This window comes from Catenulispora sp. GAS73 (assembly GCF_041262085.1).
Lineage (GTDB): Bacteria > Actinomycetota > Actinomycetes > Streptomycetales > Catenulisporaceae > Catenulispora.
The window spans coordinates 113,789-168,811 of record NZ_JBGCCM010000009.1 but is presented as its reverse complement, the minus strand read 5'-3'; the positions used below and the strand labels follow the sequence as shown (position 1 = coordinate 168,811).

Below are 55,023 nucleotides of genomic sequence, written 5' to 3'. Positions count from 1 at the left end.
GTGATGCTCCCGGCGATTCCGCCGGCGGCGGCCGAGGCGGCGATGGTCCCGGCGACGATCAGCGCCAGGCCCATCCGGCGCTTGCGGCGCGGCGGCTGCGGCGGCTCCGGCGAGAACGCCGGTATCGCGGAGTAGCCAGGGCCTCCGGGGCCGCCCGGGTGGTCCGGGCCGCCGGGAACGGCGTAGCCCGGGGTCACCGAGGTGATCGGGGTGTACGGGGGCAGCGCGCCCGAAGAGGTCGACGTCGCGGACAGGTCCGAGGAGGCGGGGTGGGTGGAGGAGCCGGACGGGTCGGAAGAGGCCGACGAGGAAGCGTGGGCCGGACCGAGCACCGGCCCGGAAGACGGGTGGCCCCACGGCTGCGGGTTGCCGGTGGCGGGCTGCTCCGGCTGGTACGGGTCGTGCTCGAATCCGGTCATGGTGAACACGATGCGCCGGGACGATGAGAGTGCCTTGCCGAGAGCATGAGAATCGGTGAAGAAAGCCGTGAAGTAGACGGCCCGATTCCTAAGGAACAGCCGGGCCCTGTCTTCAGGAAACGAGTTGTCCGAGGTCACGGCCGCGCGCGATCATCATGCGATGGACCGCGATCCGCTCGGCGCCGCCCGGACTCTGGTGCGCGACCGTTATCCACAGGCTGTGTACGCCGTTCTGGCCGGCAGCGTCCTGACCGAGCACCGCACCGCGGGCTCGGATCTGGACATCGTCGTCGTGCTCCCTGTCGACGATCCACTCGCGCCGCGCCGCGAGTCGCTGGTCTTCGCCGGCTGGCCGGTCGAGCTGTTCGTGCACGACGAGCGGACCCTCGACTGGTGGCTCGCCAAGGAACGCCCCGAACGCAAGCCGACCCTGTACCGGATGGTCGGTTGCGGGACGCCGATCGTGGGTGATCCGGCCGAACGCCAAGCGGCCTGCCGCGCAGTCCTGGACGCCGGACCCGATCCGCTGGCACCGGCGCGGCTCGAAGCGGCCCGCTACGGCCTCACCGATCTGCTCGACGATCTCGTGCACGCTACCGATCCCGGCGAGCGTCAGGTCGTCGCCGCCGTGCTGTGGACCGACGCGGCGCACCTCGCCCTGGTCGCCGGAAACCGTTGGAACGGCACCGGGAAATGGCTGCTGCGCGAACTGCGCGCCCACGACCCGGAGCTCGCCGACCGCTGGCTGGCGGCGCAGCACGACCCGGCCGCGGTCGAGGCCTTCGCCCGCGACGTCCTGGACCGGCTCGGCGGACCGCTCTTCGACGGCTACCGGGCCGTGGCGCCGCGTCCGGAGGTCACGGCGCCTGGGAGATCGTGAGCGGGAACTCGGTCAGCGTGACCGAGGGCCCGGATGGGTTCGCGACGTCCGGCAGCTCCACCGGATCGACCATCAGGTAGACCGCGTCGCGGGGCGGGAAGGCGGTCAGATCCGTGTTCAGCAAAGGGAAAGCGGCCTTGGTGGCGAACGTCGCCACACGGGCTGTGCTGCATGGAGACGGTCAGATCCTGAGCCAGTGACTCGGCGGCGGGGTACTCTCGGCCGACGGCAGGGGCGACGAAGCTGCCGCTGGCGGGGCCCTTCTCGGAGACGGTCACGGTGCCGAGTTCGGCGTCGTACCCTGTCAGCTGCTCGGCTTCCGTGCGGACGACGACGGTCGGCCGATCGCCGGCCACCCGGTCGCCGACGCGGACCTGCCCGGTGCCGAGCACCTCGAAGCGGCGCAGGATTCCGTTGCACTCCAACACCATGTCGCCGTCCTCGGTGAGGGCGACGGAGGTGCCGGAGGCGGGTAGCGCGCCGGTGCCCGCGGATCGTGCGGCGGCGTGCGCGGCGAAACCGTTGGCGGAGAACAAGAAGACTGAGCCGGTGACGGCCAGCGCGGGACGAAGTCTCATGGCCGGTCCTTTCGGGAGATTTGTCTCTTTGGTGGCTATTATCGTCTCTCACGCCACTGACAATCCCGGTCCCACGCCGTGCGACCTCGTCCTATCGCCCTCCGCCTCCCGGCGAAGACCCTTGGAGCGCAAGCGGATTCGGGAACGGCGGCCAGAACGGCAGCGGCCGTGGCCCGAGCGTTTCGGCGTACGCGTTCTCGGCCAGTGCGCGCATGAAGGCGGCGTGACTGGCCTGCTTCCGGAACCGTTCGGCCCGTGCGGGATCGAAGGGCACCCTGCCGGGCCAGCGGGCGGCGGGGACTTGAGGAGGCGAGGGAACCCCCTGGCATGACGGGTCGTCCTCGGCGTCCAGAGCCCGCGCCACCGACTCCAGGGCGTCGAGCATCCCGCCGGACATCACGGCGTCGATTCCGGTCGTCTGCACCGGATACGGGATCTCGGCCCACACCGCCCGCGCGCAGCCGTCGCCCAGCACGCCCCACTTCCGTGAGATCGCCGAGACCATCGCCAGCCCGCGCCCGGATTCACAGTCCCAGTCGGCGTCCTCGTCTATGCCTTCGACGTCTATGCCGTCGACCACCACGTGCGGTTCGGTCGGCGAGCCCTCGTCGTCGACCCGCACCTGCCAGCGGTCCGCGAAGGCCGCGAGGTGCACCACGAACTGCCCGCCGGGAGCGCCGCTGGCGGTGTGCACGATGGCGTTGCCGGCCAGTTCGGAGACGGCCAGGACCACCAGGTCCGCGCCCGGCGCGTCGCCGAGCACCATCTGCGTGAACTGGCGGACCTCGGCGAGGTTCTCGGCCAGCCCGGGGAAGGAACGAGACCAGTACGACAATGGGGGCCTCCCGGACGGTGGGGAGGGGGCGGTTCCACCCTCCCGTCAGCCAGGCTAGCCCCCAACGTGCCCTTTTTCAGGGCATTTCAAGGAAGTTCCCTTATTTGGATGATGATTCCTCATCCAGGTTTAGTGGGGGCAGCCGCGCGAGGTCCATCTCCACCCGATTGATGAGTCCGATCGCCTCTTCACCGTATACGGCCGACTCCTCGAAACGCCGGAACTGCGCCACGTGTGTCGACACCTTGTCAGGCTGCGCCATCAGCAGCTCGCCGGTGAACATCTCCACGGCGACCTCGCGGTCGTCGTACAGCGTGAAGGTGACCATCGGCAGCCCGCGCATCGCCGAGGTCCACGGCAGGATCCCGACCCGCACCCCGGGATGCACGGCCATCTGCCGCAGCCGGTCGAACTGCGCGGCCATCACCGTGAGCTCGCCGGGCCAGGTGCGCAGCACGCCCTCGGTGATCAGGAAGGTGAACTCGCGGCCGTCCTCGAACAGCACCGACTGCCGCTCGGTGTGGGTCATCGCGGCCTTGCCCACCTCGCGCTCGGACAGCCAGGGGGTGAGCCGGTTGGCGTCCCGGGCGTACTCGGCGGTCTGCAGCAGGCGCGGGATGATCGAGTTCGAGAACGTCGACACCGCCGAGCAGACCCGCTCGCGGTCGGCGATCTGGTTCAGCAGTGTCAGGCCCTTGCCGTAGCCGCGGTTGCTCGCGGCGTCGGCGGCGGCCTGGCCGAGCAGGTCGAACAGGCTCTCCTGCTCCTCGGCCGGCAGGTTCAGGGCGGTGACGATCCGGGCCAGCACGTCCCGGCTGGGGACCATCTTGCCGTGCTCGACCTTGGACACCGCCGAGGAGGTCACAGCCGCGGCGGCCGCCAGCTCGCCGCTGGACAGCGCGCGCTCCATCCGGAACTGCCGGATCCGGCCGCCCAGCTTGGCCGCGTATGGACTTCGCACCGCACTCATACCCATTGGTTCTACACCACTTGTGAGGAATCGGTGACCGATCCGGCAGGATCAGTAGCCGGCGGTCACCTGTATGGATTGTGTTGGACTGGGCCGACGACCCGACGTGCGCCTCGTCCCGGCGGTGACCGGCGGCCCGAGGCCCTCCGGCGCGGCTCGCGCCCCGCCGGCTCAGCCGGTTCCTGCCCCGGCCGGCGCCGGGATAGACGCCATCGGACGTCTGTCACTCGTAAGAAGCCCGGTGACGGTCTCCAAGTCGAAATCGGCGCCGGCCGCGTAGCCGTCCAGCACGGCGGCGTGCGCGGTGATCTCGTCGGCGCGGGAGAGCAGCAGTTCGCCGGTGAAGGTCTCGACGGCCACCGCGGCGTCGTCGTGCAGGGTGAATCCGTACAGCGGGAACACCTCGGACACCGCCGCCGAATCCGGCACGATCCCGATCCGCACGCCGGGCAGCGCTGAGAGCACGCGCAGCCGGTCGGCCTGCGTCGCCGCCAGCGTCGGCGGGCCCGGGCACAGCCGCAGGGCACTCTCGGTCAGCAGGAACTCGAAGCTGCGACCCTGTTCGAACAAGACGCCCTGGCGCTCCAGGTGCAGCGCCGAGGCCCGGCCGAGTTCGCGCTCGGACATCCAGGGCGTCAGGCGCGCGGCGTAGCGGGCGTAGTCGGCGGTCTGCAGCAACGGCGGGATCATCGACGTGGAGAAGGATCGCAGGACCGTGGTGTTGCGCTCGCGCTCGGCGATGGCGTCCAGCAGCGCCAGGCCGCGGCCGTGCCGGCGCCGGTCGGCGGCGTCGTCGACCGCGCGGGTGAGCAGGTCGCGCAGATCGGTGCGGTGCTCGTCCCCGAGGCCCAGGACGCCGAGCACCCGCTCCAGAACCTCTGTGGAGGGAAGCATCATGCCGCGCTCGATCTTCGACACCGAGGGTTGGGTGACACCGGCGCGGGCGGCGACTTCGAGTCCGGACAAGCCGAGGTCCAGTCGGTGCCGACGCAGGCGCCGACCGAGTTCTTCAGCTAATACGCTGCGTGCTGGGCTCATTCCCACAGTGTGGCCGCCACCGCGGAGGATCTGGGAGGGTTTCCGGGACTAATGCCGTGTCTATCACCCGGTCGAGCTACCATCATTCAATGTGATCTTGGATATCCGGCGTGGTTACCGCCGGACGGAGTGCTGACCCATAGACCTGTTCGGCCTTCACGCCGGTCCGATTCGCTGTAATTTGACGCTGGTGAGCGCCGCATGAGTCTGGCCGCCCTCGTCACCGCCTTCGCAGTGGTGTTCCTGGCCGAACTGCCGGACAAGACCGCCATCGCCTCCCTGATCCTGGGGACCAGATACCGCCCCTCGTGGGTCTTCGCCGGGGTGGCGGCGGCCTTCGTGGTGCACGTCAGCCTGGCCGTCGCGGCCGGCTCGCTGCTCTCGCTGATTCCGCGGCGCCCGCTGGAGGGCATCGTGGCCGCGTTGTTCCTGGCCGGCGCGGTGCTGATGCTGCGCAGCCACGGGCGCGAGTCCGGCGAGGAAGAGGCCGAGGAAGTCCCGGAGCTGGCGGCCGGCGCCGGGTTCGGCAAGGTGGCCGGGACCGCGTTCGGCGTGATCATGGTCGCCGAATTCGGGGACCTGACCCAGATCGTGACGGCGAACCTGGCCGCGAAGTACGCCGACCCGCTGGCCGTCGGCCTCGGGGCCACGCTCGGTCTGTGGGCGGTCGGGGGGCTGGCCATCGTCGGCGGCCGCGGGCTGCTCAAGGTGCTGCCACTGCACCTGATCGTCCGGCTGGCAGCGCTGGTGATGATCGTGCTGGCCGGCGTCAGCCTGTGGCAGGCGGTCGCCGGCTGAGCCGGTGAGGGTCGGGCGGCTGCGTTCTCAGGAGGCTGCGGCGGCCTTGTCGCGTGCCTCCAGGGCGTCGGCGAGCTGACGCAGGCCGCGCGCCAGATCCGCGCCGGTCGGCGTGCGCTCGGTGTCGGCGAAGCGCTGGATCAGCAGACCGGCCATCAGCGAGTACAGGACCGCGCCGGCTCCCATCTCCAGGTCCGGGGGAATCTCGTCCTCCGGGATCCCGAGGATGAGGTTGGTCAGGCCTTTGCGGGCTTCCGGGATCGCGTTCCGGAACATCTCGCGCGCCCCGGGGATGTGGTCGAGCTCGATGATCAGCTCGAAGCTGGCCATCCACAGCGACTGGTTCTGGTCGAACGTCGCGGAGACGTCGTCGAAGACCCGGGAGAAGCGCTCCTGGACCGACAGTTCCGGTCCGGCCTTGGCGAAGGCCTGCTCCAGGTGGTCGCCCCACTCCCCGATGGCCTGGAACATCGCCTCGTTCATCAGCGCGTCCTTGGACCCGAAGTGGTAGCCGATGGCGGCCAGGCTCACGCCCGAGGCCTGGGCGATGTCCCGGGCGGTGGTGCGGGAGTAGCCCTTCTCCAGCAGGCACTTCTTGGCCCCGGCGAGGAGATCGTCACGGTTGCTCATGGCACGAGTCTATCCGAGTCTTAGACGGATGTCTTGTACGGCAGTCTTGCACAAGCGTCCAAGACGGTTGTACGGTCCTCTCATGACGACGACGCAGAACGCTGAAACCGCTCCGGCTCCGCGGGCCGGCCGCAAGGAATGGATAGGACTGGCCGTGCTGGTCCTGCCGTGTCTGCTCATCTCGATGGACATGTCGGTGCTGCTGTTCGGCCTGCCGTTCATCAGCGCGGACCTCAAGCCGAGCGCGACCCAGCAGCTGTGGATCATGGATGCCTACGGCTTCGCCCTGGCCGGCCTGCTGATCACGATGGGCGCCGTCGGCGACCGGATCGGCCGGCGCCGGCTGCTGCTGACCGGCGCGGCGGCGTTCGGCGCGGCCTCGGTCCTCGCCGCCTACTCCGGCAGCGCGGAGCTGCTGATCGGCGCCCGGGCCCTGCTCGGAGTGGCCGGGGCGACGCTGATGCCCTCGACGATGGCCTTGATCCGCAACATGTTCCACGACCCCAAGCAGCGGCAGACCGCCGTCTCGGTGTGGACCGGCGGCCTGATCGGCGGCGTGACGCTGGGCCCGATCGTCGGCGGCGTGCTGCTGAACCACTTCTGGTGGGGTTCGGTGTTCCTGATCAACCTGCCGGCGATGGCGTTGTTGCTGGTCCTGGGCCCGCTGCTGCTGCCGGAGTACAAGGCCTCGGAGTCCGGCCACCGCTTCGACATCCTGGGTTCGGTGCTGTCGATGGCGGCGGTCTTCCCGGCGGTCTACGGCATCAAGCAGCTGGCCGTGGACGGCTTCAGTGTCACCGCCGCCGGGGCGCTGGCCTTCGGTGTCGCGCTGGCCATCGCTTTCGTGATCCGTCAGCACACTGCGAAGAGCCCGCTGATCGATATGGAGCTGTTCCGTAAGCCGAGCTTCCGCGCGCCGATATTGGTGAACCTGTGCGGCAACTTCGTCCTGATGGGCTTCAGCCTCTTCAACACCCAGTATCTGCAGTCGGTGGCCGGGATGCGGCCGTTCACCGCGGCGCTGTGGTCGATGGCCGCGATGCCTTTCATCAGCGTGGGCATGGGCGTCACCGGCGCCCTCACCGCCAAGGTCCGCCCGGGGCGGATCATCGGGGTCGCGTTCCTGGTCTCAGCGGCCGGCGCGCTGGTGCTGACGCTGGCGCAGCCGGGCAACCCGATCATCGTGCTGCTGATCGGCGCCGGTGTCGCAGCCGGCGGCGTGGTGGCGGCGCAGAGCATCGTCGGGAACATGGTGATGGCCGCGGCCCCGGCCGAGCGGGCCGGTTCGGCCTCGGCGCTGAACGAGACCGGTGCCGAACTCGGCAGCTCGCTGGGGATGGCGCTGCTGGGCAGCGTCGGCGCGGCGATCTACCACCACAAGATGCGGTCGGTCGGGGCCGCCGGGGTCCCGGACGCGGCGGTGCGGGCCGGCCACGAGACCATCGGCGGCGCCGACGCTGTCGCCGGGCAGTTCCCCGGCCCGGCCACCCACGCGCTGCTGACCACGGCGCGGGACGCCTACTCCTCGGGCCTGCACACCGCGGCCGCGGTCGGCTCGGTGGTCCTGGTGCTCACCGCGGTGTTCGCCCTGCGGGTCCTGCGCAACGAGCCGGTTCTGCCGGCGGCTCCTAAGAAGGAGAAGAAGGGGAAGCACGAGAAGCACGAGAAGAAGGCCCAGGCGGCGGGATCCGTTGAGCTCTCCCCTGACTACGCCGCAACCGTGTGAGTGCACCGTGTGAGTGCACAAAGACGTCCGCCGGTCTCCCGAGGGGGGAGACCGGCGGATTCTGTGTTTCTGTGTTTCTGCGTTTCCGAGGCGGGATCAGGCCTTGAGCGCGTCCGTGACGGCCTCGGCGACCGTGGTGGTCGGGCGGCCGATCAGGGTGCGGAGGGTGTCGGTGACGTCGGCCAGCGCGCCCTCGGCGATCTTCGAGTCGGCGTCGGCGAGGCCCTTGGACAGGAAGTCCGGCAGCCCGAAGCCGGCCAGCGTCTTGCGGTACTCCTCGGGGTCCAGGTTCACGGCCGCGACGTCCTTGCCGGCCTGGCGCGAGACCTCGGCGGCGATCTCGGCGTAGCTGTAGGCCTTGTCGCCGGTCAGCTCGTAGACCTCGCCCTCGTGGCCCTCGGTGGTGGCGACGACCGCGGCCGCGGCGGCGTAGTCGGCGCGCGAGGCGAACGCGGTCAGGCCGGAGCCGACCGAGCCGATGATCGCGCCGTGCTCGACGGCGTTCGGCAGGCTCGCGGTCAGGTTCTCCCAGTACCAGTTGTTCCGCAGGAACGTGTAGGGCAGGCCGGACTCCTTGATCGCGGCCTCGGTGTCCTTGTGGACCGAGGCGAAGGGGATCGGGTTGGTCTCGGCCTTGGGGATCGAGGTGTAGATCACGTGCCCGACGCCGGCCGCCCGGCCCGCCTGGATCGCGGTCAGGTGCTGGCTGAGGCGGTCCTCGTCGGAGCCGCTGGAGGAGATGAAGACCCACTTGTCGGCGCCGCGCAGGGCCTCGGTCAGACCCGGGACGTCGGCGTAGTCGCCGCGCACGACCTGCACGCCGCGGGCGGCGAGGTCCTGCGCCTTGTCCGGGGTGCGCACGACGGCGCGGATCTGCTCGGCGGGCACCCCGCGCTCCAGCAGGTCCTCGACGACGAGCCGGCCGAGATGGCCGCCGGCGGCGGTGATGGCGATGGTCATGAGGACTCCTCAGGGTGTGGCGGCGGCCCGGGGTGGGCGCTTTCTCGTGGTTAGTGCGATCCCCACAGTTGCACTAACTTTTGGAAAGTGCAACCCGAGGCACAGTGCTTCCGCTCGGAAAGCGCGTGAGGTACCGTGGATGGCATGAGTACGCGCGCCGCGACAGCCGATCCGGAAGAGCGCGCCCTCGACCTGGCCTACGACGTCCTGCAGGCGCGCTGTCCGTCGCGCCACGCGCTGGAGCACGTGACCGGCCGCTGGGGCACGCTGATCATGATGGCCCTGCGGGACGGCCCGGTCCGGTTCAACGAGCTGCGCCGCCGGGTCGACGGGGTCAGCGAGAAGATGCTGTCGCAGGGGCTGCAGGCCCTGGAGCGGGACGGTTTCGTGGCCCGCGAGGTGCAGTCGACGATGCCGCCGAAGGTCGAGTACCGGCTGACGCCGCTCGGCTCGGACACCGCGAACCTGCTGAAGGACCTGGTGACGTTCCTGGAGGCCCGGATGCCGGACGTCGAGGCCGCGCAGGTGCGCTACGACGAGGCCGCCTCCGCATAATCGCGCGTGATGATCCACACTGGGGCGCATGACCCGACACGTGGAATTCCAGCGCCTGCACAACTTCCGCGACCTCGGCGGCTATCCGACCGCCGACGGCCGTGCGACGAAGTGGGGCGTGCTGTACCGGTCGGACAACCTCCGGAAGCTGAGCGAGTCCGCCGATGTGGAGCGCTTCCTCGCGTTGGACGTCACCACGGTCGTGGACCTGCGGTACCCGTGGGAGATCGAGCAGTCCGGCCGGGTGCCGGATTTCCCGGGGCTGCGCTACGTCAACGTGAGCATCGAGCACCAGCCGTACGACCAGGGTGCGTTGGGCGACGACTTCGATCCCTGGCGCTTCCTCGCGGATCGCTATATGGAAGTCGCGCAGGACGGCGCCAAGGAGATCCGCGGAGTCCTGGAGGTCATCGCCGATCCCGAATCCGGGACCACTGTCTTCCACTGCGCTTCCGGCAAGGACCGGACCGGCATCATCGCCATGCTCGTCCTCAGTCTCATCGGAGTGTCTGAGGAGAACGTCCTGGACGACTTCGCCCTGACGGAGCTGGCGACGGAGCGGTTGATCGCGGACTGGAGGGCGTTCTATCCGGGCCGCGAACTCACATGGTCCGCCTATGCGCGCGCTCCTAAGGAACCGATGGAGCTGTTCATCGCTGATCTGAAGTCCCGCTACGGCTCTGTAGAGGGTTACGCAGAACAGGAACTCGGTGTCGACGACGGCCTGATCGCCGCGCTGAAGGCGAAGCTAGTCGACGTCGAGGGCTAGCTCGATCGACATCGGGACGAAGCCGTAGCGCTGATAGAAGCGGATCGCGGCGCTGTTCGCCGTATACGCGGAGACGTGGAGGCGCGCGGCTCCGCGGTCCCGTCCCCAGGCGATGAAGTCCTCGACCAAGCGACCGCCGATCCCTTGTCCTCTATAGGGAGTTGCGACATGTGTGCTGACCAGTTCGGCGCGCGCCGCAGTCCACATAGAGGACGCCGGGCTGAACGTGCCGATCAGGTGCCCGACTACTTTGCTCTCTTCTATAGCGACCAGAACCAGGGCGTCCGGAGCGGCGATGAGTCCGGCGCACCAGGTGCGGTTGTTGTCCCGCGGCCAATCCGGGTCGCGCAGCCGGTCCCGCGTGAGGCCGTCCTCGGCGAACAGGTCGGCGCTGTCGTGGGTGAGGCCGTCCAGATCGTCCAGAGTCGCCGGGCGGATCTCGATGTCGGTCATGTCCGGGTGATACCCGTCAGCTGCTCTCCACGACCATCCGGACGGCCAGGCCGAGCATGACGGTTCCGGAGATCTGTTCCATGCGCCGGCGTACCTTGCGGCGGCTGAAGAACGTGCGGAGCCGCTGGACGCACCACACATAGAGCGAGTAGTAGAAGACCTCGTACACGGCCCAGGCGGCGGCCAACAGGACCATGGTCATGAGCTTCGGGGCGTGCGCCGGGACGAACTGCGGCAGGAACGACATCGCGAAGATCGCGGCCTTCGGGTTGGCCAGGTTCGTCAGGAGTCCGGCGCGGTAGGACCACAGCGGTCCCCGGGTCCGGGCGTGGCCGTCGGTCTCGTCGGGTTCCTCGGCGCCCTCCTCCCCCTTCATCCGGCGGGCGGAGCGGAAGGACTGGACGGCGAACCACACCAGGACGCAGGCGCCGACGACGCGCATCCCGTCATAGGCGATCTGGGAGGCCGCCAGCAGCGCGGTGAAGCCGAAGGCGGCGGTGCATCCCCAAACGAAGACCCCGCTCTCGTTGCCGAGGACGGTCGCGATCCCGGCGCGCTTCCCGCCCCGGATCGACTGCCGGATGATCAGCGCCGTGCTCTGTCCGGGAACCGCGGCGACCGCCGTGCAGGCGATGAGGAAGGGCAGCAGGGTTGCCAGCATCTGTTCATCGTCGGCATGCGCGGTGGCGGCGGCAACCGGATTTCGTCCTATGCCGCTGCATAGACGTACCCCGCGATGCAACCTGATCTGGTGACTCCGTGGTTTGTGCTGCGGAAGGGGGTACCGGATGCGGTCCGAGGACGAAGACGAGTTCCGTCGCTTCACGGCTGCGCGCTGGCCGGGCCTGGTGCGGACGGCGTACCTGCTCACCGGGGACCTCGGGCACGCCGAGGATCTCGCGCAGACCACCTTGATCAAGGCGTACCGGTCCTGGCACCGGGTGCGCGGGGTCGATGACGTCGACGCCTATGTGCGCAAGATCCTGATCAACGCCAACCGGAGCCGGTTCCGGGCGAAGCGGCCGGTCGAGCTCAGCGTCGCCACGCTGCCGGAGCCCCAGGCGCCGCCGGATGCCGGCAGCGGGGTCGAGGAGCGGGACGTGCTCTTCGCGGCGCTCGCCGGGTTGCCGCCTCGCCAGCGCGCGATCGTCGTCCTGCGGTACTGGGAGGACTTGGGGGAGGGCGAGGTGGCCGCACTGCTCGGCTGCTCCGTCGGCACCGTCAAGAGCCAGGCTTCGCGGGCGCTGGCGAAGCTGCGGACCGACGCGGGGCTGGCGGGGCTGAGCCCGTTTCGCGACCCGGCGGCGGCGATGAAGGGAGTACGGGCATGACAGAGGACTCGTGGGAGAACGGCCTGCGGGAGGTCATGACCGGCACCGCGGTGGCCGCACGGGTCGCGGCGCCGCCGACCGACGTGATCCTCCGCAAGGGACGGTCCTCGCTCCGGTGGCGGAACGGGCTGACGGGATCCGGGGTCCTCGGGGTCGTCGCCGCGGCGGTGCTGGTGGGCACGTCGCTGGGAGTCGGATCCGCCCGCGGCCCCGCGCAGCCCGCGGTGGCGGCGGACGCGGTGGTCACGATGGGTCCGGCGTCGGCGAAGACCAAGGTGGTGCTGTACGAGGACTACCGCTGCCCGGTGTGCAAGGACCTCGAAGCGGGTCTGGGTTCGGTGCTCCAGCAGGACGCCGCCGCCGGGAAGATCCAGATCGAGTACCGCCCGACAGACCTGATCGACAGGAACGACACGGTCCGCGGCACCGGATCCGTGGCGGCGGGCAACGCCGTGCTGTGCGCCGCCGAGCACGGCGACTTCTACGCCTACCGCGATGCGGTGTACGCCCACCAGCCTTTGGGAGCCGCTGACGCCTCCCAGTCGCCGGCACAGCTCATCGACATCGCCCGCGTCGTTCCCGGTCTGGACACGCTGGCCTTCGAGAAGTGCGTGGACGATCAGCCCTATGCGGCGGGGATCAAGCACAACTTCGACACCGCTATCAATACGGTGCATTGCCCAGGCGTGCCGTGCTTCGAAGCCGCCGGAAAGCAGTGGAGTGGGCCGCTGGTGCCAGGACAGGATCTCGCAGCGACGGTCAATACCTGGTTGTCGCAGATCATCGCGTCGGACTAGTTTGACGGCCCGTGAGCTCTGACCCGAAGGCGATCATCGAGTCCGGATACGACGCCATGGCCGAGGAGTACTTGTCCGCGTTCGGCGAAGCCGTGCCCGACGATCCAAGGGTCCGCTTCGTCGGCGAACTGGGGAGCCACCTTGCCGACGGCGCCCGCGTCCTCGAACTCGGATGCGGCGCCGGCGTCACGGCCACGGTCCTGCTGGCTCAACGTTTTGACGTACTCGGCGTGGACATCTCGGCCGGCCAACTGGCGCTCGCCGCGCGGCGGGTGCCGCGGGCCGCCTTCCAGAAGGCCGACATGACACAGCTGGAGCTGCCCGAGGCCTCGTTCGACGCCGTCACGGCCTTCTACAGCTTCAACCACATCCCCCGCGCCGAGCAGCAGCCGCTCCTGGCCCGGATCGGCCGGTGGCTCCGGCCCGGCGGCCTCCTGCTGGCCTCCTTCGGCCGCGGCGGCTCGGCCGACGACGTCGAGCCCTGGCTCGGCGTCCCCATGTTCTTCGCCAGCCACGACCCCGCGACGAACACCCGCCATCTCGCCGCGGCCGGCTTCGTCCCGCTCGTCGACGAGCTGGTGAGTATGGAGACGGCCCTGGGGCGCGAGACGTGGCAGTGGGTGCTGGCACGCAGTGGGGCGCTAGGGACTCGATCGTAAGTGCTAACCCTGAGGCGCCCGGTTCGATCACCCGTTCGCCGGTGTTCGGCCGGACGGGTGGAATATGTGATTTCGATCGCGCCGGAAACGCTGTTCGGAAAAACAGAAGAGGCCCGATTCCCTGGTGATCGTCACCGGAACCGAGCCTGACTTCCGAACTCACAAGTGCGCGAGGGGGGAGTTGAACCCCCACGCCCTACTCGGCAAACGGGCAACGGATCACCAGGTGAACGAGTCCCTGACCAGCATAGACCCGCTGGTTGGGGACTCTTCGTTTGTACGCGAGAGGACATGAAAAGACACGCGGTTGCATGCCGGTTGCATGGCTGCATGACGCGCGGTCGGCCGACGCGCGCCAAGGTAGTCAGGAAGGTGACTGCCGATCTATGCGACAACGTGACTTGCCGTTGACCGGCCGTGTAGCCGTCCCTAGCCTCGCCAATAGTGATCAGCTCATCACCAGCGAGGGAGACACGCTGTGAAGCTCACGCGCATCAGTGGCGGGGACTGCAACCCTGAGCAAGACGACGACTGCAAGTCTGGCGACTGCCCAACTGTGTTCGTCACGGACCGGGGTACTGTTGCCGTTCAGGGCTACGTGGTGGACCGCGCGACGCCAGATGGAGAGGGGATTGTGGAGATCCCCCGAGAGATCTTGTTGGAGGCTGCCCGTGCTCTTGGCCGGTGATGAGTGGGCTCGGTACTTCACGAGCTTCACGCGGTCCGCGTTCCGGCTGGAGACGCTACCCGTGTACACGATGCCCGACGAGGAAGAAGAGTTCCGGGGATTCCTTGCAGGAGAGCTACCGCCTGAGGGCTATCACTACGGGTGGCTTGACACCGTTGCCACAGCGGCGGCCGAGGGCCGGCCAGTTCAGCGCGTCCGCGTTCTGCGACGGCCGCTGAGTGACTACATCCGGTATGAGTTCGCCTACGGGTACGACTACAACGTTCCCGCTGGCGAAGACATCCGTATTGCCGACATCACGGACCACGATCCCGATTTTCCGTGCGAAGACTGGTGGCTTTTCGATGAGACCACCGTGGTTCGGATGCTGTACCGGCCGGACGGGACACAGATCGGTCGGGAGCTTGTAGAAGACCCCGACTTGGACCAGTACATCAAGTGGCGTGACCTGGCGCTTGCCGCGTCGGTTCCCTATGGGGAGTACCCGCACTGATTGAGCCTGAGGGGCAAGAACAACAGCGGGCCGACCTCGCCGCCGCTCTCAAGGAGCTGCGGCGGGTCTCCGGCCTGTCCGGGGAACGTCTTGCCGTGCGAACGGGGATGAGCCAAACCAAGATCAGCCGTATCGAGACCGGACGGGCGTTGCCCTCGGTCTTCGACGTGCAGGCTATTCTCCGAGCCCTCGAAGTGCCCAAGGTCCAAGCCGATGAGCTGATGGAACTCACCCGGCTGGCGAACACCGAGTATCGAGACTTCCGCACTGAGCGCCGTACTGGGCTTCTCCAGCTGCAACGCGAGTTTGAGGCGCTTGAGCGCGACGCCCGCGAGATCCGCCACTTCCTTCCCACCATGCTTACAGGGCTGTTGCAGACACCCGAATACGCCAGAGCTACGGACATCGCGGCTCAACCCAAGGCACTTGCGAAACGCCTCGCTCGGCAAGCCGTGCTCTATGAACGGTCCAAGTCGTTCACGTTCCTCCTCACCGAAGCGGCCGTGAGATGGCCGCTCTTGCCCTTTGACGCCATGGCCGTGCAGGTGGACCGCCTGATCTCCGTTGCGCTCTTACCGAGCGTGCGACTCGGTGTGACGCCGTTCCGGACACCGCTGCCCGTGTCCCCGCTCAACGTCTTCACGATCTATGACGAGGTGCTAGCGACAGCGGAAACGCTTGGCGGGATGATCATTATGCGTGACCCCCGAGACGTGGCCATTCACCTTGAAGAGTTTCGGGAGTTCGAGCGATTCACGCTCTGGGGTACCGATGCAACCGACCTCTTAGCGTCGCTCGCGGCGGAGTTCCGCGCCCGCGCCTGAGCAATCTATGCGAGTACGTGACTCGCCCTATCCGGCCTTCTACCTGCGTCGTTATGGTCTAAAAGATCTGAGACACGCAGAGGGGAACAGGCCGTGACGACGAAAAGCCACGCAATCACCGCCGTGAAGCCGATGACCGGTCCGGCGGAGCCCGGACGCTACTTCGTCGCCAACCAACGGCGCGTGCCGGTGGCCATGCTCAAGCCCGGCCAGTGGGTGCACCTGGACCCCGACTCGGCTTGGCATGAGGTGACCAAGGTGGGACGGCCCTATGACGCTCCGGTGCCGGGGACGGCCGCCAAACAGTGGCGCAAGTTCGTCACATTGGAGTTCGCCAACATCCTGGATCAGACGTTCCTGGCCAGCTCGAAGCTGTGGACGCGCAACGACGAGGAAGGCAACTAGGAGAAGCCGGAGACAGGCATGTCGGTTCCGAGTAGTCAGACCAAGATGGCCCCGGCGCTCGTCCCCGAGGGCGCGTTCATCTTCCGCGATTACGTCGGTTGGGTCCAGGTCGAACGGGTCGAAGAGTGCGGGCCGTTCGTGAAGATCTTCAACATGGGCCACGCGGAGCCGATCCAGCTCCTCAACACCGAGGACGTAGACGTGTGCCTACCGCTGTGACTCCGAGACTCCCGCCGATTCCGTACCGGTCGACGGGCTACCTGAGCCGGCCAACCCCTGTAATGCGCCCCCAGGAGAGAAACCGTGAAGACCGTTGGCGTGATTGTTGTACTGGTCATGCTCGGATTCGCCTACCGGTCGTTCCACCAGGACACCGCATCCTGTGTTCAGTGTCCGGCGCGTTCGTCCGCACCGTCTCGATGACCCTGACAGGCTGATCCGATGAGAGAGCGAATCTGGACGTTCATCGGGAAGCACGCCGGGGGCGTGCAATGGCGCATCCTGTGGGCAACGCAACCCAAGTTCATCGTTGGTGTGTCCGGGCTCGTCAGAAACGAGCAGGGGCAGGTGCTTCTCATCAAGGGCCGCATGTGGAAGCCCTCACGGCCTTGGGGCTTGGTCACCGGCTACGCCAAGGGCGGGGAAACCTGGGATCAGACCGTGGTCCGCGAGGCGTGCGAGGAAACCGGCTTCGTAGTGAAGACCCGACCTGAGCTGGTCGCGTTGGTGACCGGGTTCAAGCTCCGCGCCGAAGCCGTCTTCCTCGGCGAGTTCATCGGCGGCACCTACCGGCGGGACCCCAAAGAAGTTCTCGACGCCGGGTTCTTCGACATCGACGCACTACCAGACGGCTTGCTGCCGTCACACAGAGACCTGATCCATCAGCATCGCCACTGGTTCAAGGGGGACGACGATGGGCGTGCTCACGCCGAACGAGAAGCTGACCGGGACCACGGAGCAGAAGCGGGAGATCCTTGACCGGCTGACCCGCTACCGGGCTGAACCCCGGCGTACGCTGCGGCTTGCCGAGAAGTACCCGCACCTGAGGTTCATCACCATGGATGAGGTGGTGGCCGACCTGTTCGGCGCGGACGCCGAAGTGTTCACCGCCGGGCTGGAGCTGGCCCGTAACCGGTTCGCCGGCTTGGGGCAGCCCGAGTTGCTACCGATGGAACGTGTCTTCATGGCCGTGGAATCGGATAACGGAGGTCACGGCGGGTTTCACGACCGGCTGTTGCCAGAGCGCGCGCCGGACGACACCCAAGCCCCCGGCTACCGCTATGTACAAGCGGCGGCCGTGATCAGCCTCTACGGCGACCGAACGGGTATGGCTTCACCAGCCCCCGGCATGGCCGGCGTGGATCTTCTCCACGCCTACGTGCATGACTGCTGCCACTACCTGACGTTCCGGTCCTACCGCCTCGGGGCTGGTGACGGCGGCTACGGCATCCATCGCTCACAGCACGGCATCAACTTCCGGCGCGTGTCCGGTAGCACCTACTCATCACGCGACCCACAGGGCGCGACCTCCACACGCAATCTCGGGGTCATCATGGAAGGCGCGTTCGACGTGGACGCGACCACCGTGACACGGGACGCCGTGACCAAGACCGGGCTTTCCTGCCCGGCTGACGGCATCGACCACCACGCATTCCTGGACGCCGTAGGGGAGGCTCAGACGGCACCGGCCACGGCTCCATGGCTTGAATCGATGAACGGCTACGTGCGGGGCATCAACGCCCCGTATAGCGCGTTCCTGACGGAGGTAGGCGGAACAGACTCGCGGGAGCTGCACGAGGTCATCATGACCGCGACCTTCAACGGGAACCTGGTGACGCTGCAATCCTGGCTTGACGAACGGTACGGGCCGGGCGAGTTCACGGCCCTGTTCCGGTCCTGCGCGTACGTCTCGTAACGCACGACGACCGAAAATCCGTGTGCCAAAAGTTCCCAACTAGCGACCACGCACCGTGATAGCGGCATAACCGTGTTGTGCCAAAAGCCGGCTATTTCGCGGGCACATGCGTGAGACTGCGCGGGTCTTGTACGTATAGGTCGATACACTTTTTGACCCCCTATGGGGGAGTATCTGACTATTAACCACTAATACGGCTAAAAGGACATTGGGAGGTTGGTCGCGTTAGCGCCTCAGGTTTCGGCTGTTAGCGGCTGTTGCGGCGCTCGATGGCCTGTCGGCCGCCAGAGCACGAGACCAGGGCCGGATTGATCTACCACCCCGCCACCATGGGCGGGAACGACAAAGGGACGGCCCCGGGAGAGCCGTCCCCGCCAAAACGTCACGACCGTCACGAGCCGCTGAAACACCAGGCCACAGCCTCAATAGTCTGTGACGCTCGTGTGACACACGTGACGCTTTATCCATCCGTGGCGATCGTCGCCCATACCTCCCTGAAGTCCGCCCACCGGTAGCCGCGAGCCTGAACCCCGGTGACCTCGTGCCTGAACTGAACCGGCTCGATCCCGAACGGCTGAAGCCAGCCCGCCAGCCGATGCACGTTAAGAGGCTTGTTCAGGTTGCCGTAGGGCCACTCGTCACGCTCGACCAGCGCGCGAACCAGCCACCTGGACGAGATATGCACGGCATCCACAATCGGCGGCTTCTCGCCCTCGAATACCGCCACCACATCGGAGGCGAACGTGGCGGCCGAGAACTCCTCATACAGCGTGCGGGTATCGCGCATCAGTAGCTCAGGAAGCGTCATCTGAGCCCGGCTCCGAGGACCCGACGCGAAGTGCTCACACGCGGCGCGCGCCCGCTCCGGCCACGCTCCCCCAGCCGCATCAGCGATGGCTACCAGCGGCTCCCAGATGTCATAGGCACGGTCTCCGAGTCCTTCGGGCATCACCGGCTCATGCATGTGCAGGAAGCTCGCGTGACCGGCCAAAACCGACGACAGCGCCCCGGCCAGCTTCGCGCCTTCCGGCCGGTGCTTGCGCTCATCCAGGCGCGCCACAGATGCACCCTTTGGCTTGCGCGTCATGCCGATGCGGATCGTCCGGGACATGAAGTCATCGGGCATGCGATGCTCGCTGAGCCCGGCCACCGCGACCGGCGCGAACGTCGGGAACTCCTTTGTCTTGCGGTTGCCGTCCGGGAAGTCCGTACGCAGCACCGATGCCCCAGCCTTATACCCGTCGTTCAAAATGGCCACGAGATCCCGGTCAAAGGACTTATCCACCTCGTCCAGCAGGAACGTAGGCAACGCGTGGCCTTCACTCCCGCTCGCGCTCTCGATTCTGGTGAAGATCACCGATGGTGTCACCGACGACGAGCGGACCGCGCTCGCGCATACCATCCCCAGCACCTCAAGCACACGGGTCTTACCCGCCTCATGCGTCAGAGCGGTAATCATCAGGCGAGGCGTGTGGTAGAAGAGGCGGGCAACATGCGTATGAGCCGCCCACAACGCGGCCATCGGGCCGCACTGATCGTCCGGCCAGACGATGAAACTCGCCATGAAACCCTCAACGGCATCGAGCACAGCCGACAGTTCGGTTACGTCGGTCCCGGTCGGGACCGTCAGAACATCACTCAAGGAGCCTCCTTGTAGATGGGGGTATGGCCGCTCGCTCAGGCTCGCGAGAGGCCAGGAAAACCCTTGTGGACCAGGGCGATTACGGTGTCAGGCACCGTCACTGGAAGTGCAATGGTTCCGGTGGGGTAGGTCGAGATCGGCACCAGCTCAGGGAGTACGGCGCGCGCCAGAGCGTAGGACTCGGGCGACATGAGCCATAGGGCGTGTTCAAGGCGCTGTCCGCCATGGAGATGGGCGATGACGATGCCAAAGGGAAGACGGCAAGCCGCAGCTTGGGTATCCGCCTTCCTGACCCACTTCGCGGCTTCAGACGGCCGCCAGGACGTTTCGGCATACGCCTTGCACTCCACCAGGAATGGGAGTCCGAGAACGTCGCCTACACCCTTCTTGGGGCAGTAGTGCGCCGTCTTAAAGCCCCAGCGCTTCAGGCCGGCGGCAACGCGTGACTCCCACCAACCGCCCCTGATCTGGCCCTTAGTGCTGTGGGCCATCGCGAGCGGCTACAGCAGGCCCGGATTCTCGCGGCAGGTCTCAAGCCACCGGTCGATTTCCGAGCGTCGGAATCGGTAGCCCCTGCCAACGCGATGCGTCGGCAACTTGTGCGTGTTGCGGTAGATGGTCTTCGTGCTGAGCCCCAGGTACTCAGCGAGTTCCCCCGTGGTCATCATGTGGTCGGACAGCTCGTCACACTCCCTCGATCGGCGTCGGCAGCTTCCGGCTGCCGTTCGGTGAGTGGACGCTACATCCTTCAGGTGGACATTGGCAACTGTCGTACGTTACTGTCTCCGCTATGGCGATCGACCTCAACACCCTGGCGCTTCCCGAAGGCTGGGAAGCGGTACCGACCTACAGCCCTGACGGCTCGGTCTACGTCCGGTTCAACCGGCTCTACGACATCCCTGGTTGGTGGGTGACGGTCCAGTTCGACCCGATGGCGCCGGCTGATGGCCCGCTGGACCTGCATGTCCGACTTGATACCAGCGAGAAGTCGCTAAACGAGTCCAACTGGATGTCCGGCATCACCACGGGAGATCTGCGCAGCATCCCGCTCGGTGATATTCGGCGCGAGTGGAACGCGCTGAAGCCGCGAATCCTTGCGTGGATGGGCCAGACGGACACCGGCGACCCTGTGGGACGTGCGGAGTCGGAGCGGGACTATGCCGTTGTGGCTCGGGCTTACGTCGAGTACGTACGGGAGGGCCACCGATCGCCCATCAAGCGCCTTGCTCAGGACTGGTCGGTCAGTTCGAGCACTGTCAGCGCCCGGATTCAGAAGGCAAGGAGCCTTGGCCTGCTAGCCGGAGAGCCGGGCAAGCGGGCGACCGAGTTGACCAGCAAGGCGAAGAAGCTCCTCAACGACGACCCCAAGGAAGAGGCATAGGTGCCCCCGAAGAAGAAGACCAAAGCCGCGAACGGGGACGGCAGCATTGTCGCCCGGAAGCTGAAGGACGGCACGACCGTCTACGACGTCTGGATCAGCTACAAGGACCGCGAGACCGGTCAGACCAAGCGGAAGCCGTTCTACGGCATCAAGACATATGAGGAAGCCCAGAAGAAGCGGCGTGAGGCAACGGCCGCCGTGGATGCACGCACGTTCGTGAACCCGTCCGAGCAACCTTTGAGCGACTACCTCACGGCCTTCCTGGACACACACAGGGTCAAGGCTCAGACGCTCGCGGGCTACCGGAAGTGGGTCACGCTGCATATCAACCCACATATAGGCCACATCAAGCTGTCCAAACTCACGACCCGCCACCTGTCCGACCTCTATCGCAAGCTCGAACGCGAGGGCAGCCCGAAGGGTAAGGGGCCACTCAAGCCGTCGAGCGTGCTTCACGTCCACAACACCGTGTCGCGGGCGCTCAAGCAGGCAGTGACTGACGGGCTCCTCGCGTCGAATCCTGCGACTACCGCGATACGCCCGTCTGCGGCTGAAGCGGCTGCACCGGAGTTCGCGGTTCTGACGGCCGCAGAAGTGAGCCGGTTCCTGAACCAGGAGAAGGGGAAGCGAGAGTACGCGATCTGGCACTTCTTCTTCACGACCGGCGTCCGGCGTGGGGAAGCGCTCGGGCTCCGCTGGTCAGACATCGACTTCGAGGCGGGCACCGCCGGCACGGCGGTCATCCGGCAAACGGTGGGGGTGATCAGGGGGAAGATCGTGCGCGAGACGCTGCCGAAGTCGAACAAGCCGCGTGTGATCGACCTCGACGCCAAGACTCGGGAGGTGCTGAAGGCGTACCGGAAGGCTCAGGCTGTTGAGCGCCTGGCTCTCGGGGACCGGTGGGTTGACGAGGATCTTGTGTTCGCCCGCGATGGGTTCCGGCTCGGGCCGAATCAGAAGGCAGGTGGGCCGCGTCACCCTGACCGGCTGGCCCGTTTGTTCGACCGGCGCCTTGCTAAGGCAAAGGTTCCAGACGTACGGCTCCACGATGTCCGCCACACGTGGGCAACGTTGGCACTGAAGAACGGCGTTCCTGTGAAGGTCGTACAAGAACGGCTCGGTCACGCGAACCCGACGATTACCTTCAACATCTACACGCACGCCCTTCCGGGCATGCAGCACGCGGCAGCCGAACAGGTTGCCAGCCTCATAGCCTGACCCTGTTGCATGATTCCTTGCATGTTTGCCGCCAAATGAAGAAGTCGCAGGCCACTTGACCTGCGACTCCACAAGTGCGCGAGGGGGGAGTTGAACCCCCACGCCCTTTCGGGCACACGGACCTGAACCGTGCGCGTCTGCCTATTCCGCCACTCGCGCCCGCTCTTGCTGCACAAAGATTAGCACGCGGCGGAGGTCGCCCTCGCCAATATGGCTCGGGCCCCAGAGGTAGCACTCGTCACATCCCGGTACGTCCGGTGATCTCCCGGTTCGGTGCGCCGGAATCCGATGGGAACCGGTGGGGTGTGTCGCACGTCCTTGTGACGAGAGGGTGTTCACCTCCCGGTCTCCGGCCGGCTTCGCGCTGCTCGCTCTCGCCGCTTTCGGGCGGCTCGCTGAGCTGCGTGGGCACGGCCGTGCGGCTGATCTCGCGGCGATGTGGGTACGCAGCGGGGGACGGGGTGGTTACGATCTCATCCGTAACAGGCACGCGGAGCGGACGTCGCAGGCGGCGGACGGTGCGCGTGACCGTGGGTCCGACGACGGCAGCGCCCCGGCGAGGGTGCGCTGGACGACAGAATGGTCTGCGAGGCCGGTCAACGCTAGGCTGGCGCGCCGGAAGGGGGTGTCCGTGGGAGTCCTACAGCGGTTCGAGCGACGCATCGAAGGGTTGGTCAACGGCGCCTTCGCCAAGGCATTCAAGTCCGAGGTCCAACCGGTCGAGATCGCGTCCGCGCTGCAGCGCGAGTGCGATGATCGGGCGGCCATAGTCAGCCAGGGGCGCACCATGGTGCCCAACGACTTCACGGTCGAGTTGGGTGGCGTGGACTACGAACGGCTGGCGACCTACGCCGGTCCCCTGGGCGCCGAACTGGCCGAACTCGTTCGTGAGTACGGTGCGGAACAGCGCTATATGTTCGTCGGACCAGTCGAGGTGAAGTTCGCGCGCGCGGCCGATCTCGACACGGGGATGTTCCGGATCCAAAGTCAGGCGTTGGCAGGAGTGGTGCCCGTGTCTCAGATGCAAGGCGAGCCCCAGGGCTATGACCCCTACGGCCAGCCTCCCCCATACCAAGGTGGCCCCCAGGGTCCGCAGGGCCCCGGTGGACCCCAGGGCCCGGGCGGCCCGCAGGGTCCCGGCGGACTGCAGCCCGTGCCGCCGCCGAACCCGGTGCCGCAGCCCGCGCCGTGGGGTGCCCCGCAGCCGCCCCCGCAGGGGCAGGGCGGTCCCCAGCCCGGCTGGGGCGCTCCGCCTCCCGGCGGCCAGGGCGGGTACGACCAGGGCGGGTACGACCCGTACGGCCAGCCGCCGCCGCAGCAGGCCGGCTGGGGCCCGCCCGGCGGGCAACAGCAGCAGTACGCGCCGCCGCAGCAGACCCAGACCCAGTGCTGGGTGGAGATCAACGGCGCGCGGCACATGCTGACCAAGCCGGTCACCACCATGGGCCGCGGCACGGACGTCGACCTGCGGGTGGACGACCCGTCGGTGTCGCGCCGGCACGCCGAGATCCGGATCGGGACGCCCTCGTACGTCTCGGACCTGGGCTCGACCAACGGCATCGTGGTGGACAACCAGCACGTGACGCAGGCTCCCCTGCGCGACGGCTCGGTCATCCACCTGGGCACGACCACCATCATCTTCAGGCAACAGGGCTAGGGGCGAGGCGGACCCACTACAGATGTCCCAGCTGACCCTCACGGTAATTCGGCTCGCCTTCCTGGTGCTGCTGTGGCTGTTCGTGTTCTCGGCGGTCGGGGTCATGCGCTCCGACCTCTACGGGTCCCGGACGAGCAAGCGCCAGCAGGCCAAGGCGGCCAAGGCCGCGGCCGCGGCGACGACCCAGGCGGTCGCCACCCGCGGCGGCGGCGCCCGCGCGCCCTACCAGCCCGGCGCCCGCCGCGGCGGCCCGCCCACGCCCACCCGGCTGGTGGTGGTCGGCGGCTCGCTGGCCGGCACCACCGTCAACATCACCAGCGGCCAGCAGGTGACGATGGGCCGGGCGCACGACTCGACCATCGTGCTGGACGACGACTACGCCTCCAGCCGGCACGCCCGGCTCTATCCGGACGCCTCCGGGCAGTGGATAGTCGAAGACCTCGGCTCCACCAACGGCACCTTCCTCGGGCAGACGAAGCTGAACGCGCCGACCGTGGCACAGATCGGTGTCCCGATCCGCATCGGCAAGACCGTGCTCGAGTTGCGCGCATAGGCATAAGGAGAGGTGCCAGATGGCTCTTGTGCTCAGGTACGCGATCCGCTCCCATGTCGGGCTGATCCGGGAGGGCAACGAGGACTCCGGTTACGCCGGCCCGCGCCTGCTCGCGATCGCCGACGGCATGGGCGGCGCCGCGGCCGGTGAGCTGGCCAGCGCCGTCGTGATGACGACGGTGTCGCGGCTGGACACGCCGGGCGGCGAGGATCTGCTGTCCGGGACCGGCGAGCTGCCCGTGATGACGCAGGGCGGCCAACCGCTGCCCGGCGGTCCGGCGGCCCCCGGCGCCGGCGGCGTGCCGGAGAACGAGCAGACGCTGCACATCTCCCAGCACGACCTGGCCGCCCGCGAGTCCGGCCACCCGCACGCGGCCCCCGACCCGACGCTCGGCGAGCCGGACCTGGCGCTGCTGGGCGGCGCGGTGGTGGCGGCCAACGAGCGACTGCGCGCCATCGTGGCCGAGCGTCCCGAGCTGGAGGGCATGGGCACCACGCTGACCGCGATGCTGTGGTCCGGCGGCCGCTTCGGCATGGTGCACGTCGGCGACTCCCGCGCCTACCGGCTGCGCGAGGGCCTGCTGGAGCAGATGACCGCCGACCACACCTGGGTGCAGCGCCTGATCGACGAGGGCCGGATCACCGAGGAGGAGGCGGGGCACCACCCGCAGCGCTCCCTGCTGATGCGCGTCCTGGACGGCCGCACGCAGGTCGAAGCGGACATCGGCACCTTCGACGCCTACCCCGGCGACCGCTATCTGCTGTGTTCTGACGGCTTGTCAGGATTTGTTTCACAGGAAACACTGGCCGAGACGCTGGCCGCCTACGTGGACCCCCAGCAGGCCGTGGACGCGCTGATCGAACTGGCGCTGCGGGCCGGCGGCCCGGACAACATCACCTGCATCGTCGCCGACACCCTCGACGACGGGACCATTCCCGGCGCCAGCCCGAACGAGGCCACCCAGATGCTGGGGTCGCTGACCCCGGTGGTGGTCGGCGCGGCCAGCGAGGGCGTGGAGCAGCTGCCCCGGTTCAGCACCCCGGCCACCGGCGGCCCCGGGGGCGGCCAGCAGGACGATTTCCCGCAGAACCACCCGGCCGGCCGGGCCGCGCGCCTGCGCTCCCGGCGCGGTCAGCAGAACCAGCAGAACCAACAGCTGACCGCCGAGCATCCGGGCGGTCCGGTGGCCACCGCGCCGCCGCAGTACGACCCCTCCGCGCAGACCGCGGAGATGGAGCCGCTGCCCGGGCAGCGCGGCGGCATGCCCGGGGTGGAGAACCAGCACCCCGGGGCGCCGCGCCATCCCGGCGAGGCCTACGGCGGTCCGGACGGCGTGCCCGGCGGGCCGCGTGCCCCGGCACCGGCCAAGCGGAGCAAGAAGGGCCTGCTGATCGGCGGCGCGGTGGTCGTGGTGCTGGCCGCCGCCGCGGGCGGTGCGTATGTGTACAGCCAGGGGCAGTACTACGTGGCGCCGTCCTCGGACAACAAGCAGGTGCTGCTGTACCAGGGCATGTCGCAGCTGTCGTTCGCGTCGTCGCAGCAGTCGCTGTCCGAGGGCCCGCTGTGGATCAACTCGGTCCCGCAGAGCAAGCGCGCGGACCTGTACAAGACCCAGTCCTTCAGCTCCAAGGACGCCGCGCTGGCGTACTTGGAGCAGTATCGTGCGGCCGCCAAGTCCTGCGCCGACTACCGGCACAGCCAGCCGGCCGTCCAGAGCCAGCCGCAGCACGTCGCCACGCCGGTCAGAACGGCGGCCGGCTCCGTGGCTCCGCAGGCGGTGCCGCAGCAGAACCTCGCCCCGTCCTCGCCGCCGACCGCGTCCAAGCAGGGCGCGCCGCTGGCGAACGGTCCGGCCTCCACCATGCCGAGCAGCAACGCGCCCGGCGACCCGACCGGCTCCTCCGCCTCCGGCGGTGGCCAGCAGGGATCGCCGGCGCCCCAGAATCCCTCGTCGCCGAGCTCGACAGCCACGTCGCAGCAAGGTGACGACCCGCAGATGAAGGCGTACTGCGCCGGAACAACGGACGGTCCTCAGTAGTGTCGATGTCAGCCGCCCCGCCCCGGCCCGAAGAACCCCTGATCCCCAAGCGCCGCAACACCGAGCTGCTGCTCAGCTTGTTCGCGGTGGCGGTCGCCATGTTCGCCTACGCCAACGTGGGCCTGGCCGACAACGGCAAGCTGCCGGCCGGCATGTGGGGCGTCGGCGCGGGCCTGGCGGCGGTGGTGCTGGTCGCCAACGGCCTGATCCGCTACGCCGCGCCGTACGCGGACCCGCTGTTCCTGCCGCTGGCGATCTTCCTCAACGGCATCGGCCTGGTGCTGATCCACCGCCTGGACATCTACGACTCCGAGCACTACCAGGCGCTGCACAAGGCCAACCCGGTGAAGTTCCACACCGCGCCGGCCGGGTCGACGACGAACCAGTTGATGTACACCGCGCTCGGCATCATCGCGATGGCCGTCTTCCTGCTGTTCGTCAAGGACCACAAGATCCTGCAGCGCTACGCCTACATCTCGATGGTCTCCGGCCTGTTCCTGGTCGCCATCCCGGCGGTGCTGCCGGCCTCGATCTCCAGCGCCAACGGTGCCAAGAGCTGGATCCGCTTCCCCGGCGGGGTCTCGATCCAGCCGGCCGAGTTCGGCAAGCTGCTGCTGGTCTCGTTCTTCGCGGCGTTCCTGATGGCCAAGCGCGACGCGCTGCGGGTGGCCTCGCGCCGGGTGCTCGGCCTGAACATCCCGCGCGGCCGGGACATGGGGCCGATCGCGGTCTGCTGGGTCCTGGCGATGCTCATCCTGGTCTTCGAGACCGACCTCGGTGTCTCGCTGATGTTCTTCGGCGCCTTCGTGGTGCTGCTGTACATCGCGACCGAGCGGACGTCGTGGCTGGTCTTCGGCCTCACCGCGTTCGTCGGCGGCGCCGTGTTCATCGCCACGACGGTGCCGCACGTCCAGCAGCGTGTGAACAACTGGCTGCACCCGTTCAACGGCGAGATCTGCGCCGCCCAGATCCCGACCCCGAAGAACTGCCCCTCGGACCAGATCTCGCAGTCCATCTACGGCTTCGCCACCGGCGGCATCTTCGGCAAGGGCCTGGACCAGGGCCGGCCCTGGCTGGTCGGGTTCGCCAAGAACGCGGACTTCATCCTGGTCACGGTCGGCGAGGAGCTCGGCATGGTCGGGCTGTTCGCGCTGATGATGGTCTACACGCTGTTCGTGATGCGCGGCTTCAAGACCGCGCTGCTGATCCGCGACAACTACGGCAAGCTCCTGGCCGCCGGCCTGGCCGTGACGTTCGCGCTGCAGGTGTTCATCACCGCCGGCGGCGTCATGCGCGTCATCCCGCTGACCGGTCTGCCGATGCCGTTCCTGGCCGCCGGTGGTTCGGCGCTGGTGGCGAACTGGGTCGTGGTCGCGCTGTTGATCAGATTGTCCGACTCCGCACGGCGACCGCTGCCGCCGGCGATCCCGCTGACCGACGACGAGCTGCGGGCCATGCGCCTGGCGGCCGCTCAGCGGATGCCGTCGAACGCCGTCCAGGGACGCCACGCCCAGCCGGCGGCGCCGCAGGTCCCCGACGGCCCGCAGCGTCCGCACCCGCTGGCGCAGCCCGGACTGGGCCAGAGCGGACTGGGCCAGAGCGGCCTCGGACAGACCGGACTGGGACAGACCGGTCTGGGGCAGACGGGTTTCGGCCCGGGTGCGCCCGGCGGTCCCGGCGGCCCGACGCCTCCGGGCGCGGCCGATCCCACCCAGGCGATGCCGGTCCGTCCCGCGGGCGCCGCCGGAGCGGCCGGTGCGGCCGGTGCGGCCGACGTCACGCAGGCCGTCCCCTCCCAGCCGCGCGGTTACGGAGAGCAGACGATGCTGCGCGCAGCGGAGGCGACCCAGGCGATGCAGGCCACATCCGGCCCGAGGCCGGAACCGGAACAGGGCCAGACGGAGTCCTATATCCCGGCGTTCGAAGACGACGCGGACGATGAAGACGACGACGTGCGGACGAGGCCGACGCCGGCACCCGGGGCGAACCCGAGTGACGCGGCCGGCCGGCCGAGCCCGCCGGAGCGGAGGTACGGACCGTGAACCAGCCGATCAGGCGGGTGGCCCTGTTCTGCTTCCTGCTCATCGCCAGCCTGCTCGTCAGCTCCAACTACCTGCAGGTGGTCAACGCCGACAGCTACAAGGCGCGCAACGGCAACCAGCGCATCATCCTGGACTCCTTCGCCTATCCGCGCGGCCAGATCCTCACCGCCGACGGCACCGTCATCGCCGAATCAGTGCCCTCCGGCGGGATCTCGTACAAGTACCAGCGCACGTACCCGCTGAAGTCGGACTACGCCAACATCACCGGCTGGAAGTCGATCGGTTACGGCTCCACCGACATCGAGTCCTCCCTCGACAAGTTCCTGCAGGGAACGGACAGCTCCGAGTCCGTGGCGAACTTCATGGACACGCTGACCGGCAAGTCGAAGAAGGGCGGCGACGTCCAGCTGACGCTGCAGAACTCGGTGCAGCAGGCGGCGATCGCCGGACTGAAGGGCAAGCAGGGTTCGGTGGTGGCCCTGGACCCGACCACCGGCGCGATCCTGGCGATGTACTCCTCGCCGAGCTTCGACCCGAACGGGATAGCGTCCAACAACGGCGACACTTCCAGCGCGGCGGGCAAGGCGCTGGAGAACGACAAGAGCAAGCCGAACCTGAACCACGCGATCCAGGAGAACTACCCGCCCGGCTCGGTCTTCAAGGTCGTCACCGCGGCCGCCGCACTGGACTCCGGCAAGTACCAGGAGACCAACCCGACCGGCGCGGACGCCAACGGTTTCTCCGTCCCGGGCTCCGGCTACACCCTGACGAACGAGAACGGCCAGAGGTGTCCGGGCACGGACCTGAAGACGGCACTGGCACAGTCCTGCAACTCCGTTTACGGCTACGTCGGTGCCCAGCTCGGCCCGCAGATCATGTCCACCTACGCCTCGAAGTTCGGGTTCGGCAACCCGGCCCTGAAGATCCCGCTGCCGGTGGCCCAGTCGAGCTTCCCGTCGCCGGCCGCCGTCGGCAGCAACCAGCTGGCGCTGGCACAGGACTCCATCGGCCAGGGCGACACCCAGGTGACCCCGCTGCAGGCGGCGATGATCGCGGCCTCGGTGGCCAACGGCGGCGCCATCATGCAGCCCTACCTGGTGGACAAGGAGACCGCGCCCAACGGGCACGTCACCTACAAGGGGTCGGACCACCAGCACGTGCTCAGCCAGGCGATGAGCCCGACGACCGCGGGCGTCCTGGACGACATGATGCAGAACGTGGTCACGAACGGCACCGCCCAGAACGCCGCCGTGTCCGGCGTCCAGATGGGCGCCAAGACCGGTACCGCGCAGCGGGCCCAGGGCCAGAACCCGCTGGCCTGGTTCGTCTGCTACGGCACGGCCAACGGCAAGAAGGTCGCGGTGGCGGTGATGGTCGAGACCAACAACCCCAACATCCGCGGCGACATCAGCGGTGTCGGGTTCGCGGGTCCCACGGCCGACGCGGTATTGAAGGCGGCACTGGGAGTGAGCTGACGCGGAAGTGAGCGCCTGTATGGGGGCGGGGTGTCGGACCGGCGGCTCAGGGTAACGCCAGAGCCGGTCCGGCAGGGATTCTGGAGCGCGGGCTGGCGCCGGACCCGGTTCGGGGGATACTGCCGGAAGCAAGTTTTCGACTGAGACGATGTCAGACCGCCGCCACCGGGTGGCGATCGATGAGCTGGAGCGATGAGATGTCCGGAACCTACCCCGGGGCGGAACAGCCGCGGCGGCTCGGCGGCAGGTACGAGCTGGGCGCCGTGCTGGGCCGAGGCGGGATGGCCGAGGTCTTCATGGCCCGCGACACCCGGCTGGGCCGCACGGTGGCCGTGAAGACCCTGCGTGCCGACCTGTCGCGGGACCCCACGTTCCAGGCGCGGTTCCGCCGCGAGGCGCAGTCCGCGGCGTCCCTGAACCACCCGGCGATCGTGGCGATCTACGACACCGGCGAGGACTTCGAGAACGGTGTCTCGGTCCCCTACATCGTGATGGAGTACGCCGACGGCTCCACGCTGCGCGACCTGCTGCACTCCGGTCGCAGGCTGCTGCCCGAGCGGGCCCTGGAGATCACCGCCGGCGTGCTGCAGGCGCTGGACTACTCGCACCGCAACGGCATCATCCACCGGGACATCAAGCCGGCGAACATCATGCTGACCCGGTCCGGCACCGTGAAGGTGATGGACTTCGGCATCGCCCGCGCCATGGCCGACAACGGCATGACGATGACGCAGACCGCGGCGGTCATCGGCACCGCGCAGTACCTGTCGCCGGAGCAGGCCAAGGGCGAGACCGTGGACGCCCGCAGCGACCTGTACTCCACCGGCTGCCTGATGTTCGAGCTGCTCACCGGCCGGCCGCCGTTCGTCGGCGACTCCCCGGTCGCGGTGGCCTACCAGCACGTGCGCGAGGAGCCGCAGCCGCCGTCCTCCTACGACCCGGAGGTCAGCCCGGCGATCGACGCCGTGGTGCTGAAGTCGCTGGCCAAGACCGCCGACCAGCGCTACCAGTCGGCCACCGAGATGCGCGCCGACATCGAGCGGGTGCTGGACGGCCGGCCCACCGAGGCGCAGACCGCGGTGCTGGGTGCGGCGAACATGCCGACCCAGCGGCTGGACCCGCGCCAGGTGGGTGCGGCGGCCGCGGTCGGCCAGACCCGGGCGATGCCCGCGGTCGAGGTGCCGACCGGCTACCCGCCCGCGACGCCGGGGTACGACGACGAGTACGGGAACAGTCCGGCCGGACGGCCGCCGGCCGGCCCGCCGCGCCGCGCCGAGCCGCGCCGTCCTCCGGAGCCGGAGAAGAGCGGCAAGACCGGGTACATCATCCTGGCCATCGCCGGCATCGCCGCGGTCATCGCCGCGATCCTGCTGGCGAAGTCCCTGCTGAAGTCCGGCGGCAACACCAACTCCAAGGCGGTTCCGGACTTCGGCGTCGGGGCGAACAGCGTCCAGCAGGCTCAGACCATCCTGAACAAGCCGGAGAACGCCGGATGGAGCCTGACCGGCGACGGAAAGGCCTGTCCCCCCAACACCGACCTGCACTCGGCGCCGACCGGGACGATCGTCGCCCAGAGCCCGGCGGCCGGCGGCAACTTCATGAAGCCCCAGCCCATCACCTACTGCCTGTCGCTGGGCCCGCAGCTGGGCAAGGTGCCGGCCACGGCCACCCTCAACGGGTGGACGGAGGCCACGTTGAAGGCGTACCTGACCGGTGCCCACTTCGATCTGAGCAACGCGGTGGGGTCGCCGCAGGCCGACCCCACGGTGCCGAAGGGCGACATCATCCACGTGGTCGACCTCGCCAACAACGGCGCGGTCATCGACGGTACCCAGCAGGACACGAGCAAGGTCCAGATCGGCTGGACCGTCTCCACCGGCAAGCCCACGGTCCAGCTCACCGCCGCGAACCTCGTCGGCCAGCCGTACGGCAGCGTCGTGTCGCAGATCAAGTCCCAGGGCTTCACCAACGTCACACCGACGCCGGACACCACGGCCAACAACCAGCAGCCGGGCAACGTGACCCGGATCAACGTGCCGGACGGGCCGTACACCAAGGACACGGCGATCGTGGTCTACTACGCGCCGGCGCCGCCGCCTCCGACCACGCCGACGACCTCGCAGTCGCAGCCGTGCGACACGGGCCAGGACCCGACCTGCCAGGGCGGCAATCCCTCGACCACGCAGTCGACGCAGGGACCCGGCAACGGCCAGACCTCGACGAACGGCATGCTCTGCATCGTGGATCCGCAGGCGCCGGGGTGCCCGAACAACCCGACGACGTCCAAGAAGGGCGGCAACTAGGCGCTCCGCTATAGCGAAGCCCCGCACGGAACCTTCCGTGCGGGGCTTTGTGTTTCTCCGCTATAGCGTCTCTTATAGCGTCTCTGCTCAGAGCTCCCGCTAGTTGGCCGCGCCGATCACCACCGGCGCCAAGCCGGTCGACCGCTCCACCGCCCCGGCGTCGCCGCACACGGTCAGCCAGTTCGCCAGCATCCGGTGGCCGCCCTCGGTCAGGACCGACTCGGGGTGGAACTGCACCGCCTCCACCGGGAGTTCGCGGTGGCGGATGCCCATGATGACGCCGGAGTCCGTGCGCGCGCTGACGAGCAGGTCCGCCGGCAGCGTCTCGGGCTCCACGGCCAGCGAGTGGTAGCGCGTGGCTGTGAACGGGTCCGCGAGTCCCTGGAAGACGCCCAGTCCGTCGTGGGTGACCGTGCTGGTCTTGCCGTGGAGCAGTTCCGGGGCGCGGCCGACCACGGCGCCGTGCGCGACCGCGATCGACTGCAGGCCCAGGCAGACGCCGAAGACCGGGATCCGGTGCTCTTCGGCGTAGCCGACCATCTTGACGCACACGCCGGCTTCCTCGGGGACGCCGGGGCCGGGAGAGAGCAGGACGCCGTCGTAGTCGTGCGCGGCCTCGACGCCGATCGCGTCGTTGCGCACCACCTCGCACTCCGCGCCGAGCTGGTACAGGTACTGAACGAGGTTGTAGACGAAGCTGTCGTAGTTGTCGACGACCAGGATCCGCGCTGCCATGCCGTGAGCCTACCGGCCCGAGGGGAAGCGCTATTGCGAGACCGTGTTGCCGCTGAACGGCATCAGCGGTTCGATCCACGGGAAGACCCAGCCGAACAGGAGCACCACGATCAGGGCTGCCGAGGCCAGGGCGATGAGCACCTTCACGTAGACGGGCCCCGGAAGGTGCCGCCACACAAACGCGTACATCGCCTGCTCCTCTCTCTACAGACTTCTCTATAGAGGTCTCTATGAGGTTTTACCAGAGTCCTATTGGAACTTGGGGCTGTTCACGGTCAACGCCGGTGGCTCCCCCACGGACCGCGGCTGCTGGGCGATCAGCGTGCCGGTGACGACCATGCGCTGTGTGGAAGCCCACCACGGATTGCAGGTGGTCAGGGTGATCAGCTTCTGCGACGGCGGCTCGCCGGGGTGGTCGGGGACCGGGGCGACCACGGCCAGGTCGGTCGGGTCGACGATGAACGGGTCGCGGTTCTCGCGGTAGGTGAACCAGGTGTCCGCGGTCTCCACCACGATCAGGTCGCCGGCGCGCATCTCGTCGAGGTAGCGGAACGGCTCGCCGTGCGTCTTGCGGTGCCCGGCGACCGCGAAGTTGCCGATCCGTCCCGGCAGCGCCGAGTCCTTGTAGTGGCCGACGCCGCGGCCCAGCAGGTCCAGGGAGGTGCCCTGCAGGACCGGGATCGACTTGTCGCCGAGCCGGGGGATGTGCAGGATCGCGAACGCCTCGCCGGAGGTGCCGCGGCTGTCGGCGGTGTCGAACGGTCCGAGGCCGGCCGGGTCGGCGGATGTGGCCCAGGTGGCCGAGCGGGGCGCCGGCGGCTGCGCGGCCCACAGCTTGTGCAGGTCCGAGACCTCGGACTTCATCGCCTCGTCGGCGATCACGTTGGTGTAGAAGAGCTGGTAGGCGCAGAACAGGAAGAGCACGACGCCGAGCGTGATCAGGATCTCACCGACGGATCGGATCGCCGTTCGCGCACGCTCTGCCCACATTCCGCCAGTTTGTCGGCTTCAGGGCGCCACGGAGGCGAACGACACGTCGAGCGGTCCGGTGTAGCCCGGGAGCGTCACTCGATCGCGTGCCTTCACGTCCCAGCCGAGCCCGTAGGCGTTGACGTACTCCAGATAGGTCTGCACGGCCGGGGCGGCCATCAGCGCGGCGCGCATCTTGGTCGGGTCGCCGACCGCGGTGATCGCGTAGGGCGGGGAGTAGACGCGGCCCTGCAACAGCAGAGTGTTGCCCACGCAGCGCACGGCCGAGGTCGGCGCCAGGCGCTGGTCCATCAGCTGGATCCCGGTCGCGCCGCCCGCCCACAGCGCGTTCACCACGGCCTGCACGTCCTGCTGGTGGATGATCAGCCAGTCCGGCTGCGCGGCCGGGGCTCCGGCCGCCGGCTGCGCGTTCGGCGGGGCGTCATTGAGGGTCACGGTCAGGGCCGAGCCGGTGACCGGGGTCAGGGCCACCGGGCCGGACAGCGAGTCGACCTGTGCCTGCGCCGCCTTCACCCGGGCGTCGGCGCTCTGGCCGCGGGTCAGGGCGTCCTGCGCCGCGCGCTGCGCCGCCACCTGCTCGGTAAGTTGTTGGTTGTGCGTGTTCTGGGCTCGGATCACGTCGGAGAGCTGCGCACCCCGGTCCGGCCGGATGTCGCCCTGGCCGTCGGCGGTGTCCCGAGCGGTCAGGAACAGCGCGCCGGCGAGGGCGAACACCAGCACCACACCGGTGTGCCAGACCACCCGGGAGGGCCGCCGCCGGACCGGTTCCGGAGCGGGCTCCGGTGCCGTCCGCCGGGTCGGCTCCGGGCCGTCCGCCGATGCGGGTTCGTCCAGCTGATCGCGCCCTGACGCCATGGCGGATACGCTATCGGACGCACACTGTCGCATGCCCGATCGAGGCCGCACAGCAGCCGAGCAATCCAGGAGTGAACCGTGCCCGAGTCGAAGGTCCGCAAGAAGGCCGCGTACACCCCGCCGCCGGACAAGAAGCAGCCGATCAAGCTGGACACCGGGAACCGGGTGGTGCTGCCGCTGATGGTCGGGTGCTTCGTGCTCGGCCTGCTGTGGATAGTGGTGTACTACCTGTCGAACATGACGTACCCGGTGTCCGCGCTGCACGGCTGGAACATGGCCGTCGGCTTCGGGTTGATCATCACCGGCTTCATCGCGTCCATGAAGTGGAAGTAGCGCCGCGCGCTTTGCGTCGCCGTCGTCACCGACTGTGCCCGATCGCTGCCTAACACAACATCCACAGGCTTATCCCCAGTGTGGATAAGTACCGGACGCCTGTGGATAACTATCTGGAACGTCGGTGACGACCCTGGTCAGACCGGGTGTGTACGGCGCGCCGTCAACAGTGCGCGTACGGTTCGCCGGGTCGTTCAGGTGAGCGGTGTGCACGGCCGTGGCGGCGATCGCCAGGGCGAGCACCAGCGCCATGGTGCCGAAGCCGAGCCCGTTGAGCAGCCGCACCTGCTGCTCACGGGGCGCTCCGGCCTTGCCCAGGGTGCGGATGAGCTCCGGGGCGAAGGCGTAGACCGCGCCGATCAGCGCCCCGGCCACCACGCCGCCGACGTGGTCGCGCCAGTCGATGTTGGTGTTCTGCAGCGGGATCACAATGTTGATCACCAGCACCACGACGATCATCCCGGGGTCCAGGATCTTGCGCCGCAGCCCGATCACCACCAGGCAGCCGAACACCGCGGAGATCGCGCCGGAGGCGCCCAGGCTCGCCGGGCTCAGCGGGGTCATGAACCAGTAGGACGTCACCGCCCCGGCCAGCCCGCCGATCAGGTAGACCAGCACGAACCGCAGCTTGCCCAGCATCGCCTCCAGCATCGGGCCGATGAAGAACAGCGAGATCATGTTCGAGGCGATGTGCACCAGGTTCGCGTGCAGGAACATCGAGGTGACCAGGCGGTACCACTCGCCGTTGGCCACGCCTATCGGCTGGCCGTCCACCCAGGTGCCCTTGGCGATCAGCTCCAGCCGCATGTCCAGGGTGTTCACCTGGAACACCCCGCCGCCGGCCGCGCCGACCTGCGAGGTGCCGACGATGTGCTGCAGGCCGAACATCACGAAGTTCAGCGCGATCAGGCTGTAGGTGACCACCGGGACCACCCGGGGCCGCAGCACCGCGCCGAACGGGGTCCGGGCCTTGGGCACCTGCTGGTTGCCGCCGCGCACGCAGTCCGGGCACTGGAAGCCGACCGAGGCGGGGACCATGCACTCCGGGCAGATGCGGCGCTCGCAGCGGGTGCAGCGGATCTGCGCCTCCCGCTCCGGATGCCGGTAGCAGGCCGGGAGGTCGGTGGCCGGCACGGGAGGGCTGCCTGGGCTGCCTGGCGGCATCGTCACGGTGGTCCTCTTTAGGTACAGCGACGCGAAGCGTCCCGTTGACGGCTGGGGAGACGGGCTGACGGGTCCGGTTTCGATCGGCCGGTTCGAATGTAGAGGAAACGAACACGCGGGGCACAGAGTTTCCTCCGCGCCCCGCGGTACGTGCCGCTCAGCCCTGGCGGCGTTCGATCGTGATGCTCTCGATCACCACCGGCTGCAGCGGCCGGTCCTGCGCGCCGGTCGGCACCGCCGCGATCTGGTCCACGACCTTGCGGCTGTCGGGGTCCACGACCTCGCCGAAGATGGTGTGCTTGCCGTTCAGGTGGGTCGGCCGGCGCGGGGTCGGCACGGTGATGAAGAACTGCGAGCCGTTGGTGCCCCTGCCGTTGCGGATCCCCGCGTTGGCCATCGCCAGCAGGTAGTCGCGGTCGTTGAAGGTCTGGTCCGGGTGCGGCTCGTCGTCGAAGACGTAGCCGGGGCCGCCGAAGCCCTGGCCCAGCGGGTCGCCGCCCTGGATCATGAACTGCGGGATGATCCGGTGGAAGATCGTGCCGTCGTACAGCGGCGTCTTCGACTTCACATTGCTCTCGGGGTGCGTCCACTCCAGGGTCCCCTCCGCCAGACCCACGAAGTTGGCGACGGTCTTCGGCGCAAAGTCCGGAAGCAACCGCACGACGATGTCGCCGTGGTTGGTCTTGATGGTGGCGTACAGGTTCTCGGCCACAGTCTGTTGCCTTTCGGTTTCTGTCATATGGACGCTCTCCATCCTCGCACGGAAGGTCACTCACCCTCTGAGTAGCCCCAATGGCCCTGCGTGAGGTTGTCTGGCGGGGCGGCCGGGCAGGCACGAATTCGAGCCGCTTGCCAGGTCGACCCTGCTTCCGGCGGCGCTGCCCGGCGGGGCCGCCGGGCAGCGTTGGACGGCGTTCAGACAGCGTTGGACAGGTGAAGCGGTGAACAGGCGATGTGAGGGAGAGGCGCGATGAGGATGCCGTTCAGTCACGAGGTGCCGCAGAGCCGTCTGGAGCGCGTGCGCTGTGCCGTCCGCGACCGGACCTCCGGCGCCGCCCACTCGGTCTCCGGCGCGGCCGGGACCGCCCAGACCGCGGCCATGAGCGCCGCCGGCGCCGCGCAGGACACGGCGCAGCAGATCGCCGACCGCGCCGCGGTTGTCGCGCAGCAGGTGGCCGACCGCGCGTCGATCGCCGCCGCGGTGATGGCCGAGCGGGCCCGGCCCGTGGCCGAGCGCGCCCGCCCGCTGGCCGCCGAGGCGGCGACCCGCGGCGGCGCGGCGTGGCAGGTCATCCTGCACGGCGCCCCGCAACCGTCGCCGATGGCACGCATCGCCGGCGTGATGCCGCTGGCGGCCGTGACGGCGGCCCGCCGCAGCCGCGCCCCGATCGGCCTGATGGCGCTCGGCGCGGTCGGCGCGGTCGGCCTGCTCTGGTGGCGCCGCTCGCGGGCCGACGTGGACAGCGTGTGGATCCTCGACTCGGACACCGACGTCGAGCCGGTCGGCCGCTGGCGGGAGGACGACAGCCGGGCTGCGGCCGACGACACCGCGATGGGCTCCGGACGCCGGGAGTCCCCGGCCAACCGCTGGCCCTGAGCAAGCGGCCACCCGGCCACCAGGCCACCCGCCGGCCACCAGCCAGCCCCGGAGCCACCATCCCACCGGATCCGACCCACGCACCGAAAGGCGGTCCGCCGATGATCGCCGTCGCGCTGGGCCTGCTCGGCCTCGTGGTCATGATCGCCACCGGGGTGTCGGCTTCGAGCACCGGTGACGACCACCTGACCTTCCTCGGCGTCGGAGTCCAGACGACCACCGCGCAGGTCTTCCTCACCGGCGCGATATTCGGCTGGGTCTTCGTGATCGCCCTCTGGCTGCTCCGCATGGGCATGCACCGCTCGGGACAGCGCTGCGCGCAGCTGGCCGCGCGCCGCAGCCGGCGCGCGAGCGAGTGGCTCGGGTTCAGTGAGGGCGAGGCTGACGGGGACGGGTGGGACGGGTGGGGTGAGTGGGATGACTGGCGTGCGGTGGGGCGGCGGTCGGGGAGTGAGGTGCGCGGCTCGCAATGGCATGGCGTCCGCTTCCGGGCGACCACTCCGCTTGATGCCGAAGGCACGGTGAGCGGCGAGATCGTCGGCCGGGGTGAGGTGCGTGGGCCGAATTCCCGTGGCGTCCGCTTCCGATCGGCCGCTCCGCGCGATGCCGAGGGCGCTCTCCCCGACGGGATCGTCGGCCGGGCCGGCCCGGCTGGTCACGGTCGCGGCGCCCCATGGCGTGCCGACGGCGGCACTGACAAGGCAAACCGGGCCGTCGCAGGTGCACCGGACCAGCCGGGCGCGCTCGGCGGAGGCCACGCGCCGGGCCCAGTCGCAGGGCGGCTGCCCGGTATCGGCGTGGACGGCGGCGCTCAGCGCCGCCAGGTCGGCGGCGGCTCCGGCCCGGTGGCGGGCGAGGATCGCGCCGCTGAGGGCGAGTAGCGCTCCGGCGAGGGTCGTCAGTAAGCCCGCCAGCAGCGCGGCGTAGATCGTGGCCGAGCCGCGATCACGGGTCCGGGTCGGCATCGGTGTCCTCGCTTCCCACAGTGGATTCGTCAGCCTCGTAGGCTTCGGCGTGCACGGTGAACGCCCGCAGCAGCGGCACCTCGGCCACCGACGCCCTGACCGTGACGCGGATCAGGCCGTCCTCGGTGGTGATGTGCACCGCGGCGCCGGGCATGGCGCGGCTGACAGCCGTTTCGACCTCCGCCGCCGACTCGCCGCGCGCCGCCGCCCGGGCTCCCAGCCGCGCGGCGTCGAGGCAGCGGATCTGCGTCGCCAGCCCGGTCAGGACTCCGGCCAGCGCCACCGTGAACAGCACCAGGCTGGGGATGGCCAGTGCCGCTTCGACCGTGGCGTAGCCGGCGTCCCGACGTCGTCGCCGGTGCATCAGAACGCTGTGCTGAGCGCCTTGCGCAGAACCGCCGTGAGGCCGTTCTCCACCGCCGGACTCGTGATCACCTTGTACAAGATCACTGCGAAAGCGCAGGCCGCGAGTGTTCCGAGCGTGTACTCCACGGTCGACATGCCCCGGTCGCGGTGCCGTCGTCGGCGGATGAGTCTCATGGTTCTTCCTTCCGGCTAGAGGTCAGGGGACAGCGGTCAGAGCAGGTGGTGGGCCAGGCCCAGGACGATCGGGACGACCCCGATCAGGACGAACGCAGGCAGGAAGCACCCGGCCAGCGGCGCCACGCCCCGCACCCCGGCCCGCCGCGCGGCGGCCGTGCTCGCGGCGTGCCGCTCCTTGCGCAGATCGGTGGCGCAGGCGCGGATCGTGGCGACCGGTGGCGCGCCGGACAGGCCGGCCCGGCCGATGGCCTCGGCGACCGGGCGCAGTCCGGGTTCGGCGGCGACCACACGCCAGGTGGTGACCGGGTTGCCGCCGAGCCGCAGCAGGTGCGCGACCTCCTGGAACCGGTCGGACAACTCGGCCGCCGCCTGCTCGCCGAGCGTGGTGAGCCGGCCCGGTGGCCGCAGGCAGTACGCCACCACCTCGGCGGCGCGCAGCGGATCGGCGCCGGAGGCCAGGCACGCGGCCAGCAGATCGGCGGCGACCGGAGACATCCGCGCGGCCGCTTCACCTTGCCGTCGTTGGCGGCGGGCCGTGGTCCAGGGGTTGTGTCTCAAACGTTTGAGAAACCCGGACCACGGTCGCGAGCGCGATGGATCCGTGGCGCCGTCCCGCGAGGCCAGAAAGGCCAACCGCCGGGCGGGACGGTCCTGGTGCCGTTGCGGCCAGCACAGCACCGACAAACCCGCCGACACCCCGGCCGCGACCCCGGTGAACGCGATGCCGAGGACGCTCATGACAACGCCTCCGCCGATCGCGCGATGCGGTCCATCCACACCACGCCGCCGAGCACGAACGCGATCCCCAGCACCAGACACGTCTCGCCGATCCCGGTGTGCAGCAGCATGGGGACCGGCGAGAGCCCCATCCCGGAGCCGATGACCAGCCCCACCACCGGCAACAGCGCCAGCAGCCGCGCCGAGGCACGGATCCCGGCGAGTTCGGCGTCCAGCTCGCGCCGCTGAGCGCGCTCCGCCCGAAGCCCGTCGGCCAGCTCCCCGATCGCCGGGGTCATCCCCGCGCCGCCCTCGGCGACCTGCCAGCACGCGGCAAGCGCGGCGAGAGCCTCACGGCCCGGCGTTCCGGCCGCCGAGCGCAGCACGGTCACCACGTCGGCGCCGGTGCCGAGCGGTCCGGCGAGATAGACCGCCAGATCCGGGCACGCGCCGGATGCGGCGTCACGCAACGCCTCGCGTGCCTCCCGACCGGCGTGCAGCTCGGAGCAGATGGTGACGCAGAGTTCGATGACCTCGGTCTGTCGGCGCTCGACGGCCAGCCGCGCGGTGTGAGCGGTCCACGCCCGATACGCACGCCACGCTGCGAACGGCACCAGGAACGCCAGCACCGCCGAGCGCGCCGCCACAGAACTGAGAACTCCCAACGCGATCGCCGACAGCACCGTCGGCCATGCACCGGCCAGCCGCAATCGCCATTTCGGTCCGCGCGGACCGCCGAGAACCGCGGTCTCCAGCCGTCGGCGCGCGCCCGGCCCGGGGAAGGTCAGCACCGCCGAAGCCGCCAGAAGACCAGCCAACGCGGAGTTCATCGGTGGCCTCCTCTGCGGGAGGGTGAGGGTCCGTAGTCGGCGACGAACGGTTCGTCCGGATCGCTCGCACCGGTCGCACCGCCCGCACTGGCCGCGTTCTTGAGGACCGGCAAGAGGCGATCGGCCTCAGCCAATGCCTCCTGCCAACCGGCGAGCTTCTCCAAATCGGCGTCGGTGTCCCGGTTCTGCTGCTCCCGTGGGGGTTTCGCGGTTGTCTCCCGGACATCGATCCCCAACAGCTGGCTGAGGCGCTCCGAACCGGGGCCGTAGGTCGCGGTGCCCGCGGCATCGAAGTCCACGGCGGACAGCACCTCGGTCTCCCCGAACCCGCGGTCGACGACGCCGATCGACGCCAGCCGCCGTTTTCCCTTCTCCCGCACCAGATGCACGACCGCCTGGACCGCGGACGCCAACTGCGCGTGCAGCGCGCCGCGCTCCAGCCCGGCCGGAGCGGCGAGGGCTTCGACCCGCGCTACGACGTCCTCGACCCCGTTCGCGTGCAACGTGGCCGCGCAGCCGTCGTGCCCGGTGTTCATGGCGGCCAGCAGCTCCAACACCTCGGGCCCGCGCACCTCGCCGACCACGACCCGATCCGGCCGCATCCGCAGCGCTTGCCGCACCAGCGTCCGCAGGTTCACCGCACCGCGGTTCTCCTGGTTCGCGGTCCGGCACTGGAGACGCGCCACGTGCGGATGATCGACGACCACCTCGGCGCACTCCTCGGTCACCACGATCCGCTCGTCGGCGGGCACCAGGCCGAGCAGCGCGCCGAGGAGCGTGGTCTTGCCGCTGCCGGTGCCACCGGTGACCAGATACGACACCCTCGCGGTGGCGACGGCCCGCAACAGGCGTGCGCCGTGCTCGGTGGTCATTCCGCCGGCCATGAGCCGGTCCATGGTGAACGCCCGGCGCGGCGGGACCCGCAGGGAGATCAGCGTTCCCCGGACGGCCACCGGAGGCAGCACCGCGTGCAGCCGGGCGCCGTCGGGCAGCACTCCGTCGACGCACGGCGCGGCGTCGTCGAGGCGGCGTCCGGCGTGTGCGGCCAGCCGCTGCGCGAGCCGCCGCACCGCGGCCTCGTCGGGGAAGCGCACGTCGGCGCGGCTCAACGTCCCGGCGCGTTCGATCCACACCGAGTCCGGGGCGTTCACCAGGACGTCGGTGACCTCCGGATCGGTCAGGAAGCGGTCCAGGACGCCGGCGCCGGTGAGCTCGGAACGCACCTGATACGCCGCCGCGCGCAGATCGCGGCCGTCGAGCATGCAGCCCTCGGCCCGCAGCGCCGCGAGGATCGCCTGCATGTCGACCCGGACCGGCGGGGTCGCCAGCCGGGACCGGACCCGGTCCACGAGCCCGGCGTTCAGCCGCAGCCGCTCCGATCCGGGCAGCGGGGCCGAGGACATCGACGAGGACATTGACGAAGGCATCGACGAAGGCATCGGGGACGACATCGGCGAGGGCGGTGTCTTCGGGGAAGGCGGCGGCGCGTTCATGCCGCCGCCCGGGACTCGGAGCGCCGGGCGGGCGCCAGGCCGAACAGGTCGTCCAGGAAGCTTCGGCAGAACGCGGACACACTTCCCCGCGCGCTGGAGCCGGGCGGCTCGCCGTGTTCGGCGGCCGCGGAGAGCCGCCGCTCGGCCCCGATCACCCCGGCCAGCGGCAGGCCGCCCATGACATCCGTTATGTCCAGCGGCTCCAGTCCGCCGGGAGCCGGCAGCCGCACCACCACGCGCAGGTCCGGCGACACCAGCCGGACCGCCGCCGCCAACTGCGAGGCCGCCGCGGAGGCCCGCACCTCGGCGGGGACCACCATCAGCGTCACGTTCGCCAGGGCCAGCGCCTCGGTCGCGGCCTCGTCGAGCGAGCGGGGCAGGTCGACCACGACCAGGTCACCGGCCTGTGCCAAAGCCGTGAGCACGGCGCGCACCGGCTCGGCGGCGACCGCCGGCAGCGGGATGTCGGTCCGGGTGTGCGGCCAGGTGAGGATCGGCAGGCCCCGCTGCGGGCGGGCCGTCGCCCGCGCCATGCTGTCGGCCCGGTCCTGAGCGGAAGAGCCGCCGACTTCCCAGGATGCCTCTGAATCAGAGTTTTCCGGGGTGATCACCTTCGCCCCGGAAAGAGATTCCGCTGATGAACCGTCACCATTGAGCCGGCGTCCGATACGTCGCGCTCCGGTGGTTTCCTGCGGCATCGGCGAACCGCCGCCGGACCACAGTTCCTCATCGATGTCGGGGGATCCGTCGTCATACAAGGGATTCGCGGAAGCACCGCCAATGTCGCCGCTGACGCTCCGGGACTCCGGCCGGAGCCACGGGTCCGCCTTTCCCGGATCGACCGGGGTCCCGCTGTCGTACCAGGGATCCTCGGCGGTTCCCGGGCGGGCGCCGAGCCATCCGGGGCCGTCGTCCTCGCCGGGCCGGGCCCGTGGCCAGGCCAGTACCGGCAACCGGTCCGCGCCCTCCTCGGCGAAGCCCAGGCCGCCGGCCAGACCGTGGCGGGAATGCGCCGCGTAGGTCGGCAGCGCGTCCCGCAGCGAGCGCCCGGACAGCCGGCCGTCGCGCCACTGCGCCAGCTCCGACCAGCGCGGCCCCGGCTCGGTCTCCAGACCGAAGAGCAGGTCGATGCCGCCGCCGGCGGGATCCAGGTCCACCAGCGTGGAGCGCAGGCCGCGGCGCACGCCGGCCAGGGCCAGCGCGGCGGCCAGGGTCGAGCCGCCGGCTCCGCCGCGTCCGGACAGCACAGCGACCACCGCTCCGGGTTCCTCGGCGGGAGCGTCGGCCTCGGCGAGCAGGCCGGCCAGCCAGCGTTCGCAGTCCGGCAGGATCAGTACGTGCGCGGCGCCCACCGCGCTCCCGCGCTGCCAGACCGAGGCGTCGTCCAGGTCGCGGCCGATCAGCGCCACTTCCGGGCGGCGCGGCAGCCCGGCGCGGGCCACCTCGCCGGTCTGGTCGACGCCGACGAGCACCAGCGGCGCGGCGTTCCAGCGGTGGCGCGCGGCGCTCGGTCCGGGCACGATCTCGATCCGCACCCCGGCCTCGGCCGCGATCCGCAACAGCGCCTCGGCCAAGGCCGGGTCGGAGGTCACGGCCAGCGGGGCCGCGGCCGGACCGGGCCCGGGTTCATACCGTGATTCGGGCCCTGACCTGCGGTTCCGATCTGGTCGGCCGGACGCAGGATGCTGCGTGACCTCTCGCATGGCGGCTCCCTGGGATCGGGCCCGCCTTCGGTCGGCGGGGCACGGGCCCACGGTCGCCGAGGAATCGCGGAGCGCGCCAGGACTGCCGGAAGGACTTGTGGATAAACCCGGCTTGGGGATAACCGCTATCCCTCGTTCGGCGTAGCGGCTACGCGGTTATTGGATGCGACGTCTTAGTTCGTGTGCGAACTTGTGGATTTCTCAGCGAAGATTTAAACCGGGTCGCGGGATATCCGAACGTCGGTTGTCGGAACTGTGCCGGATCAGCGCCGGATCTGTGCCGGAACTGTGCTGGAACCGGCGATGGAACTCTGAGAGTTCTGTCTCGGAACTGTGTCGGTTCTGCGCCCTCCAGCGGGCGCTGAGCGGCCCGCAGGGACCCACGACGGGGCCTGCGGAGGCGTCGGTGCGAACCGGATGTCAGCACGACTGGCGGGCCCGGCGACCCGACCGCCGCCGCCCGGGACCGGGCGGGGCGCGGCTGTGACATCGCAAGAAACGAAGAAAAGTGAAGACCCCCGCCGGGGGGGAGAGCGGGGGTCTTCTCCACGACCAGGCTCGGGGGGGAGGAGCCGGGCCGTGGTAGCACGGTCGCGAACGATCCGTGACTTCCATGGTGTACCCGAGGCTCGCAGAATGCAAACCCCACCCTCATCCATTACGCCGAATGACTGAAGAGCCGCCGTCGGCGGGGGGTAACTGCGCTTCAAAGCCGTCACTGAGGGCGCATCTGTAGCGGTCCCGACGTAGGACCTACCAACGACGCTATCCTCGATTGTGTGGATGAGCATGCGGACGCACGTGCGGATGGCGCGGGCCGTCCGGCGGCCTTCTTCGACCTGGACAAGACGATCATCGCCAAGTCCTCAACCCTGGCCTTCGGCCGTTCGTTCTACAACGGCGGCCTGATCAACCGGCGCACCGTGCTGCGGACGGCGTACGCCCAGTTCGTGTACCTGGCCGGCGGCGCGGACCACGACCAGATGGAGCGGATGCGGCAGTTCCTGTCCGCCATGGCCACCGGCTGGGACGTCGAACAGGTCAAGGACATCGTCGCCGAGACCCTGCACGACCTGATCGACCCGTTGATCTACTCCGAGGCCGCGGCGCTCATCGCCGAGCACAAGGCCGCCGGACGTGACGTGGTGATCGTCTCCACCTCCGGCTCGGAGGTGGTCGAGCCGATCGCCGAGATGCTCGGCGCGGACCTGGCGATCGGCACCCGGATGGCGGTCGGCGAGGACGGCAAGTACAGCGGCGAGATCGAGTTCTACGCCTACGCCGAGAACAAGGCCAAGGCGATCCTGGAGCTGGCCGCCGAGCGCGGCTACGACCTGAGCCGGTCCTTCGCCTACAGCGACTCCGCGACCGACGTCCCGATGCTGGAGTCCGTCGGCCACCCCTACGCCGTCAACCCCGACCGCGCCCTGCGCAAGGAGGCGACGGCCCGCGAGTGGCCGATCCTGGTCTTCGACAAGCCGGTGGCGCTGCGCTCCCGGGTCGGGGAGCTGGCGGCCAAGCCGGCGGTGTCCGGAACGGCCCTGGGCCTGGCTCTGGCGACCGCGGGGACCATTTGGTGGCTGGGGACGCGCGGCCGGCGCCGACGGCGCTCTGCCTTCGACTGAGCCGGTTTTGGTCGATCCTGTCCGGCTTGAGCTTCCTCAGCTGCTCAGCTCCTCAGCACGACGGCTCGGGCGGCTCGGGGCGGCTCATGGGGGGGGCGGGTCGGCCGGGTCAGCCGGAGTGGCCGGAGCGGCCGGGACCGCCGCCGGTCCCCCGACGCGGTCCGGGGCCGGCCTGCCGGTCGGGCACCGAGCGCACCACGACCAGGCGGTCGGTCAGCTGGATGGTGCCGATCGCCACGTCGTCGTAGCGCATGGTCCGCGACCCGCGGATGACCGCCAGCACCGGCTCCTTGACCGCGCGGGGCTCCTTGTCCACGTCGCGGGCGTCGGCCGGGCGCTCCATGAGCTCCAAGCCGTCGCCGTAGGACAGCAGGTCCTGCACCACCTGGCCGACCTTGGGGCTGATCGTGGCCACGCCGAGCAGCTGCCCGGCGGTGTCGGAGCTGGTGACCACCGAGGAGGCGCCGCTCTCGCGCAGCAGCGCGGCGTTCTCGGCCTCCCGGACCGAGGCCACCACCATGGCGCGGCGGGTGAGACGACGGACGGTCAGCGTGGTCAGCACCGCCGTGTCGTCCCGGTCGGCGCTGATCACCACATGTTTGGCTTTGGTGATCTCCGCGCGTTCCAGCACCTCGCTGCGGCTGCCGTCGCCGACGACGCCGGCCAGGCCGCGCCGGTTGGCCTCGGCGATCCGCGCCGGGTCGGTGTCGACCACCACGATCGACTCCGGGGTGTGGCCGTTCTTCAGCAGCGTCTGCACCGCCGAGCTGCCCTTGGTGCCGTAGCCGACCACGACGGTGTGATCCCGCACCTTCGACCTCCACCTCTCCTGCCGCCATTCGTTGCGGGTCCGCTCGGTGAGCACCTCCAGGGTGGTGCCGACCAACACCAGCAGGAACATCACGCGCAGCGGCGTGACGACGAGGGTGTTGACCAGCCGGGCCGAGTCGCTGACCGGCACCACGTCGCCGTAGCCGGTGGTCGACAGGGTCACGGTGGCGTAGTAGAAGGCTGTGAGCCAGCCGACCGCCTTGCCGGAGGAGTCGCGGTAGCCGTTCCGTCCCAGGTAGACGATCACCGCCGAGAGCACCAGGATCCCGAGCGCCAGCAGCACCCGTTTGAGCACCGCCCACAGCGGACCCGAGACCGCGCGCGGCAGCACCACCGACGGGCGGAACGGCGCTGCGTACGTGGTGTGCTCGCTCAGACCGTCAGCACCTCCACCCGCTGCCCGGCGCCGAGGGCGACCACCCCTCCCCCCGGCGGTACGACGGCCAGCCCGTCGGCCAGCGCCAGTCCGCGCAGCATCGCTGGGCCGGTGAACCGCAGGGGGACCGCGACGGTGTCGGTGACGGAGACGGGCACGAGTCGAGTGTCGGTCGGGTGGGTGCCGACGGCATCTCCGAGCGGCAGGAAGTGTGACGTGTCCGCCAGCCCTGACATCCGGCGTAGCAGCGGCCGCACCATGGTGACGAAGCCGGCGACGGCGGCCAGCGGGTTGCCGGGCAGCCCGGCGACGAACCGGCGGTGCTGCCGGGTGCCGCCGTACTGGCCGAGCAGCATCGGATGTCCCGGCCGGACCGAGACCCCGTCGACGAGCAGGCGCGCGCCGAGCTCGGCCAGCACGCGGTGCACGTGGTCCCGGGGGCCGCGCGCCGTGCCGCCGGTGGTGATCACCAGATCGGCGGGGGAGGACGCGACGGCCGCGAGCAGGTCCCGCGGGTCGTCCGCGATCCGGCTCACCGCCACCTCGACGCCGAGCGCTTCGAGCCACGCGGTGAACATCGGGCCGAGCGCGTCGCGGATCCGGGCGCCGTCCGGGAGGCCGGACCCGGCCAGCTCGTCGCCGATGACGACGAGCGCGACGCGCGGGCGCTCGTGGACCGGCAGGTCGTCGTACCCCGAGGCGGCGGCCAGGCCGAGTACCGCGGGGGTGACGCGGGTGCCGGCCGAGAGCAGGGTCTCGCCGCGGCGCGACTCCTGGCCCTGCGGACGGATGTCGGACCCTATGGGCAGCCCCGGCTCGGTGCCGCGCAGGGCGCGCGTCGCGGTGGCGGCGTTCGAGACGGCTGCGTAAGAACGCTGTGGTGCGGCGGCTGGGGCCGCATGGCTGTGGTCCTCGGCGTTCTCGCTGACATGGAGCCTGGTGCGCTCGTCGACGAAGCCGCGCTCGCGCCGCAGCACCGCCGACGCGCCGGAGGGAACCCGGGCTCCGGTGGCGATCTCCACGGCCTCGCCGTCGCCGAGCCGCGTGGCCTCCTGACCGGCGAGCACCTGGCCGCTGACCCGCCACGGTCCCGGGCCGGACACCGCCCAGCCGTCCATGGCGGAGGTCGCGAACGGCGGCAGGTCGACCAGGGCGGACAGCGACTCGGCGAGCACCGCGCCGCGTGCCTGGGCCATGGGGACGCGAGTGGTCGGCAGGGGGATCGCCGCGGCACCGGCGATCTTGCGGGCCTCGGCCCAGGACGTGCTCACCGGCTGCCGGCTCCCGTTGAGCCGCCTGAGCCGCCCGAGCTGCCTGAGCTGCTTGCGCCGCCCGAGCCGCCTGCGGGGCCGTCGGCCTCGCTGCCGGCTGCGCCACTCGCGGGGCTGCCGGTCGAGCCGGTCGAGCCGGTCGCCGAGCCGGCGGAGGCGTCGCGGGTCGCGGCCGGGCTCCCGGCCACGGAGCCGCCGACCGTCCCGCTCGCCGCCGCGCCGTGCCCCGGTCCGGCCGGTCCGCCGGTCTCCGGGTCCCAGGCCTGAGCCAGGGCGCTGAGCTTCGCGATCGGCCCGTCCAGGGCGCCGCGCCCGCCGTCGGCCGAGCTGCGCAGCCCGACCGCGTATCCGGCGAGGAACGTGGTCAGCGGCGCCGCCGGTCGCAGGACATTGTGCGCGGCGACCCCGGCCAGCCCGAGGATCGCGTCCAGGTCGGCCTCACCGAGTTCGTGCCCGGTGAGCCCGAGTTCGGCCGTGGCGGCGGCGCACCAGTCGGCGAGCTGCTTCTTGTCGTCCATGTCCTCCATCTTCGCCTTTGTCGCGGGCCGTGTCGCAATCAGCGCGCGTGCGGTGTTGACGGCGTCCCAGGTGTCGCAGTCCGCGGTCACGCCCCGGCGGTCCGGGACCCGGGTCACGGCCAGCGCCTGGACGATCGAGAACAGGCGTGCGCCGCGGAGCTCCGGCACCGCGTTCAAGGCTTCCGCCAGCGCGTTACGCCGGTATATCGCAGCAAGTGGTTGGTCCTTGCCGCGCTCGTCGGTGAACAGCACTCCGTCGGCGGTCAGCGCGCGCCGCAGTGTCGTGACGGCTTCGACGTCCAGGAACGGCAGGTCGGCGGCGACAACGGCGACAAGCTCCGCGGAGCCGACCGTCATCCCCGCGGCCAGCGCCGGCACCGGACCTCCGCCGGGAGGGTATTCGCGGGTGAACACGACGTGCCGGCTCACCGGCCGGGGCGGACCGACGACCGCGATCGACGCCGCCCCCTCGCAGGCGGCCAAGACGCGGTCGAGCATGCTGACCCCGCCGACTTCGAGCGCGGGTTTGTCGGTCCCGCCCAGCCGGCGCGCGCCGCCGCCGGCCAGGACGATCACGTCGAAGGGTTCGCCGGGTCCGCCCAGAGCGTCCATACCGCCACCCTAACCGGGTGTGGCCTTCCAGTAGAACGTGTTCTAATCTGACGAGTGCTCAGATCGCGTTCGGGCCGCCGCGGACTGCCGATCGGGGCGCCGATCAGCACCTTCAGCCCTCGTCTGTCCAGCCGATCACGCCGACCGCGGGAGACGCCGCCGCATGCACCCTCCGGAACACCTGGCCTACACCCCGGCCCAACGAGCCCTGCGAGCCGAACTGCGGGCGTACTTCGCGGCGCTCGTCACCGAGGACGTCCGCCACGATCTGCGGCTGCCCGACACCTCCACGGACACGGTCCGCACCCTGCACCGCAAGCTCGGCGCGGACGGCTGGCTCGGTGTCGGCTGGCCGAGGGAGTACGGAGGCCGCGGCCTGACCCCGGTGGAGCAGTTCATCTTCTTCGACGAGGCGTCGCGCGCGGGGTGCCCGATGCCTCTGGTGGCGCTCAACACTGTGGGGCCGACGCTTATGCGTTTCGGCACGCAGGAACAAAGGGATCTGATCCTCCCTCGCATCCTCACCGGGGAGATCGACGTCGCGGCCGGCTACTCCGAACCGGGCGCCGGTACCGATCTGGCGAGTCTGACCACGCGTGCCGTGCGCACAGAGGACGGCAGCGCCTATGTGGTCAACGGCCAGAAGATCTTCACGACGCATGGAGACTCCGCAGACTATGTCTGGCTCGCCTGCCGGACCGATCCCGAAGCGCCGAAGCACAAAGGCATCTCGATCCTGCTGGTCGACACCCGCGACCCCGGCTTCGAGGCGACGAAGATCCACACGATCGCTTCGCATTACACGACCGCCACGTATTACCGCGACGTCTATGTGCCGGTGACGATGCGGGTCGGTGCCGAGAACGAGGGCTGGAAGCTGATCACCACCCAGCTGAACCACGAACGTGTGGCGTTGGCGGCGGTGGCGCAGGGCGTGATCCGGTCGTTCGCGAAAGTGCAGAGCTGGGCCATGGAGACGCCGGCCGCTGACGGCAAGCGGGTCATAGACCTGCCCTGGGTGAAGACCGCTATGGCCCGCGCCTATATCCGCATCAGCGGTCTGAGGCTTCTGAACGGCCAGATGGTCGCCGCTCTGCAGAAGGACCAGACCGGCGGTCACCTGTCCCCCGCCGATGCATCCGCGGCGAAGGTGCATGGTACGGAAACGCATATAGAGGCGTTGGCAGAGTTGCTCCAGGTACTCGGTGCGGCGGGAATCCTTAAGACAGGTTCTCCCGGCGCGCTTCTTATGGGCGACCTCGAATACCTCTACCGCTATGCGGTCACCAACACCTTCGGCGGCGGGGCCAACGAGATCCAGCGGGAGATCATCGCAATGACCGGGCTGGCGATGCCCAGGGTGCGGAGATAGGGAGAACTGTGGAGACCGATCCGCTGTACGAGGCAGTGTCCGCCCACATAGCCGATCCGCCGTCGGAGCCGGTCCCGGCCTGGGACCCGGTGAACCAGCCGATGATCCGGCACTGGTGCGACGCGATGGGCGACGAGCTGCCGGTCTACACCGACGTGGCGGCGGCGCGCGCGGTGGGCCATCCCGACGTGGTCGCACCCCCGGCATCGCTGCAGGCCTGGACGATGCCCGGGCTGCGGATGCGCGGCTTCGAGGACGGGACCACCCGGGCCCAGGCCACGCTGGTCGAGGCCGGCTACCGCGCGGTGGTGGCGACCGACTGCGAGCAGACCTATCACCGGTACCTCACTGTCGGGGACCACCTGTACGCGACGTCGCGTCTGGACTCTGCATCGCCGCGCAAGAAGACGGCGCTCGGAGAGGGCTACTTCCTGACATCGATCACGGAGTACCACGACCAGCACGGTGAGCTGGTCGGCGAGATGCTGTTCCGCACCTTGTGGTTCCAACCGAGGACGCAGGACCCGGGAGCGAAGGCATGACGCGCCCTCAGCCGGTGACCGGCCGCGACAACGCCTACTTCTGGGAGGGCGTCGCGAAGGGCGATGTGCTCATCCAGAAATGCACAGCCTGTGGATCGCTCCGGCATCCCCCTTCTCCCATGTGCCCGGACTGTCAGTCCCTGGACTGGACGACAGTGAGGGCGACCGGTCAGGCCGTCCTGCACAGCTACACGATCTGCCATCACCCGCTCCCGCCCTGGGAAGAGGGCCCCTATGCGGTGGCTCTCATAGACCTGGAGGTAGAAGACAGCGACGCGCGCCCGCGCATCGTCTGCGGCACACGCGGCATCGCCAACGAGGACCTGCGTATAGAGATGCCGCTGAACCTCGTCTTCGAGGACGGCCTCGTCTTCGCGGGACCGGCTCAAGAAGGTGGGGCGTCGTGACCGTTATGGACCAGTCGGTGGACGATGCGCTGGAAGCCGTCGGAGAGCTCTCCATCGCGGTCTTCAAGGACCTCGATATAGAAGCCACACGGAGTCCGGCCTATAGCAACGAACCAGTGTCAGACGAACACGACCGCCGCTTGTGGCGGATCCTCGCGGACACCGGGCTGCTCGCCGCTGTCCTCCCGGAGAGTGCCGGCGGCGGCGGTGCCGGTCTGCCGGGCATGGTGCGTCTGCTCACGGACGCCGGAGCCGCGTTGGCCCGGCTGCCTCTGGTGGAGACGTTCGTCGCGGTCTCGGTCATCGACGAGAAGAACCTGCCGGCGGTGATTTCCGGAGAACTCGTCATCACCGCGGCGCTCGCCGAGCATCCGTCCGCGGTGGCCGCGCCGCTGCGGCTGACCGGCCAGCGGCTCAACGGGATCACGCAGCTGGTGCCGTATCCGCTCAGCTCCGATCTGGCGCTCGTCCCGGCCCTGCGCGAGGACGGGAAAGAAGTGCTGGCGCTGGTCTCCCTGTCGACGGCGCGCGTCGGCGATCAGGTGACCACGACCGGCGAGCCCTTGGGCGTTCTGGAGTTCATCGACGCCGAGGTCATGGAGGTGAGCGAAGCGGTCGACGAGGCTCGGGCCCTGGCTGCGCTGTTCTCCTCGGCGATGCTGTGCGGGATCGCGGCGCGCGCTTTGGCGATGACCGCCGAGTACACCGGCGGCCGGGTCCAGTTCGGGCATCCGCTCGCGACGTTCCAAGGTGTGGCTCTGCGCGCTGCGGACCTCTATATCGACTCCCGCGCTATGCAAGCCGCGCTATGGGACGTCGTATACGCGATCGCAGAGAACGGCATCGACTCACCACGCGCCCGCTATGCGGTGGCCACGGCCAAGGTCTGGGCCTCCGACGGTGCACGCCGCGTCGTCGGCTCCGCGCACCATCTGCACGGCGGCTTCGGCGTGGACGTCACCTATCCCCTGCACCGGTACCACGCATGGGCCCGCTACTGGGAACTCTATGGCGGCTCCGCTGAAGCCTGGTCCGGCGACCTCGGCGAGTTGATCGCCGCCCACCCGATCGAGGAGGACGAATGAGCGGGGCCGGACGCGGTCAGGCGCAGGGTGCGCTGCCGAAGGTCGGGGAGACGCTGCCGGAGCTGGTCATCCCGATCACGCCGACGCAGATCGTCGCCGGGGCCATCGCCTCTCGCGACTACCAGGACGTGCACCACAACGTCCCGGCGGCCCGGGAGAAGGGCTCCCCCGACATCTTCATGAACATCCTCACCACGAACGGCCTCGTCGGGCGGTTCGTGACCGACTGGGCCGGCGCCGAGGCCCGGATCCTGAAGATCGCGATCCGGCTCGGCGTGCCGAACTACCCCGGCGACACGATGACCCTCACCGGGTCCGTGGCGCGCGTCGGGGAGGACGGCACCGTCGAGGTCGCGGTCCGCGGCGCGAACCAGCTCGGCTACCACGTCACCGGCACCGTCACTCTGAAGGGCCTCGGGGAGTGAGCGCGAACCTGTCCGGCAGAACGGCGATCGTCGGTATTGGCGCTACGGAGTTCTCCAAGGAGTCTGGCCGCAGTGAACTCCGGCTGTGCCTGGAGGCGTGCAAGGCCGCGCTGGACGACGCCGGGATCGCGCCGCGCGACGTGGACGGCCTGGTGACCTTCTCGATGGACTCCAGCCCGTCGATCATGGTCGGTCGCGGCCTGGGCGTCGCCGAGCTGCGCTACTTCTCGCTGGTCGACTACGGAGGCGGCGCCGCCTGCGCGACCGTCGCGCATGCGGCGGCCGCGATCACCGCGGGCCTGGCCGACGTCGTGGTCTGCTACCGCGCCTTCAACGAGCGCTCCGGCCGGCGGTTCGGGACCGGCGACGCCGCAGCCCAGGCGCGCGGCGACTCTCCGATGGCGCAGCACTTCGGCTACTACTCGCCCTACGGACTCATCACCCCGGCGGCCTGGGTCGCCATGGCCGCGCGCCGCTACATGCACCAGTACGGCGCCACGTCCGAGGACTTCGGCCGCGTCGCGGTGGCGGCCCGAGCGCACGCGGCCACGAACCCCGCGGCCTGGTTCTACGAACGCCCGATCACCCTGGCCGAGCACCAGGGCTCGAAACTGATCGCCGATCCGCTGCGGCTGCTGGACTGCTGCCAGGAGTCTGATGGCGGAGTAGCGCTCGTGGTCGTCTCTGCAGAGCGTGCGCGTGACCTCCCTGGGAAGGAAGTCCTTATAGCGGGAGCCGCGCAGGGCTCCGCGCATGACCAACAGATGATGACCAGTTACTACCGCGAGGACATCACCGGGCTGCCGGAAATGCGCACCGTCGCCCGACAGCTGTGGAACCAGTCCGGGCTGGGACCGGACGACGTCCAGACCGCCGTCATCTACGACCACTTCACTCCGTTCGTCCTGACCCAGCTGGAGGAGTTCGGCTTCTGCGGCCGCGGCGAGGCGCGCGACTTCATCCGAGACGGCGCCATCCACGTCGGCGGCCGGCTCCCGCTGAACACCCACGGCGGCCAGCTCGGAGAGGCCTACATCCACGGCATGAACGGCATCGCCGAGGCCGTGCGCCAGGCCCGGGGAACGGCCGTCAACCAGGTGCCGGACGTGAACCACGTGCTGGTCACGGCCGGTACCGGCGTCCCGACGTCGGGACTGGTGCTCAGCGCGGCCTGACGCCAGCCGTAACCCGGTGTTCCGTTGGGCGTCGGAACGATCAGTTAATCTCGGAGCCATGCCCCGTCTCGCGCTGTTCGACCTGGACGACACCCTCATCTCCTCCAAGGGCGCCTTCGTCGCCTGGGTCGAGGACGTGGTGGCGGCGCACGCCACCGCGGGTGATGTGCGCTGGTTCATCGACAACGAGCACATCTTCTGGACCGGTGCGCCGGACGACGCCTTCCGGGGCCTGGTCGAGCACTTCGGGCTGGCCGCGGACCCGGCCGAGCTGCTGGCCGACTACCAGACCCGGATGGTCGACCTGCTCAAGCCCTTCGACGGCGTGCCGGACGGCCTGGAGGCGCTGCGCGACGCCGGCTGGCGGACCGGCATCGTCACCAACGGGTTCGGCGACTTCCAGAACGCCAAGATCGACGCGGTCGGGCTGCGCGCGTATGTGGACGTCGTCTGCATCTCGGACGTCGAGGGCAGCTGGAAGCCCGAGTCGAAGATCTTTCAGCTGGCCTCGGAGCGGGCCGGCGCGCCGCTGGAGGGCGGCTGGATGGTCGGCGACTCCCTGACCTCGGACATCGCCGGCGGTAACGGTGTCGGCCTGCACACCGCGTGGATCCGGCACGGCCGCAGGCTGGGCGCCACGGACCCGCAGCCGGAGCAGGTCATCGAGGCCACGGCCGAGGCGTTCGAGCTGATCCTCGGCCGCCCCTGACCTCTTCCGCACGGTTCGGCGGCGACCGGCTCGCGGGGCGGACGAATCCGGCTTGACCTTGCCGTAACGGAAGCTTCTACCTTCGAGGAAGTGGCCGGAACGCCCGGCCGCTTATCGA

General features: G+C 69.5%; 59 protein-coding genes, 1 tRNA gene and 2 pseudogenes (1 of these 62 running past the window's edge). 34 read left to right on the top strand and 28 right to left on the bottom strand.

The window, feature by feature from the left end; all coding sequences use genetic code 11:
• On the bottom strand, window positions 1–419 hold the 5' portion of the coding sequence (locus ABH935_RS15970; protein ID WP_370378662.1) for a S1C family serine protease. The gene continues 760 nt to the left of window position 1, outside the view; the window shows 419 of its 1,179 coding nt (coding positions 1–419); it begins with the start codon at window positions 417–419; its stop codon lies off the left edge, out of view.
• A 160-nt stretch (window positions 420–579) separates the two neighbouring features.
• Between ABH935_RS15970 and ABH935_RS15965 the strand changes: the two genes are divergently transcribed.
• Window positions 580–1,299: a nucleotidyltransferase domain-containing protein gene (locus ABH935_RS15965; protein ID WP_370378661.1), complete on the top strand. Its 720-nt coding sequence runs from the start codon at window positions 580–582 to the stop codon at window positions 1,297–1,299.
• On the opposite strand, the gene ABH935_RS15960 is transcribed toward ABH935_RS15965, so the two are convergent.
• The 4 genes from ABH935_RS15960 to ABH935_RS15945 all read right to left on the bottom strand — a co-directional run bounded on the left by ABH935_RS15960 (window position 1,277) and on the right by ABH935_RS15945 (window position 4,720).
• A complete protein-coding gene (locus ABH935_RS15960; protein WP_370378660.1) occupies window positions 1,277–1,456 on the bottom strand; it encodes a hypothetical protein in 180 nt (59 codons plus the stop codon). The two genes, ABH935_RS15965 and ABH935_RS15960, sit on opposite strands and share 23 nt — an antisense overlap.
• A gap of 512 nt (window positions 1,457–1,968) precedes the next feature.
• Complete coding sequence (locus ABH935_RS15955; protein ID WP_370378659.1) at window positions 1,969–2,712, bottom strand: ATP-binding protein; 744 nt, start codon at window positions 2,710–2,712, stop codon at window positions 1,969–1,971.
• A gap of 100 nt (window positions 2,713–2,812) precedes the next feature.
• The gene (locus tag ABH935_RS15950; RefSeq protein WP_370378658.1) at window positions 2,813–3,682 is read right to left on the bottom strand and encodes a Scr1 family TA system antitoxin-like transcriptional regulator; all 870 of its coding nucleotides are present in this window, start codon (window positions 3,680–3,682) and stop codon (window positions 2,813–2,815) included.
• Window positions 3,683–3,853: 171 nt separating this feature from the next.
• Window positions 3,854–4,720 (bottom strand): helix-turn-helix domain-containing protein, encoded by an 867-nt coding sequence (locus ABH935_RS15945; RefSeq protein WP_370378657.1) that lies wholly within the window; start codon window positions 4,718–4,720, stop codon window positions 3,854–3,856.
• Window positions 4,721–4,921: 201 nt separating this feature from the next.
• Between ABH935_RS15945 and ABH935_RS15940 the strand changes: the two genes are divergently transcribed.
• Window positions 4,922–5,518, top strand: coding sequence for a TMEM165/GDT1 family protein (locus ABH935_RS15940; RefSeq protein ID WP_370378656.1), 597 nt, complete (start codon window positions 4,922–4,924; stop codon window positions 5,516–5,518).
• Between the two features lie 27 nt (window positions 5,519–5,545).
• On the opposite strand, the gene ABH935_RS15935 is transcribed toward ABH935_RS15940, so the two are convergent.
• Window positions 5,546–6,148: a TetR/AcrR family transcriptional regulator gene (locus ABH935_RS15935; protein WP_370378655.1), complete on the bottom strand. Its 603-nt coding sequence runs from the start codon at window positions 6,146–6,148 to the stop codon at window positions 5,546–5,548.
• Window positions 6,149–6,230: 82 nt separating this feature from the next.
• On the opposite strand from ABH935_RS15935, the gene ABH935_RS15930 reads away from it, so the two are divergent.
• Window positions 6,231–7,874 carry an MFS transporter gene (locus ABH935_RS15930; protein ID WP_370378654.1) on the top strand — a complete coding sequence of 548 codons (1,644 nt, stop codon included), beginning with the start codon at window positions 6,231–6,233 and terminating at the stop codon, window positions 7,872–7,874.
• Between the two features lie 96 nt (window positions 7,875–7,970).
• Here ABH935_RS15930 and ABH935_RS15925 read toward each other — a convergent pair whose 3' ends face one another.
• Window positions 7,971–8,834, bottom strand: coding sequence for an SDR family oxidoreductase (locus ABH935_RS15925; RefSeq protein WP_370378653.1), 864 nt, complete (start codon window positions 8,832–8,834; stop codon window positions 7,971–7,973).
• A gap of 144 nt (window positions 8,835–8,978) precedes the next feature.
• Here ABH935_RS15925 and ABH935_RS15920 point away from each other — a divergent pair, with 144 nt between their 5' ends.
• Both ABH935_RS15920 and ABH935_RS15915 read left to right on the top strand, forming a co-directional pair.
• A complete protein-coding gene (locus tag ABH935_RS15920; RefSeq protein WP_370378652.1) occupies window positions 8,979–9,389 on the top strand; it encodes a winged helix-turn-helix transcriptional regulator in 411 nt (136 codons plus the stop codon).
• Window positions 9,390–9,417: 28 nt separating this feature from the next.
• Window positions 9,418–10,158, top strand: a complete 741-nt coding sequence (locus ABH935_RS15915) for a tyrosine-protein phosphatase (RefSeq protein WP_370378651.1) — start codon at window positions 9,418–9,420, stop codon at window positions 10,156–10,158.
• Here ABH935_RS15915 and ABH935_RS15910 read toward each other — a convergent pair.
• Window positions 10,138–10,611 carry an N-acetyltransferase family protein gene (locus ABH935_RS15910; RefSeq protein ID WP_370378650.1) on the bottom strand — a complete coding sequence of 158 codons (474 nt, stop codon included), beginning with the start codon at window positions 10,609–10,611 and terminating at the stop codon, window positions 10,138–10,140. The genes ABH935_RS15915 and ABH935_RS15910 overlap by 21 nt on opposite strands.
• A 16-nt stretch (window positions 10,612–10,627) precedes the next feature.
• A complete protein-coding gene (locus tag ABH935_RS15905) occupies window positions 10,628–11,272 on the bottom strand; it encodes a LysE family translocator (RefSeq protein WP_370378649.1) in 645 nt (214 codons plus the stop codon).
• A gap of 127 nt (window positions 11,273–11,399) precedes the next feature.
• On the opposite strand from ABH935_RS15905, the gene ABH935_RS15900 reads away from it, so the two are divergent.
• From ABH935_RS15900 to ABH935_RS15855, 10 genes are all read left to right on the top strand, one after another.
• A complete protein-coding gene (locus tag ABH935_RS15900) occupies window positions 11,400–11,942 on the top strand; it encodes a SigE family RNA polymerase sigma factor (RefSeq protein ID WP_370378648.1) in 543 nt (180 codons plus the stop codon).
• Entirely contained in the window at window positions 11,939–12,739 is an 801-nt protein-coding gene (locus ABH935_RS15895) for a DsbA family protein (protein WP_370378647.1), read from the top strand. The genes ABH935_RS15900 and ABH935_RS15895 overlap by 4 nt, the downstream gene beginning before the upstream one ends.
• Window positions 12,740–12,750: 11 nt before the next feature.
• Complete coding sequence (locus ABH935_RS15890; protein ID WP_370378646.1) at window positions 12,751–13,398, top strand: class I SAM-dependent methyltransferase; 648 nt, start codon at window positions 12,751–12,753, stop codon at window positions 13,396–13,398.
• Between the two features lie 478 nt (window positions 13,399–13,876).
• On the top strand, window positions 13,877–14,086 hold the full coding sequence (locus tag ABH935_RS15885) for a hypothetical protein (RefSeq protein ID WP_370378645.1): 210 nt from the start codon (window positions 13,877–13,879) through the stop codon (window positions 14,084–14,086).
• Complete coding sequence (locus tag ABH935_RS15880; protein ID WP_370378644.1) at window positions 14,070–14,579, top strand: DUF6879 family protein; 510 nt, start codon at window positions 14,070–14,072, stop codon at window positions 14,577–14,579. The genes ABH935_RS15885 and ABH935_RS15880 overlap by 17 nt, the downstream gene beginning before the upstream one ends.
• Window positions 14,576–15,403, top strand: coding sequence for a helix-turn-helix domain-containing protein (locus tag ABH935_RS15875; RefSeq protein ID WP_370378792.1), 828 nt, complete (start codon window positions 14,576–14,578; stop codon window positions 15,401–15,403). Before ABH935_RS15880 ends, ABH935_RS15875 begins: the two co-directional genes overlap by 4 nt.
• Before the next feature lie 93 nt (window positions 15,404–15,496).
• Complete coding sequence (locus ABH935_RS15870) at window positions 15,497–15,808, top strand: hypothetical protein (RefSeq protein WP_370378643.1); 312 nt, start codon at window positions 15,497–15,499, stop codon at window positions 15,806–15,808.
• 18 nt (window positions 15,809–15,826) lie between these two features.
• Window positions 15,827–16,027, top strand: coding sequence for a hypothetical protein (locus tag ABH935_RS15865; RefSeq protein ID WP_370378642.1), 201 nt, complete (start codon window positions 15,827–15,829; stop codon window positions 16,025–16,027).
• 222 nt (window positions 16,028–16,249) lie between these two features.
• Window positions 16,250–16,786 (top strand): NUDIX domain-containing protein, encoded by a 537-nt coding sequence (locus tag ABH935_RS15860; protein WP_370378641.1) that lies wholly within the window; start codon window positions 16,250–16,252, stop codon window positions 16,784–16,786.
• Window positions 16,722–17,723: a hypothetical protein gene (locus ABH935_RS15855; RefSeq protein WP_370378640.1), complete on the top strand. Its 1,002-nt coding sequence runs from the start codon at window positions 16,722–16,724 to the stop codon at window positions 17,721–17,723. The genes ABH935_RS15860 and ABH935_RS15855 overlap by 65 nt, the downstream gene beginning before the upstream one ends.
• Before the next feature lie 460 nt (window positions 17,724–18,183).
• Here ABH935_RS15855 and ABH935_RS15850 read toward each other — a convergent pair whose 3' ends face one another.
• Window positions 18,184–19,365 carry a DUF3631 domain-containing protein gene (locus ABH935_RS15850; RefSeq protein WP_370378639.1) on the bottom strand — a complete coding sequence of 394 codons (1,182 nt, stop codon included), beginning with the start codon at window positions 19,363–19,365 and terminating at the stop codon, window positions 18,184–18,186.
• A gap of 203 nt (window positions 19,366–19,568) precedes the next feature.
• Between ABH935_RS15850 and ABH935_RS15845 the strand changes: the two genes are divergently transcribed.
• Window positions 19,569–19,811, top strand: coding sequence for a hypothetical protein (locus tag ABH935_RS15845; protein WP_370378638.1), 243 nt, complete (start codon window positions 19,569–19,571; stop codon window positions 19,809–19,811).
• Window positions 19,812–19,865: 54 nt separating this feature from the next.
• Here ABH935_RS15845 and ABH935_RS15840 read toward each other — a convergent pair whose 3' ends face one another.
• On the bottom strand, window positions 19,866–20,030 hold the full coding sequence (locus ABH935_RS15840; protein ID WP_370378791.1) for a helix-turn-helix domain-containing protein: 165 nt from the start codon (window positions 20,028–20,030) through the stop codon (window positions 19,866–19,868).
• Window positions 20,031–20,155: 125 nt separating this feature from the next.
• Here ABH935_RS15840 and ABH935_RS15835 point away from each other — a divergent pair, with 125 nt between their 5' ends.
• Both ABH935_RS15835 and ABH935_RS15830 read left to right on the top strand, forming a co-directional pair.
• Window positions 20,156–20,746: a hypothetical protein gene (locus ABH935_RS15835; protein ID WP_370378637.1), complete on the top strand. Its 591-nt coding sequence runs from the start codon at window positions 20,156–20,158 to the stop codon at window positions 20,744–20,746.
• Window positions 20,747–21,964, top strand: coding sequence for a tyrosine-type recombinase/integrase (locus ABH935_RS15830; protein WP_370378636.1), 1,218 nt, complete (start codon window positions 20,747–20,749; stop codon window positions 21,962–21,964).
• A gap of 75 nt (window positions 21,965–22,039) precedes the next feature.
• On the opposite strand, the gene ABH935_RS15825 is transcribed toward ABH935_RS15830, so the two are convergent.
• Window positions 22,040–22,123, bottom strand: a tRNA-Leu gene (locus ABH935_RS15825).
• A 472-nt stretch (window positions 22,124–22,595) separates the two neighbouring features.
• On the opposite strand from ABH935_RS15825, the gene ABH935_RS15820 reads away from it, so the two are divergent.
• The 6 genes and pseudogenes from ABH935_RS15820 to pknB all read left to right on the top strand — a co-directional run bounded on the left by ABH935_RS15820 (window position 22,596) and on the right by pknB (window position 32,032).
• Window positions 22,596–23,621, top strand: a complete 1,026-nt coding sequence (locus ABH935_RS15820) for an FhaA domain-containing protein (RefSeq protein WP_370378635.1) — start codon at window positions 22,596–22,598, stop codon at window positions 23,619–23,621.
• A 22-nt stretch (window positions 23,622–23,643) separates the two neighbouring features.
• Window positions 23,644–24,174: an FHA domain-containing protein gene (locus ABH935_RS15815; protein ID WP_370378634.1), complete on the top strand. Its 531-nt coding sequence runs from the start codon at window positions 23,644–23,646 to the stop codon at window positions 24,172–24,174.
• 19 nt (window positions 24,175–24,193) lie between these two features.
• Entirely contained in the window at window positions 24,194–26,212 is a 2,019-nt protein-coding gene (locus ABH935_RS15810; RefSeq protein WP_370378633.1) for a hypothetical protein, read from the top strand.
• A gap of 5 nt (window positions 26,213–26,217) precedes the next feature.
• A pseudogene (locus ABH935_RS15805) lies at window positions 26,218–27,660 on the top strand (FtsW/RodA/SpoVE family cell cycle protein); the annotation flags it as partial.
• 590 nt (window positions 27,661–28,250) lie between these two features.
• The gene (locus tag ABH935_RS15800; RefSeq protein WP_370378632.1) at window positions 28,251–29,729 is read left to right on the top strand and encodes a peptidoglycan D,D-transpeptidase FtsI family protein; all 1,479 of its coding nucleotides are present in this window, start codon (window positions 28,251–28,253) and stop codon (window positions 29,727–29,729) included.
• A 197-nt stretch (window positions 29,730–29,926) separates the two neighbouring features.
• Window positions 29,927–32,032: a Stk1 family PASTA domain-containing Ser/Thr kinase gene (pknB, locus tag ABH935_RS15795; protein ID WP_370378631.1), complete on the top strand. Its 2,106-nt coding sequence runs from the start codon at window positions 29,927–29,929 to the stop codon at window positions 32,030–32,032.
• Window positions 32,033–32,131: 99 nt separating this feature from the next.
• On the opposite strand, the gene ABH935_RS15790 is transcribed toward pknB, so the two are convergent.
• The 4 genes from ABH935_RS15790 to ABH935_RS15775 are packed head-to-tail and all read right to left on the bottom strand — an operon-like array spanning window position 32,132 to window position 34,612.
• Window positions 32,132–32,767: an aminodeoxychorismate/anthranilate synthase component II gene (locus ABH935_RS15790; protein WP_370378630.1), complete on the bottom strand. Its 636-nt coding sequence runs from the start codon at window positions 32,765–32,767 to the stop codon at window positions 32,132–32,134.
• 30 nt (window positions 32,768–32,797) lie between these two features.
• On the bottom strand, window positions 32,798–32,956 hold the full coding sequence (locus tag ABH935_RS15785) for a hypothetical protein (protein WP_370378629.1): 159 nt from the start codon (window positions 32,954–32,956) through the stop codon (window positions 32,798–32,800).
• 60 nt (window positions 32,957–33,016) lie between these two features.
• Window positions 33,017–33,757, bottom strand: coding sequence for a class E sortase (locus ABH935_RS15780; RefSeq protein WP_370378628.1), 741 nt, complete (start codon window positions 33,755–33,757; stop codon window positions 33,017–33,019).
• 18 nt (window positions 33,758–33,775) lie between these two features.
• Complete coding sequence (locus tag ABH935_RS15775) at window positions 33,776–34,612, bottom strand: DUF881 domain-containing protein (protein WP_370378627.1); 837 nt, start codon at window positions 34,610–34,612, stop codon at window positions 33,776–33,778.
• 78 nt (window positions 34,613–34,690) lie between these two features.
• On the opposite strand from ABH935_RS15775, the gene crgA reads away from it, so the two are divergent.
• Window positions 34,691–34,945 (top strand): cell division protein CrgA, encoded by a 255-nt coding sequence (gene crgA / locus ABH935_RS15770; RefSeq protein ID WP_370378626.1) that lies wholly within the window; start codon window positions 34,691–34,693, stop codon window positions 34,943–34,945.
• A gap of 69 nt (window positions 34,946–35,014) precedes the next feature.
• On the opposite strand, the gene ABH935_RS15765 is transcribed toward crgA, so the two are convergent.
• Both ABH935_RS15765 and ABH935_RS15760 read right to left on the bottom strand, forming a co-directional pair.
• Window positions 35,015–36,109 (bottom strand): rhomboid family intramembrane serine protease, encoded by a 1,095-nt coding sequence (locus ABH935_RS15765; RefSeq protein WP_370378790.1) that lies wholly within the window; start codon window positions 36,107–36,109, stop codon window positions 35,015–35,017.
• Between the two features lie 157 nt (window positions 36,110–36,266).
• Window positions 36,267–36,821, bottom strand: a complete 555-nt coding sequence (locus tag ABH935_RS15760; protein WP_370378789.1) for a peptidylprolyl isomerase — start codon at window positions 36,819–36,821, stop codon at window positions 36,267–36,269.
• A 258-nt stretch (window positions 36,822–37,079) separates the two neighbouring features.
• On the opposite strand from ABH935_RS15760, the gene ABH935_RS15755 reads away from it, so the two are divergent.
• Complete coding sequence (locus ABH935_RS15755) at window positions 37,080–37,706, top strand: hypothetical protein (RefSeq protein ID WP_370378798.1); 627 nt, start codon at window positions 37,080–37,082, stop codon at window positions 37,704–37,706.
• 698 nt (window positions 37,707–38,404) lie between these two features.
• On the opposite strand, the pseudogene ABH935_RS15750 reads toward ABH935_RS15755, so the two are convergent.
• The 7 genes and pseudogenes from ABH935_RS15750 to ssd all read right to left on the bottom strand — a co-directional run.
• Window positions 38,405–38,671, bottom strand: a pseudogene (locus ABH935_RS15750) (Rv3654c family TadE-like protein); the annotation flags it as partial.
• Complete coding sequence (locus ABH935_RS15745) at window positions 38,652–39,035, bottom strand: TadE family type IV pilus minor pilin (RefSeq protein ID WP_370378625.1); 384 nt, start codon at window positions 39,033–39,035, stop codon at window positions 38,652–38,654. The pseudogene ABH935_RS15750 and the gene ABH935_RS15745, both read right to left, overlap by 20 nt.
• Window positions 39,035–39,211: a DUF4244 domain-containing protein gene (locus ABH935_RS15740; RefSeq protein ID WP_370378624.1), complete on the bottom strand. Its 177-nt coding sequence runs from the start codon at window positions 39,209–39,211 to the stop codon at window positions 39,035–39,037. The genes ABH935_RS15745 and ABH935_RS15740 overlap by 1 nt, the downstream gene beginning before the upstream one ends.
• A 36-nt stretch (window positions 39,212–39,247) precedes the next feature.
• On the bottom strand, window positions 39,248–39,952 hold the full coding sequence (locus ABH935_RS15735; protein ID WP_370378623.1) for a type II secretion system F family protein: 705 nt from the start codon (window positions 39,950–39,952) through the stop codon (window positions 39,248–39,250).
• The gene (locus tag ABH935_RS15730; protein ID WP_370378622.1) at window positions 39,949–40,761 is read right to left on the bottom strand and encodes a type II secretion system F family protein; all 813 of its coding nucleotides are present in this window, start codon (window positions 40,759–40,761) and stop codon (window positions 39,949–39,951) included. Before ABH935_RS15730 ends, ABH935_RS15735 begins: the two co-directional genes overlap by 4 nt.
• Entirely contained in the window at window positions 40,758–42,188 is a 1,431-nt protein-coding gene (locus ABH935_RS15725; RefSeq protein ID WP_370378621.1) for a TadA family conjugal transfer-associated ATPase, read from the bottom strand. Before ABH935_RS15725 ends, ABH935_RS15730 begins: the two co-directional genes overlap by 4 nt.
• A 62-nt stretch (window positions 42,189–42,250) precedes the next feature.
• A complete protein-coding gene (gene ssd, locus ABH935_RS15720; protein ID WP_370378620.1) occupies window positions 42,251–43,957 on the bottom strand; it encodes a septum site-determining protein Ssd in 1,707 nt (568 codons plus the stop codon).
• A 779-nt stretch (window positions 43,958–44,736) separates the two neighbouring features.
• Here ssd and ABH935_RS15715 point away from each other — a divergent pair.
• Entirely contained in the window at window positions 44,737–45,582 is an 846-nt protein-coding gene (locus ABH935_RS15715) for an HAD family hydrolase (protein WP_370378619.1), read from the top strand.
• 109 nt (window positions 45,583–45,691) lie between these two features.
• On the opposite strand, the gene ABH935_RS15710 is transcribed toward ABH935_RS15715, so the two are convergent.
• From ABH935_RS15710 to ABH935_RS15700, 3 genes are read right to left on the bottom strand one after another with little or no spacing between them, the layout of a single operon-like run.
• A complete protein-coding gene (locus ABH935_RS15710; RefSeq protein ID WP_370378618.1) occupies window positions 45,692–46,747 on the bottom strand; it encodes a TrkA family potassium uptake protein in 1,056 nt (351 codons plus the stop codon).
• 38 nt (window positions 46,748–46,785) lie between these two features.
• Window positions 46,786–48,060: a molybdopterin molybdotransferase MoeA gene (locus ABH935_RS15705; protein WP_370378617.1), complete on the bottom strand. Its 1,275-nt coding sequence runs from the start codon at window positions 48,058–48,060 to the stop codon at window positions 46,786–46,788.
• Window positions 48,057–49,190: an NTP transferase domain-containing protein gene (locus ABH935_RS15700; RefSeq protein WP_370378616.1), complete on the bottom strand. Its 1,134-nt coding sequence runs from the start codon at window positions 49,188–49,190 to the stop codon at window positions 48,057–48,059. The genes ABH935_RS15705 and ABH935_RS15700 overlap by 4 nt, the downstream gene beginning before the upstream one ends.
• A 163-nt stretch (window positions 49,191–49,353) precedes the next feature.
• On the opposite strand from ABH935_RS15700, the gene ABH935_RS15695 reads away from it, so the two are divergent.
• From ABH935_RS15695 to ABH935_RS15665, 7 genes are read left to right on the top strand one after another with little or no spacing between them, the layout of a single operon-like run.
• On the top strand, window positions 49,354–50,562 hold the full coding sequence (locus tag ABH935_RS15695) for an acyl-CoA dehydrogenase family protein (RefSeq protein WP_370378615.1): 1,209 nt from the start codon (window positions 49,354–49,356) through the stop codon (window positions 50,560–50,562).
• An 8-nt stretch (window positions 50,563–50,570) separates the two neighbouring features.
• A complete protein-coding gene (locus ABH935_RS15690) occupies window positions 50,571–51,104 on the top strand; it encodes a MaoC family dehydratase N-terminal domain-containing protein (RefSeq protein ID WP_370378614.1) in 534 nt (177 codons plus the stop codon).
• Window positions 51,101–51,511, top strand: coding sequence for a Zn-ribbon domain-containing OB-fold protein (locus ABH935_RS15685; RefSeq protein WP_370378613.1), 411 nt, complete (start codon window positions 51,101–51,103; stop codon window positions 51,509–51,511). The genes ABH935_RS15690 and ABH935_RS15685 overlap by 4 nt, the downstream gene beginning before the upstream one ends.
• A 5-nt stretch (window positions 51,512–51,516) precedes the next feature.
• Window positions 51,517–52,596 (top strand): acyl-CoA dehydrogenase family protein, encoded by a 1,080-nt coding sequence (locus ABH935_RS15680; RefSeq protein ID WP_370378788.1) that lies wholly within the window; start codon window positions 51,517–51,519, stop codon window positions 52,594–52,596.
• Window positions 52,593–53,021 carry a MaoC family dehydratase gene (locus ABH935_RS15675; RefSeq protein ID WP_370378612.1) on the top strand — a complete coding sequence of 143 codons (429 nt, stop codon included), beginning with the start codon at window positions 52,593–52,595 and terminating at the stop codon, window positions 53,019–53,021. Before ABH935_RS15680 ends, ABH935_RS15675 begins: the two co-directional genes overlap by 4 nt.
• A complete protein-coding gene (locus tag ABH935_RS15670) occupies window positions 53,018–54,196 on the top strand; it encodes a lipid-transfer protein (protein WP_370378611.1) in 1,179 nt (392 codons plus the stop codon). The genes ABH935_RS15675 and ABH935_RS15670 overlap by 4 nt, the downstream gene beginning before the upstream one ends.
• A gap of 58 nt (window positions 54,197–54,254) precedes the next feature.
• On the top strand, window positions 54,255–54,905 hold the full coding sequence (locus ABH935_RS15665; RefSeq protein ID WP_370378610.1) for an HAD family hydrolase: 651 nt from the start codon (window positions 54,255–54,257) through the stop codon (window positions 54,903–54,905).
• Window positions 54,906–55,023: the final 118 nt, after the last annotated feature.

Bases quoted from the DNA above. Each gene is read 5' to 3' on its own strand.
- ABH935_RS15965 (WP_370378661.1), top strand. From the start codon at position 580: ATGGACCGCGATCCGCTCGGCGCCGCCCGGACTCTGGTGCGCGACCGT.
- ABH935_RS15950 (WP_370378658.1), bottom strand. From the start codon at position 3,682: ATGAGTGCGGTGCGAAGTCCATACGCGGCCAAGCTGGGCGGCCGGATC.
- ABH935_RS15945 (WP_370378657.1), bottom strand. From the start codon at position 4,720: ATGAGCCCAGCACGCAGCGTATTAGCTGAAGAACTCGGTCGGCGCCTG.
- ABH935_RS15940 (WP_370378656.1), top strand. From the start codon at position 4,922: ATGAGTCTGGCCGCCCTCGTCACCGCCTTCGCAGTGGTGTTCCTGGCC.
- ABH935_RS15935 (WP_370378655.1), bottom strand. From the start codon at position 6,148: ATGAGCAACCGTGACGATCTCCTCGCCGGGGCCAAGAAGTGCCTGCTG.
- ABH935_RS15930 (WP_370378654.1), top strand. From the start codon at position 6,231: ATGACGACGACGCAGAACGCTGAAACCGCTCCGGCTCCGCGGGCCGGC.
- ABH935_RS15925 (WP_370378653.1), bottom strand. From the start codon at position 8,834: ATGACCATCGCCATCACCGCCGCCGGCGGCCATCTCGGCCGGCTCGTC.
- ABH935_RS15920 (WP_370378652.1), top strand. From the start codon at position 8,979: ATGAGTACGCGCGCCGCGACAGCCGATCCGGAAGAGCGCGCCCTCGAC.
- ABH935_RS15915 (WP_370378651.1), top strand. From the start codon at position 9,418: ATGACCCGACACGTGGAATTCCAGCGCCTGCACAACTTCCGCGACCTC.
- ABH935_RS15910 (WP_370378650.1), bottom strand. From the start codon at position 10,611: ATGACCGACATCGAGATCCGCCCGGCGACTCTGGACGATCTGGACGGC.
- ABH935_RS15905 (WP_370378649.1), bottom strand. From the start codon at position 11,272: ATGCTGGCAACCCTGCTGCCCTTCCTCATCGCCTGCACGGCGGTCGCC.
- ABH935_RS15900 (WP_370378648.1), top strand. From the start codon at position 11,400: ATGCGGTCCGAGGACGAAGACGAGTTCCGTCGCTTCACGGCTGCGCGC.
- ABH935_RS15895 (WP_370378647.1), top strand. From the start codon at position 11,939: ATGACAGAGGACTCGTGGGAGAACGGCCTGCGGGAGGTCATGACCGGC.
- ABH935_RS15865 (WP_370378642.1), top strand. From the start codon at position 15,827: ATGTCGGTTCCGAGTAGTCAGACCAAGATGGCCCCGGCGCTCGTCCCC.
- ABH935_RS15860 (WP_370378641.1), top strand. From the start codon at position 16,250: ATGAGAGAGCGAATCTGGACGTTCATCGGGAAGCACGCCGGGGGCGTG.
- ABH935_RS15855 (WP_370378640.1), top strand. From the start codon at position 16,722: ATGGGCGTGCTCACGCCGAACGAGAAGCTGACCGGGACCACGGAGCAG.
- ABH935_RS15840 (WP_370378791.1), bottom strand. From the start codon at position 20,030: ATGACCACGGGGGAACTCGCTGAGTACCTGGGGCTCAGCACGAAGACC.
- ABH935_RS15835 (WP_370378637.1), top strand. From the start codon at position 20,156: ATGGCGATCGACCTCAACACCCTGGCGCTTCCCGAAGGCTGGGAAGCG.
- ABH935_RS15815 (WP_370378634.1), top strand. From the start codon at position 23,644: ATGTCCCAGCTGACCCTCACGGTAATTCGGCTCGCCTTCCTGGTGCTG.
- ABH935_RS15810 (WP_370378633.1), top strand. From the start codon at position 24,194: ATGGCTCTTGTGCTCAGGTACGCGATCCGCTCCCATGTCGGGCTGATC.
- pknB (WP_370378631.1), top strand. From the start codon at position 29,927: ATGTCCGGAACCTACCCCGGGGCGGAACAGCCGCGGCGGCTCGGCGGC.
- ABH935_RS15790 (WP_370378630.1), bottom strand. From the start codon at position 32,767: ATGGCAGCGCGGATCCTGGTCGTCGACAACTACGACAGCTTCGTCTAC.
- ABH935_RS15785 (WP_370378629.1), bottom strand. From the start codon at position 32,956: ATGTACGCGTTTGTGTGGCGGCACCTTCCGGGGCCCGTCTACGTGAAG.
- ABH935_RS15780 (WP_370378628.1), bottom strand. From the start codon at position 33,757: ATGTGGGCAGAGCGTGCGCGAACGGCGATCCGATCCGTCGGTGAGATC.
- ABH935_RS15775 (WP_370378627.1), bottom strand. From the start codon at position 34,612: ATGGCGTCAGGGCGCGATCAGCTGGACGAACCCGCATCGGCGGACGGC.
- ABH935_RS15765 (WP_370378790.1), bottom strand. From the start codon at position 36,109: ATGCCGCCAGGCAGCCCAGGCAGCCCTCCCGTGCCGGCCACCGACCTC.
- ABH935_RS15755 (WP_370378798.1), top strand. From the start codon at position 37,080: ATGAGGATGCCGTTCAGTCACGAGGTGCCGCAGAGCCGTCTGGAGCGC.
- ABH935_RS15745 (WP_370378625.1), bottom strand. From the start codon at position 39,035: ATGCACCGGCGACGACGTCGGGACGCCGGCTACGCCACGGTCGAAGCG.
- ABH935_RS15740 (WP_370378624.1), bottom strand. From the start codon at position 39,211: ATGAGACTCATCCGCCGACGACGGCACCGCGACCGGGGCATGTCGACC.
- ABH935_RS15735 (WP_370378623.1), bottom strand. From the start codon at position 39,952: ATGAGCGTCCTCGGCATCGCGTTCACCGGGGTCGCGGCCGGGGTGTCG.
- ABH935_RS15730 (WP_370378622.1), bottom strand. From the start codon at position 40,761: ATGAACTCCGCGTTGGCTGGTCTTCTGGCGGCTTCGGCGGTGCTGACC.
- ABH935_RS15725 (WP_370378621.1), bottom strand. From the start codon at position 42,188: ATGCCTTCGTCAATGTCCTCGTCGATGTCCTCGGCCCCGCTGCCCGGA.
- ssd (WP_370378620.1), bottom strand. From the start codon at position 43,957: ATGCGAGAGGTCACGCAGCATCCTGCGTCCGGCCGACCAGATCGGAAC.
- ABH935_RS15700 (WP_370378616.1), bottom strand. From the start codon at position 49,190: ATGGACGCTCTGGGCGGACCCGGCGAACCCTTCGACGTGATCGTCCTG.
- ABH935_RS15695 (WP_370378615.1), top strand. From the start codon at position 49,354: ATGCACCCTCCGGAACACCTGGCCTACACCCCGGCCCAACGAGCCCTG.
- ABH935_RS15685 (WP_370378613.1), top strand. From the start codon at position 51,101: ATGACGCGCCCTCAGCCGGTGACCGGCCGCGACAACGCCTACTTCTGG.
- ABH935_RS15680 (WP_370378788.1), top strand. From the start codon at position 51,517: ATGGACCAGTCGGTGGACGATGCGCTGGAAGCCGTCGGAGAGCTCTCC.
- ABH935_RS15675 (WP_370378612.1), top strand. From the start codon at position 52,593: ATGAGCGGGGCCGGACGCGGTCAGGCGCAGGGTGCGCTGCCGAAGGTC.
- ABH935_RS15665 (WP_370378610.1), top strand. From the start codon at position 54,255: ATGCCCCGTCTCGCGCTGTTCGACCTGGACGACACCCTCATCTCCTCC.